The organism is Streptomyces griseoruber (assembly GCF_001514205.1).
Lineage (GTDB): Bacteria > Actinomycetota > Actinomycetes > Streptomycetales > Streptomycetaceae > Streptomyces > Streptomyces griseoruber.
Window position 1 is genome coordinate 91606 of record NZ_KQ948769.1, and the last position, 54506, is coordinate 146111.

The 54506-nt window shown below is 70.4% G+C and carries 56 protein-coding genes, 1 tRNA gene and 1 pseudogene (1 of these 58 running past the window's edge); 30 read left to right on the plus strand and 28 right to left on the minus strand.

Going from position 1 to position 54506, the window contains the following annotated elements; translation table 11 throughout:
- Positions 1-8 precede the first annotated feature (8 nt).
- Positions 9-1364 (minus strand): SGNH/GDSL hydrolase family protein, encoded by a 1356-nt coding sequence (locus tag AQJ64_RS19195; RefSeq protein WP_059202799.1) that lies wholly within the window; start codon positions 1362-1364, stop codon positions 9-11.
- A 183-nt stretch (positions 1365-1547) separates the two neighbouring features.
- Between AQJ64_RS19195 and AQJ64_RS19200 the strand changes: the two genes are divergently transcribed.
- On the plus strand, positions 1548-2858 hold the full coding sequence (locus tag AQJ64_RS19200) for a DUF445 domain-containing protein (RefSeq protein ID WP_079061801.1): 1311 nt from the start codon (positions 1548-1550) through the stop codon (positions 2856-2858).
- Positions 2859-2882: 24 nt separating this feature from the next.
- Here AQJ64_RS19200 and AQJ64_RS19205 read toward each other — a convergent pair whose 3' ends face one another.
- Positions 2883-4364, minus strand: a complete 1482-nt coding sequence (locus tag AQJ64_RS19205; protein WP_244902670.1) for an alginate lyase family protein — start codon at positions 4362-4364, stop codon at positions 2883-2885.
- Positions 4365-4409: 45 nt separating this feature from the next.
- Positions 4410-4859, minus strand: coding sequence for a hypothetical protein (locus tag AQJ64_RS19210; protein WP_055634246.1), 450 nt, complete (start codon positions 4857-4859; stop codon positions 4410-4412).
- Positions 4860-5003: 144 nt separating this feature from the next.
- On the opposite strand from AQJ64_RS19210, the gene AQJ64_RS19215 reads away from it, so the two are divergent.
- From AQJ64_RS19215 to AQJ64_RS51760, 4 genes are read left to right on the plus strand one after another with little or no spacing between them, the layout of a single operon-like run.
- A complete protein-coding gene (locus tag AQJ64_RS19215) occupies positions 5004-5984 on the plus strand; it encodes a GlxA family transcriptional regulator (protein ID WP_079061781.1) in 981 nt (326 codons plus the stop codon).
- 55 nt (positions 5985-6039) lie between these two features.
- Positions 6040-6537, plus strand: a complete 498-nt coding sequence (locus tag AQJ64_RS19220; protein WP_055634245.1) for a DUF2975 domain-containing protein — start codon at positions 6040-6042, stop codon at positions 6535-6537.
- Positions 6537-6779: a helix-turn-helix domain-containing protein gene (locus tag AQJ64_RS51755; RefSeq protein WP_055634244.1), complete on the plus strand. Its 243-nt coding sequence runs from the start codon at positions 6537-6539 to the stop codon at positions 6777-6779. Before AQJ64_RS19220 ends, AQJ64_RS51755 begins: the two co-directional genes overlap by 1 nt.
- Complete coding sequence (locus AQJ64_RS51760) at positions 6763-6918, plus strand: helix-turn-helix domain-containing protein (RefSeq protein ID WP_240512629.1); 156 nt, start codon at positions 6763-6765, stop codon at positions 6916-6918. Before AQJ64_RS51755 ends, AQJ64_RS51760 begins: the two co-directional genes overlap by 17 nt.
- 12 nt (positions 6919-6930) lie before the next feature.
- Here AQJ64_RS51760 and AQJ64_RS19230 read toward each other — a convergent pair whose 3' ends face one another.
- The 4 genes from AQJ64_RS19230 to AQJ64_RS19245 form a co-directional block, all read right to left on the minus strand.
- Positions 6931-7233 carry a hypothetical protein gene (locus AQJ64_RS19230; RefSeq protein WP_055634243.1) on the minus strand — a complete coding sequence of 101 codons (303 nt, stop codon included), beginning with the start codon at positions 7231-7233 and terminating at the stop codon, positions 6931-6933.
- Between the two features lie 144 nt (positions 7234-7377).
- Positions 7378-8448: a CU044_5270 family protein gene (locus tag AQJ64_RS19235; protein WP_055634242.1), complete on the minus strand. Its 1071-nt coding sequence runs from the start codon at positions 8446-8448 to the stop codon at positions 7378-7380.
- A complete protein-coding gene (locus tag AQJ64_RS19240) occupies positions 8445-9083 on the minus strand; it encodes an RNA polymerase sigma factor (protein ID WP_055634251.1) in 639 nt (212 codons plus the stop codon). Before AQJ64_RS19240 ends, AQJ64_RS19235 begins: the two co-directional genes overlap by 4 nt.
- A gap of 122 nt (positions 9084-9205) precedes the next feature.
- Positions 9206-9976, minus strand: a complete 771-nt coding sequence (locus tag AQJ64_RS19245) for a TioE family transcriptional regulator (RefSeq protein WP_055634241.1) — start codon at positions 9974-9976, stop codon at positions 9206-9208.
- Positions 9977-10046: 70 nt separating this feature from the next.
- Here AQJ64_RS19245 and AQJ64_RS19250 point away from each other — a divergent pair, with 70 nt between their 5' ends.
- Positions 10047-11282 carry an erythromycin esterase family protein gene (locus AQJ64_RS19250; protein WP_055634240.1) on the plus strand — a complete coding sequence of 412 codons (1236 nt, stop codon included), beginning with the start codon at positions 10047-10049 and terminating at the stop codon, positions 11280-11282.
- On the opposite strand, the gene AQJ64_RS52065 is transcribed toward AQJ64_RS19250, so the two are convergent.
- From AQJ64_RS52065 to AQJ64_RS19265, 4 genes are all read right to left on the minus strand, one after another.
- Complete coding sequence (locus tag AQJ64_RS52065; protein WP_159060301.1) at positions 11165-11557, minus strand: DUF6879 family protein; 393 nt, start codon at positions 11555-11557, stop codon at positions 11165-11167. The genes AQJ64_RS19250 and AQJ64_RS52065 overlap by 118 nt on opposite strands.
- Positions 11554-11940, minus strand: coding sequence for a hypothetical protein (locus AQJ64_RS19255; RefSeq protein ID WP_055634250.1), 387 nt, complete (start codon positions 11938-11940; stop codon positions 11554-11556). The genes AQJ64_RS52065 and AQJ64_RS19255 overlap by 4 nt, the downstream gene beginning before the upstream one ends.
- Before the next feature lie 77 nt (positions 11941-12017).
- Positions 12018-12458 (minus strand): glycine-rich domain-containing protein, encoded by a 441-nt coding sequence (locus AQJ64_RS19260; protein WP_079061784.1) that lies wholly within the window; start codon positions 12456-12458, stop codon positions 12018-12020.
- 126 nt (positions 12459-12584) lie between these two features.
- Positions 12585-13076, minus strand: coding sequence for a hypothetical protein (locus tag AQJ64_RS19265; protein ID WP_055634239.1), 492 nt, complete (start codon positions 13074-13076; stop codon positions 12585-12587).
- 167 nt (positions 13077-13243) lie between these two features.
- Between AQJ64_RS19265 and AQJ64_RS19270 the strand changes: the two genes are divergently transcribed.
- From AQJ64_RS19270 to AQJ64_RS19280, 3 genes are all read left to right on the plus strand, one after another.
- Positions 13244-14470, plus strand: coding sequence for an NsdA family TPR-like regulatory protein (locus AQJ64_RS19270; RefSeq protein WP_157880942.1), 1227 nt, complete (start codon positions 13244-13246; stop codon positions 14468-14470).
- The gene (locus tag AQJ64_RS19275; RefSeq protein ID WP_055634237.1) at positions 14467-15036 is read left to right on the plus strand and encodes a GNAT family N-acetyltransferase; all 570 of its coding nucleotides are present in this window, start codon (positions 14467-14469) and stop codon (positions 15034-15036) included. Before AQJ64_RS19270 ends, AQJ64_RS19275 begins: the two co-directional genes overlap by 4 nt.
- A gap of 209 nt (positions 15037-15245) precedes the next feature.
- Entirely contained in the window at positions 15246-18788 is a 3543-nt protein-coding gene (locus tag AQJ64_RS19280) for an nSTAND1 domain-containing NTPase (protein ID WP_055634236.1), read from the plus strand.
- Between the two features lie 21 nt (positions 18789-18809).
- Here the strand turns inward: AQJ64_RS19280 and AQJ64_RS19285 are convergent, their stop codons facing one another.
- The 3 genes from AQJ64_RS19285 to AQJ64_RS19290 form a co-directional block, all read right to left on the minus strand.
- On the minus strand, positions 18810-19109 hold the full coding sequence (locus AQJ64_RS19285) for an NIPSNAP family protein (RefSeq protein ID WP_055634235.1): 300 nt from the start codon (positions 19107-19109) through the stop codon (positions 18810-18812).
- Between the two features lie 104 nt (positions 19110-19213).
- Entirely contained in the window at positions 19214-19411 is a 198-nt protein-coding gene (locus tag AQJ64_RS46110; RefSeq protein WP_079061785.1) for a DUF397 domain-containing protein, read from the minus strand.
- On the minus strand, positions 19412-20257 hold the full coding sequence (locus AQJ64_RS19290) for a helix-turn-helix domain-containing protein (RefSeq protein ID WP_055634234.1): 846 nt from the start codon (positions 20255-20257) through the stop codon (positions 19412-19414).
- A gap of 217 nt (positions 20258-20474) precedes the next feature.
- Between AQJ64_RS19290 and AQJ64_RS19295 the strand changes: the two genes are divergently transcribed.
- Positions 20475-21107, plus strand: a complete 633-nt coding sequence (locus AQJ64_RS19295) for an ATP-binding protein (protein WP_063788730.1) — start codon at positions 20475-20477, stop codon at positions 21105-21107.
- Here the strand turns inward: AQJ64_RS19295 and AQJ64_RS19300 are convergent.
- Positions 21104-21853: an HNH endonuclease gene (locus AQJ64_RS19300; RefSeq protein ID WP_055634232.1), complete on the minus strand. Its 750-nt coding sequence runs from the start codon at positions 21851-21853 to the stop codon at positions 21104-21106. The two genes, AQJ64_RS19295 and AQJ64_RS19300, sit on opposite strands and share 4 nt — an antisense overlap.
- Before the next feature lie 161 nt (positions 21854-22014).
- On the opposite strand from AQJ64_RS19300, the gene AQJ64_RS19305 reads away from it, so the two are divergent.
- The gene (locus AQJ64_RS19305) at positions 22015-23235 is read left to right on the plus strand and encodes a DNA cytosine methyltransferase (protein WP_055634231.1); all 1221 of its coding nucleotides are present in this window, start codon (positions 22015-22017) and stop codon (positions 23233-23235) included.
- On the opposite strand, the gene AQJ64_RS19310 is transcribed toward AQJ64_RS19305, so the two are convergent.
- The 7 genes from AQJ64_RS19310 to AQJ64_RS19340 form a co-directional block, all read right to left on the minus strand.
- Positions 23236-23745 carry a very short patch repair endonuclease gene (locus tag AQJ64_RS19310; protein ID WP_099053966.1) on the minus strand — a complete coding sequence of 170 codons (510 nt, stop codon included), beginning with the start codon at positions 23743-23745 and terminating at the stop codon, positions 23236-23238.
- Positions 23739-24533, minus strand: a complete 795-nt coding sequence (locus tag AQJ64_RS19315; protein WP_063788729.1) for an NgoMIV family type II restriction endonuclease — start codon at positions 24531-24533, stop codon at positions 23739-23741. Before AQJ64_RS19315 ends, AQJ64_RS19310 begins: the two co-directional genes overlap by 7 nt.
- A gap of 21 nt (positions 24534-24554) precedes the next feature.
- Complete coding sequence (locus AQJ64_RS19320) at positions 24555-25529, minus strand: NaeI family type II restriction endonuclease (RefSeq protein WP_079061786.1); 975 nt, start codon at positions 25527-25529, stop codon at positions 24555-24557.
- Positions 25530-25565: 36 nt separating this feature from the next.
- Positions 25566-28544 carry a Z1 domain-containing protein gene (locus AQJ64_RS19325; RefSeq protein WP_055634229.1) on the minus strand — a complete coding sequence of 993 codons (2979 nt, stop codon included), beginning with the start codon at positions 28542-28544 and terminating at the stop codon, positions 25566-25568.
- Between the two features lie 20 nt (positions 28545-28564).
- Complete coding sequence (locus tag AQJ64_RS19330) at positions 28565-30109, minus strand: ATP-binding protein (RefSeq protein ID WP_055634228.1); 1545 nt, start codon at positions 30107-30109, stop codon at positions 28565-28567.
- A 246-nt stretch (positions 30110-30355) separates the two neighbouring features.
- Positions 30356-31387: a hypothetical protein gene (locus tag AQJ64_RS19335; RefSeq protein ID WP_059202801.1), complete on the minus strand. Its 1032-nt coding sequence runs from the start codon at positions 31385-31387 to the stop codon at positions 30356-30358.
- Between the two features lie 167 nt (positions 31388-31554).
- Complete coding sequence (locus AQJ64_RS19340) at positions 31555-33030, minus strand: glycoside hydrolase (RefSeq protein WP_055637726.1); 1476 nt, start codon at positions 33028-33030, stop codon at positions 31555-31557.
- A gap of 223 nt (positions 33031-33253) precedes the next feature.
- Between AQJ64_RS19340 and AQJ64_RS19345 the strand changes: the two genes are divergently transcribed.
- The 4 genes from AQJ64_RS19345 (at position 33254) to AQJ64_RS19360 (ending at position 37887) form a co-directional block, all read left to right on the plus strand.
- Complete coding sequence (locus tag AQJ64_RS19345) at positions 33254-34072, plus strand: class E sortase (RefSeq protein ID WP_079061787.1); 819 nt, start codon at positions 33254-33256, stop codon at positions 34070-34072.
- 34 nt (positions 34073-34106) lie between these two features.
- Positions 34107-34946, plus strand: a complete 840-nt coding sequence (locus AQJ64_RS19350) for a L,D-transpeptidase family protein (protein ID WP_059202802.1) — start codon at positions 34107-34109, stop codon at positions 34944-34946.
- Between the two features lie 167 nt (positions 34947-35113).
- On the plus strand, positions 35114-35809 hold the full coding sequence (locus AQJ64_RS19355; RefSeq protein WP_055633882.1) for a response regulator transcription factor: 696 nt from the start codon (positions 35114-35116) through the stop codon (positions 35807-35809).
- Positions 35806-37887 carry a sensor histidine kinase gene (locus tag AQJ64_RS19360; RefSeq protein ID WP_055633881.1) on the plus strand — a complete coding sequence of 694 codons (2082 nt, stop codon included), beginning with the start codon at positions 35806-35808 and terminating at the stop codon, positions 37885-37887. The genes AQJ64_RS19355 and AQJ64_RS19360 overlap by 4 nt, the downstream gene beginning before the upstream one ends.
- Positions 37888-37900: 13 nt before the next feature.
- Here the strand turns inward: AQJ64_RS19360 and AQJ64_RS19365 are convergent, their stop codons facing one another.
- Both AQJ64_RS19365 and AQJ64_RS19370 read right to left on the minus strand, forming a co-directional pair.
- On the minus strand, positions 37901-38284 hold the full coding sequence (locus AQJ64_RS19365; RefSeq protein WP_055633880.1) for a GntR family transcriptional regulator: 384 nt from the start codon (positions 38282-38284) through the stop codon (positions 37901-37903).
- Positions 38277-39035: a hypothetical protein gene (locus AQJ64_RS19370; RefSeq protein WP_055633879.1), complete on the minus strand. Its 759-nt coding sequence runs from the start codon at positions 39033-39035 to the stop codon at positions 38277-38279. The genes AQJ64_RS19365 and AQJ64_RS19370 overlap by 8 nt, the downstream gene beginning before the upstream one ends.
- Positions 39036-39260: 225 nt before the next feature.
- On the opposite strand from AQJ64_RS19370, the gene AQJ64_RS19375 reads away from it, so the two are divergent.
- The 3 genes from AQJ64_RS19375 to AQJ64_RS19385 all read left to right on the plus strand — a co-directional run bounded on the left by AQJ64_RS19375 (position 39261) and on the right by AQJ64_RS19385 (position 41331).
- Positions 39261-39572, plus strand: a complete 312-nt coding sequence (locus AQJ64_RS19375) for a DUF6412 domain-containing protein (protein WP_055633878.1) — start codon at positions 39261-39263, stop codon at positions 39570-39572.
- 96 nt (positions 39573-39668) lie between these two features.
- Positions 39669-40370: a YidC/Oxa1 family membrane protein insertase gene (locus AQJ64_RS19380; RefSeq protein WP_055633877.1), complete on the plus strand. Its 702-nt coding sequence runs from the start codon at positions 39669-39671 to the stop codon at positions 40368-40370.
- Positions 40371-40473: 103 nt separating this feature from the next.
- Positions 40474-41331 (plus strand): fumarylacetoacetate hydrolase family protein, encoded by an 858-nt coding sequence (locus tag AQJ64_RS19385; RefSeq protein ID WP_055633883.1) that lies wholly within the window; start codon positions 40474-40476, stop codon positions 41329-41331.
- 105 nt (positions 41332-41436) lie between these two features.
- On the opposite strand, the gene AQJ64_RS19390 is transcribed toward AQJ64_RS19385, so the two are convergent.
- On the minus strand, positions 41437-41943 hold the full coding sequence (locus tag AQJ64_RS19390) for a heme-degrading domain-containing protein (RefSeq protein WP_055633876.1): 507 nt from the start codon (positions 41941-41943) through the stop codon (positions 41437-41439).
- Positions 41940-43025 (minus strand): Gfo/Idh/MocA family protein, encoded by a 1086-nt coding sequence (locus AQJ64_RS19395; protein ID WP_055633875.1) that lies wholly within the window; start codon positions 43023-43025, stop codon positions 41940-41942. Before AQJ64_RS19395 ends, AQJ64_RS19390 begins: the two co-directional genes overlap by 4 nt.
- 56 nt (positions 43026-43081) lie before the next feature.
- On the opposite strand from AQJ64_RS19395, the gene AQJ64_RS19400 reads away from it, so the two are divergent.
- From AQJ64_RS19400 to AQJ64_RS19425, 6 genes are all read left to right on the plus strand, one after another.
- Positions 43082-44188, plus strand: a complete 1107-nt coding sequence (locus AQJ64_RS19400) for an ROK family transcriptional regulator (RefSeq protein WP_055633874.1) — start codon at positions 43082-43084, stop codon at positions 44186-44188.
- A gap of 197 nt (positions 44189-44385) precedes the next feature.
- Positions 44386-45237: a hypothetical protein gene (locus AQJ64_RS19405; protein ID WP_107120614.1), complete on the plus strand. Its 852-nt coding sequence runs from the start codon at positions 44386-44388 to the stop codon at positions 45235-45237.
- 105 nt (positions 45238-45342) lie between these two features.
- Complete coding sequence (locus tag AQJ64_RS19410) at positions 45343-46122, plus strand: HAD-IIA family hydrolase (RefSeq protein WP_059202804.1); 780 nt, start codon at positions 45343-45345, stop codon at positions 46120-46122.
- Between the two features lie 145 nt (positions 46123-46267).
- Complete coding sequence (locus AQJ64_RS19415) at positions 46268-46879, plus strand: hypothetical protein (RefSeq protein ID WP_059202805.1); 612 nt, start codon at positions 46268-46270, stop codon at positions 46877-46879.
- A 3-nt stretch (positions 46880-46882) separates the two neighbouring features.
- Positions 46883-47539, plus strand: a complete 657-nt coding sequence (locus AQJ64_RS19420; protein ID WP_059202806.1) for a class F sortase — start codon at positions 46883-46885, stop codon at positions 47537-47539.
- 19 nt (positions 47540-47558) lie between these two features.
- Positions 47559-48593 carry a glycoside hydrolase family 6 protein gene (locus AQJ64_RS19425; RefSeq protein ID WP_059202807.1) on the plus strand — a complete coding sequence of 345 codons (1035 nt, stop codon included), beginning with the start codon at positions 47559-47561 and terminating at the stop codon, positions 48591-48593.
- 67 nt (positions 48594-48660) lie between these two features.
- Here AQJ64_RS19425 and AQJ64_RS19430 read toward each other — a convergent pair.
- Positions 48661-48734, minus strand: a tRNA-Lys gene (locus AQJ64_RS19430).
- 229 nt (positions 48735-48963) lie between these two features.
- Here AQJ64_RS19430 and AQJ64_RS19435 point away from each other — a divergent pair.
- The 5 genes from AQJ64_RS19435 to AQJ64_RS19455 all read left to right on the plus strand — a co-directional run bounded on the left by AQJ64_RS19435 (position 48964) and on the right by AQJ64_RS19455 (position 53232).
- Positions 48964-50319: a peptidoglycan-binding protein gene (locus tag AQJ64_RS19435; RefSeq protein WP_059202808.1), complete on the plus strand. Its 1356-nt coding sequence runs from the start codon at positions 48964-48966 to the stop codon at positions 50317-50319.
- Between the two features lie 162 nt (positions 50320-50481).
- Positions 50482-51672 carry an SPFH domain-containing protein gene (locus AQJ64_RS19440; RefSeq protein WP_079061788.1) on the plus strand — a complete coding sequence of 397 codons (1191 nt, stop codon included), beginning with the start codon at positions 50482-50484 and terminating at the stop codon, positions 51670-51672.
- 100 nt (positions 51673-51772) lie between these two features.
- On the plus strand, positions 51773-52378 hold the full coding sequence (locus AQJ64_RS19445; protein WP_055639069.1) for a lytic polysaccharide monooxygenase auxiliary activity family 9 protein: 606 nt from the start codon (positions 51773-51775) through the stop codon (positions 52376-52378).
- A gap of 147 nt (positions 52379-52525) precedes the next feature.
- A complete protein-coding gene (locus AQJ64_RS19450; RefSeq protein ID WP_159060302.1) occupies positions 52526-52669 on the plus strand; it encodes a hypothetical protein in 144 nt (47 codons plus the stop codon).
- A 95-nt stretch (positions 52670-52764) separates the two neighbouring features.
- Complete coding sequence (locus AQJ64_RS19455) at positions 52765-53232, plus strand: DUF3592 domain-containing protein (RefSeq protein WP_055639067.1); 468 nt, start codon at positions 52765-52767, stop codon at positions 53230-53232.
- A 5-nt stretch (positions 53233-53237) separates the two neighbouring features.
- On the opposite strand, the gene AQJ64_RS19460 is transcribed toward AQJ64_RS19455, so the two are convergent.
- Positions 53238-53885 carry a dihydrofolate reductase family protein gene (locus tag AQJ64_RS19460; RefSeq protein WP_055639066.1) on the minus strand — a complete coding sequence of 216 codons (648 nt, stop codon included), beginning with the start codon at positions 53883-53885 and terminating at the stop codon, positions 53238-53240.
- A 146-nt stretch (positions 53886-54031) separates the two neighbouring features.
- Between AQJ64_RS19460 and AQJ64_RS19465 the strand changes: the two are divergent.
- Positions 54032-54506, plus strand: a pseudogene (locus AQJ64_RS19465) (AMP-binding protein); it runs 1171 nt beyond the window's last position.

Genomic DNA, 54506 nt, shown 5'->3' on the forward strand with positions numbered 1-54506 from the left:
CCGCGGCACTAGGTCCTGACGGCTGAGCCCTTCAGGTCCGCCAGGTCCGCCAGGTCCTCCAGGTCCAGAGCCTGCGCCATCGTGCGGTAGCCCAGGTCGCTGGGGTGGAGGTGGTCCCCCGAGTCGTACTCCGGGCGCAGGCTGCGGGGGTCGTACGGGTCCCGCAGGGCCTTGTCGAAGTCGACGACCGTGTCGAACACCCCGCCCTCGCGGATCGCGTCGTTGATCCGCCGGCGTACGTCCTCGCGGGCCGTGCTGTAGCCGCGGTGGCCGTGGAAGGGGGTGAGGGTGCTGCCGACGACCTTGATGCCGTGGGCGTGGGCGCGGTCGACGAGGGTGCGCAGACCGGCCACGATCGCGTCGGGGTCGGCGCGGCCCGGGTCGCGGAGGATGTCGTTGACGCCGAGGTCGACGACGACGGCCTTGACGTTCGTCCGGCCGAGGACGTCGCGTGCGAAGCGGTGCAGGCCGCTGGCGCCGCGGCGGGGGTCGTCGGCGAGGACCCGGTTGCCGCTGATGCCCTCGTTGACGACGCCGTAGCGGGGCGTGTCCGCGCCGGAGCGGGCGGCGGTGCGCAGCCGGTCGGCGAGGACGTCCGGCCAGCGGCGGTCGGCGTCGGCGGTGGCGGTGACCCCGTCGGTGATGGAGTCGCCGAGGGCGACGACGGTGCCGTCGGCCTCCGGGCCGAGGACGTCGAGCGCGGTGAGGTAGCGCCAGTGGGCGGTGGTGCCGGTGTAGGCGGTGCCGCTCTCGTCCTCGGTGTGCTCGCCGTCGGCGACATAGCTGGTCTGCCGGGCGTGCGGGTGGTAGGTGACCGGGCCGGAGGAGGCGGGGGTGTAGGTGCTGACGACGACGTCGGAGTCGTACGGGACGGCGACGGGGACCGGGTCGCTGACGGTCTGGCCGCCGGGCGGGACGGTGACCGTGGCGGCGCCGCCGAAGGTGAGCCGGCGCAGGGTGCCGGGGGCCGTCGCGGGGCCGTGCCGGCCGGCCGCGACGGCGAGGGTGGCGTGGGTGACGGTCAGCGGGCGGGTGCCGTAGAGGTTGGACAGCGTGACGCGGGCGCTGGTGCCGCCGACGCTGGTGTGCACGACGTTGCGGACCGTGCGGCCCGCCATGCCGGTGGTCTCGGTGCCCGGTTCGCCGCCGACGGGGGCGGTGCCCCAGGTGCCGACCCACACCCCGGTCGAGGCGGGCGCGGCCGACCCGGCCCCGCCGGGGGGTGCCGCGGGGGCGGCGAGGGCGCTGCCGGTGCGCGGGCCGGGGCCGTGGTCGGCGGCGGCGGCCGCGTAGATGGCGGCGGACAGGGCCACGACGAGTGCGACGACCGCGCACAGCAGTGCATAGCCCTTGTGCCTGGTCATGCCGGTCTGGTTCTCCTCGGTGCGGGAGCGTGCGGCTCCGGCGGACAGCGCAGGAGGTCACCGTCGAGATCCCCCGTACGAATGACGTCGGGAACTCCTGTTCCGTTCCGGGAGTCGGTCAAGCAGGGACAATATTTGCGTGCGGGACACGGGGGACCGGGGAACGGGGAACGGGTGGAGTTGATGGATCGTACGGATGCGGTACCGACCGGGAAGACCCCGGCGCGCGCGATGACCGTCTTCAGCGCCGCCGACGAGGAGAAGCGGCGCGGCGTACGGCGGATGAAACTGACCGCCGCCGGGCTGCTGCTGTTCGTCGCCGTGGTGTACGGCCTCGCGGAGTGGGCGTCCCACCAGGGCGCCGGCCCCTGGGCGGGGTATGTGGCCGCGGCCGCCGAGGCGGGCATGGTGGGCGCGCTGGCCGACTGGTTCGCGGTCACCGCCCTCTTCCGCCGTCCGCTGGGCCTGCCCATCCCGCACACGGCGATCATCCCGAACAAGAAGGACCAGCTGGGTGTCTCGCTGGGTGAGTTCGTCGGGGAGAACTTCCTCTCCGAGGACGTCGTACGGCAGCGGCTGCGCGCCGTCGGCATCGGCACCCGGCTCGGTTCCTGGCTGGCCGAGCCGGAGCACGCCGACCGGGTCACGGCCGAGCTGGCGACGGCCCTCAGGGGTGCCCTGACCGTGCTGCGCGACTCGGACGTCCAGGCGGTGGTCGGCGAGGCGATCACCCGGCGCGCCGACGCCCAGGAGATAGCGCCGGGCATGGGCAAGATGCTGGAGAAGATCGTCGCGGACGGCGGGCACCGGCGGGCGGTGGACCTCGTGGTGGCGCGGGCCTACGACTGGCTGGTGCTGCACGGCGACTCGGTGATGGACGCGGTGGAGGGCGGCGCCCCCGGCTGGACGCCCCGTTTCGTCGACAAGCGGATCGGCGAGCGCGTCTACAAGGAGCTGCTGCGCTTCTGCGCCGAGATGCGGGACATGCCCTCCCACCCGGCCCGGGGCGCCCTGGACCGCTTCCTCGGCGACTTCGCCTCCGACCTCCAGTCCGACACGGACACCCGGGCGCGGGTGGAGCGGCTCAAGGGCGAGGTGCTGGGCCGGGGCGAGGTCCAGGACCTGATCGCGTCCGCCTGGACCGCCGTACGCTCCATGATCGTCGCGGCGGCCGAGGACGAGCGCAGCGAGCTGCGGCTGCGGGTGCGGGCCTCGCTGCTGACGCTGGGCGCGCGGATGGCGACCGAGCCGAAGGTGCAGGAGAAGGTCGACCGCTGGGTGGAGGGCGCGGCGGTGCACGTCGTGACGACGTACCGGAAGGAGATCACCTCCCTGATCACCGACACGGTGGCGGGCTGGGACGCGGAGCACACCACCCGCAAGATCGAGGCCCACATCGGCCGCGACCTCCAGTTCATCCGCATCAACGGCACGGTGGTGGGCTCCCTGGCGGGCCTGCTGATCTACACGGTGGCACGGGCGCTGGGGGCGTAGGCCGTACGGCCGGGGAGGGCCTGCTCAGCTTCCCGCGCTGCCCCGGTTCCGTCGGCGCAACAGCAGCAGTCCCCCGGCGAGAGCGGTGATCCCGGTGGCGGCGGTCCAGCCGACGACCTCGGTGGATCCGGTGGCGGCGAGGTCGCGGCTCCTGCCGTTCTTGTCGCCACCGGCACGCACCGAGGGCGTACCCGACGGCTCCGAAGCGGTGGCCGATGCCGATGCCGACGCCGACGCCGACGGTGCGGCAGAACCGCCGGAGGCGACGGTCACCCGGTCCCGGGTGAACGCCAGCGTCCCGAACCCCAGCTGGTCGTACCCCCCGCTGTTCGGCCCGTAGTCCCCGCCCCCGCCCTCGGGCGCCGCCTTCGCCGCGATCTGCGTGAGATACGGCGCCGACAGCCCCCGCCGCTTGGTGTAGTGGTTGGCGATCATCGCCCAGATGGGCCGGGTCATCGCCGGGTCCACCCCGGCCGCGGCGGACGCGGTCTCGCTCCCGGACCACCCGTTCACGGCCCCCTTGCGACGCGTGTTGGCGGTGTACGCGACCTTCCCGCCCATGCACCACTTGGCCACGTACTGCGCGCCCTTGAGGAACCGGCTGTCGTCGTACCCGTACAGGTCGATGCCCTGGTTCCACGCCATCTCGCACACGGTCCCCATCAGCCCCACCCCGAGCAGCGCGTGCCCCTGGTCGCGGCCGGCCTCCAGCCACTCGGCGAGGCCGTCCTCGTGGACGACGGGGATGGCGTTCTTCACGGAGCCGAGTCCGGCGCCGTGCCGGAAGTACTCCACGGCCTGCTCGACCTTGGCGCTGTCGTCGCAGAAGATCCCGGTCGCGAGGACGCAGGCCATGGCGGTGAGGTCCCAGTTGGTCCAGTAGTTGGTGATGACCGCGCCGTTGTGGCTGACGAGGAAGCTCTCGCTGAGCGGCGAGAACACGGTCCGCAGCATCTTCTGGAAGCGTTCGCGTTCGAAGTCGGGCCGGTCGCGGACGAGTTCGGCGGCGTTGGCGGCCTGGTAGCCGTACAGCCCGGCGGCCAGGAACCGGTCGGCGGACCCCGCGAGCGAGGTGAGCGTCCCGGACCAGGCGTTGAGGATGGCGACGGCGGTGTCGGCGTGCGCGGTGTCGCCGCCGACGTGGTAGCGCAGTCCGTTCTGGTAGGCGGCGGCGAGGTCCTTGTAGAGCAGCGCGTAGTTCTCGGGCGAGCCCGATCCCCGGTACACGGTCGCCTGCGGGCGGGGCGTCCAGCCGCTCTGCGCGCGTCCGTTGGCGGTCAGCCTGGCGTATCCGGCGGTGTAGGGCGCGGCGCCCGCCTTCACCTTGGCGGCCATCCGGTCCAGGTCGGCGCGGGTGTGCAGCAGCCCGGGGTGGGCGTAGCCCGCGGTGCTCGCGGCGCTCGTCGAGGGGGCCGCGGTGACACCGAGGGCGGTGGCCCCGGCGGCCACCCCGGCGGCCTTCAGCATCCCGCGGCGGCTGATCTGGAGAGGTCGAGTCAGGTGCATGCCCGAGGAGACGGACGGCGTGCCGCGGGATAACGAAAACCGGCCCTACACCCCGGTGGTCGACCCCGGCCGGACGATCATCAGCACCGTCACCGTCGCCCACAGCAGGTTGAAGATCCCGGTGAACATGGCGAGCCGGACGGTGGTCTCCGGCGCGCCCCCGCCCTCGGCCAGGACCTCCTGCCGGGGCAGGACGAGGACCAGCAGCACCCCGGCGGCCAGCACGGTCAGCACGGTCGACGCGATCAGCCAGGTGTCGCCCATCACCCCCATCGCGCCCGCCGTGGCGAACCCGAACACGGGGACGGCGATGCCGACGGCCGCGTACACCTGGCAGATGCGATGCAGCAGCCGTACGGTCGCGCCCGCGCGTTCGTCGTCGGGCGCCGCCAGGAAGCGGCGGGCGGCGGGCGGGAACATGCTGGCGGCGACGGTGACGGGACCGACGGCGACGATCGCGGCGAGGACATGGACGGCGAGCAGGAACTTGGTCACGGCCCGACGCTAGGCGGCGCGGTGATCACGGAGAAGTGGCGGGACTGCCAGGGACCGACGGATTCTCGCCGACGGTCGACCGGTGTGCCCGGGGTCGCCGCAGCCCCGATCGGCGGGAATCCGTCGTATGCGTACGCTCTCGCCATGCACACCGTGGTCGTACTGGCACTGGACGGGGTCGTCCCCTTCGATCTGTCCGCCCCGATCGACACCTTCGGCTGGGCCCGGCTGCCCGACGGCCGGGAGGCCTACCGGGTGCGGGTCTGCTCACCCGAGCCGGGCGGGGAGGTGCGGGCGGGGGCGTTCACCGTGCGCGCGCCGTACGGCCTTCAGGCGCTCGCGGAGGCGGACACGATCGTGCTGCCGGGGGTCGCGCAGCCGCCGGAGGTGCTGCCGCCGGGTGTCGCGGAGGCGCTGCGCGAGGCGGCGGCGCACGGCACGCGGATCGCCTCGATCTGCGTGGGCGCGTTCCTGTTCGCCGCGACCGGCCTGCTGGACGGCCTGCGCGCGACGACCCACTGGATCGCCGCGCAGGACCTGGCGGCCCGCTACCCGCGGGTCACCGTCGACCCGAACGTCCTCTACGTCGACAACGGCCAGTTCCTCACCTCGGCGGGCGCTGCCGCCGCCCTGGACATGTGTCTGCACATGATCCGCCGGGACCACGGTTCGGCGGTCGCCGCGCACGCGGCCCGGATGTCGGTGATTCCGCTCGAACGGGAGGGCGGCCAGGCCCAGTTCATCGTCCACGAGCTGCCGCCGGCGCCCGCCGGGGCCACTCTGGAGCCGCTGCTGTCCTGGCTGGAGGACCACTGCGCACAGGACTTGACGCTGGACCTGATCGCGGAGCAGGCCGGCATGAGCAGCCGTACCCTCCACCGCCGCTTCCGTGAACAGACCGGCACGACCCCGTTGCAGTGGCTGCACCGGGCACGGGTGCGGCGCGCGCAGTACCTGCTGGAGACGACGGCCCACCCGGTCGAACGGATCGCCGCCCAGGCGGGCTTCGGCTCCCCGACGGCGTTCCGGGAACGCTTCCGCCGCGTGGTGGGGACGAGCCCACAGGGGTACCGGAGGTCGTTCCAGAGGTCGTTCCAGGCAGGGGCGGACGCGCATCCGGCGTAGGGAGTTCCCCTAGAGAGCTATTGAATTTCGATAGGTCTCGATCGACAATCGATAGATGCATCGACTCTTCGTCGCCGCGCTGCGCGCCGGCATCGTCGCCGCCTTCCTGGGCGGCCTCTTCGGTCAGATCGTCGTCGTCCCCGGTACGGCGGCCGACGAGGTCGACCGGTTCCCGCCGTACGAGCCCTTCGCCCTGCCCTACGCCACCGTGGCGATCCTCGGGATCGTGTGCGTCCAGGTCGTGCTCGTCGCGATGTGGATGCTGCTCGGCATGATCGAACGCGACGCGATCTTCACCGCGCGGGCCTTCCGCTGGGTCGACGTCATCATCGGCGCCGCGGTCGCCGCCACCCTGCTGGCGCTCGGGGTCACCGGCCATCTGGCCTTCGCCGACATCCCGGCGCCCGACGGCGCCATGCAGATCATCGGCGCGCTCGGGGCGGCGGGGCTGGCGGTCGGGGTGGGCGCGGCGTTCGCGATGCTCGTCGTCGTGATGCGCGGGCTGCTGCGCAAGGCGACCGACCTGCAGACCGAGATCGCCGAGGTGGTCTGATGGCGATCGTCGTCGACCTCGACCTGCTGCTGGCCAGGCGCGGCCTGTCGGTGGGCGAGTTCGCCGAGGCCGTCGGCATCACCCCCGCCAACGTCGCCGTACTGAAGAACGGCCGCGCCAAGGCGGTCCGCTTCACCACCCTCGACGCGATCTGCCGCACCCTCGACTGCCAGCCCGGCGACGTGCTGCGGTGGGTACCGGACGAGGGTGCGGAGGGTGCCGAGGGTGCGGAGAGCTCCTGAGGGTTTCCCGGCTCAGCCCTGCCGGTCCGCCACCGCCCTCGACGCGATCTGCCGCACCCTCGACTGCCAGCCCGGCGACGTGCTGCGGTGGGTACCGGACGAGGGTGCGGAGGGTGCCGAGGGTGCGGAGAGCCGCTGAGGGTTTCCCGGCTCAGCCCTGCCGGTCCGCCACCGCCCACGATGCCAGCGCGACCGCACCCGCCACCCCGAACACGGCCGGCCAGGCGCCCACCTTCTTCGCCAGCGGATGCGACCCGGCGAAGGCGGCGACATACGCGGCGCCCAGCGCCCCCGCGGCCTTCCCGCCCGCCCGCTCCCGCCACTGCTGCGCGGCAGCGGCGCCCGCGACGGCCAGCACCACCCCGCCGAGCTGCCGCTTCTTCGTCCACCGGGCCACCCCGTACCCACCGACGAGCCCACCGGCCGCGATCACCGCGCTGGGAACCCTCGCCATGCCTGCCTCCTCCGCAAGGTCGTTCTCTTCGTTGCGCTATACCGCTTCTGCGCCATCGCGCCATCGCGCCATCGCGCTTTTGCGCTTCCTCGCTACGAGGCTAACCACCCGTACTCGACGCGCGGGCCCTGACCCCGGCCGGCGTCAGCTCCGCGAGACCCGCCGCCGCCCACTCGGCTCCTGGCCCCGCTTGTCCACGACGGCTCGTTCCAGCACCGCGCTGGTGAAGAGGACCGCCCCCTTCCGGCCCCGCTTGGTGTCCCGGCTGAAGACGGTGCGTTCGCCGAGGTAGTCGAGGGTCGTACGGTCGAAGATCCACTCCGTACGGGTCCCCGCGGCGGTGTCCACGCGGGCGATGGCGATCCCGTGCCGTCCCGCCGCGTCGACGGCGTCGGGCAGCTCGGTCACACCGGGAATGCGGGCGGCGGCCCGGTAGATGGCGGCCGCGGTGGCGGAGGGCAGGATCTGCTCCCCGATGAGGTCGCCGATCCGGTCGAAGACGACCTGGTCCCGGTCCCCGTCGTCCTCGCCACCCGGCGTCCGCGCGTAGAGCAGCTTCAGCAGCGCGGCCGGATCGGTGGGCAGGGAGGCGAGCCAGGCGTAGGTGGGCCGTTCGATCCCGGCCGGAAGCCCGGCGTCCTTCGGATCCGTGCCGTCCGGCACGCCCACCTCGATCGGCCAGTCCTGCCCGTACTCGCGGATCAGCCCGACGTCGATCGTGGACTCCTCCCGCTGCGAGAACCACACCTGCCGTTCCCGCAGCTTCCCCAGCTTGACGGGTCCGTCGAAGACACCCTCGTTGTCGGCCGTCCTGCTGCGCACATACACGAACTGGTCCTCGCCCACCGGCGTGACATCGGTCCGCAGGGCGACGGCGGCGATCCGGCCGAGAGTCACGGCGGCGCTACGGCTCCCCCCTCCCGTACTGCCACTGCCGGCACCGGGCCGAGCGGCCGCACCGCCGCCGTCCTGCCCCGCACCGATGCCGACGGTCAGCCCGGCGGCCAGCGCGACGGCGACGGCCCCCGCGACAAGAGCGGGGGCGAGAGCGGGCCTCGGGAGCCGCAACGGCGAGGTCCGACGGCGGCGATCCCGGTCGATGAGCTGCATCAGTACGTCCTTGTGGTGAGAGTGACGCTCAGCAGGAAGCCCCCGCTCGACAGGAACGACCGGCAGCAGCCGGCTCAGTTCCTCCCGCTCTTCGTGCTCGTTCATCGGGCTTCCTCCTGAAGGGGCAGGGCCACGAACGCGGCCTCGCTCTCTACCTCTCCGCGACGCACGATCGGTTCCATGAATCCCCTACGGGACTTTTCCGCCGTACGTTCCTCCTGCTCCACGAACGTCCGCAGCCGCGCCCGGGCCCGCGACAGCCGCGACCGTACGGTCCCCACGGGCACCCCGAGCGCCTCTGCGGCCTGGGCGTAGTCGAGCCCGCCCCACACGCACAGCGCGATGACCTCGCGTTCGTGCTGCCGCAGCCGCCCCAGCACCCGCCGTACCTCGGCGAGGCGCCGGGTGTCGTCCACCCGCCCCGCGACGTCCTCGGCGAAATCGTCGACCGCCTCCTCGGCGGGACGCCGCGCCAGGAAGGCGAGCCGGCGCCGCAGACTCCGGTGGGCGTTGCGCGCCTTGTGGGTGGCGATCCCGAACAACCAGGGCCGCAGTGACCCCCCTTCGGCCTCCACGTCCTCCCGCCCCCGCCAAGCGGCCAGGAACGTCTCGGACATGACCTCCTCGGCCGCCGACCAGTCGCCGGTCAGCCGCAGGGCATGGTGATGGACGGCCGTGGCGTACAGCTCGTACAGCTCGGCGAACGCCTCACGTTCCCCGTCCCGCACCCGCCCGCGCAGCCGCCCGTCGTCGTCATCGTCGGACCTCACAGATCTCACACCTGTACCTCTCCGGGCCGAGGGACCGGTTCCCGTGGCGTGGCTCACAGCCGGAAGGCCGCCATGAGCGGCGGTACGGGAGGTCACCGCCCTCCCGCCGCCCCGCCCCGGGATCCGTTCGCCCGCAGGTACGCCTCCAGCTCGGCGGCCCCGGCCACCAGCGCGCGGCCACGGGCGGACAGCCGCCCGTGCCAGTCGCGCAGGGCGGACTCCAGCGGCTCCAGCCCGCCGGCCGCCCGCACCCGCGCGATCAACGGCGCGATCTGCTCCAGCAGATGGCCGCCCCGCCTGAGCTGATGGGCCAGCCGGGCATCCCGTACGTCGGCGTCGTCGTAGACCCGGTACCCGGTCCGCGGGTCACGCCGGGGCCGCACCACCCCGGCCCGCTCCCAGGCCCGTAGCGTCGCGGGCCGGATCTGCAGCTTCCGCGCGAGCGGCCCGATGAAGGTCGTACCGCCTCCGGCGGCCATGCCTGCCGACGCGGCCCTGCCCTCCACGGGCTGGAGCTGGAGCTCCCGAAGGGCACTCTCCACGGCCTCGAGAGTCCGGCGATCGTCGAGCAGCTGGGCGTGACTCTCGTCGATCAGCCGAAACGCCTCGGCCTCCGCCCCCTCGTTCACGGCCTGCATGATCGCCGCGGCCGTCCGATGACCGTGCCCCGGCACCAGCGCGAGGAAGGCCCGCAACGCCGCCGCGTGCAGCGGGGTGTACGTGCGATAGCCGTGCGCGGTCCGCCCGGCGGCGGGAAGGATCCCGTCCTCCTCGTAGTTCCGGACGGCCTGGGTGGACAACCCGTGCTCACGCGCCAGATCGACCGGCCGAAGCCGCCCACTCGTTTGAAACTCTCGCCCCATGCCCTCTGCTGCTTCCGCCGCTTCCTTCACCGAAAGTCTCAACCGAAAGTTCAACGATAGCGTTGAAGGCATGGCGACGACCGACATCAAGGACACTGCCCATCCCGTGGACGCGCCCTCCGTGATGAGGCTGCTCAAGCGCCGCCCGAGACTCCTCGCCCTGGGCGAGCCCGCCCACGGCGAGGACCCTCTCCTCCACCTCCGGAACGACCTCTTCCGCGGGCTCGTGGAAGAGGGGGGCTACCGGACGATCGCGCTCGAGACCGACTGCCTGGCGGCCCAACTGGTCGACGACCACGTCACACGGGGCACCGGCACCCTCGACGAGGTCATGGAGCACGGCTTCACCCACGGCTTCGGCGCGTCGGCGGCCAACCGCGACCTGGTCCGCTGGATGCGCACCCACAACGCCTCCCGCCCCACCACGGACCACATCCACTTCGCCGGCTTCGACGGCCCACTGGAGATCACGGGCGCCGAAAGCCCCCGCCGCGCCCTGACCGCACTCCACACCTACCTCGCACCGCGCGTGGCCCCCGACCTGCTCCCCGCCGCGTCCAGACTGGACGACCTCCTGGGCCCGGACACCCTCTGGACCAACCCGGCAGCGATGCTGAACCCGAAGGAGTCACACGGACTCTCACCCGAGGCGAAGGAACTCCGCCTCCTGACAGACGACTTGACGACCCTTCTCGCCACACAGGTGCCTGCGCCCGGACCCAGGGAGACCTGGACCCGAGCCCACCTGCACGCCCGCACGGCCACCGGCCTCCTCCGCTACCACGCGGCCATGGCCACCCTCTCCGAGGACCGCATGGCCCAACTCCTCGCCCTACGCGCCCGCATGATGGCCGACAACCTCCTGGCCCTGACCGAACACACCCCCACCCTGGCCCACGCCCACAACGCCCACCTCCAACGCCCCCGGAGCACCCTGCACATGGCAGGCCGACACCACGCCTGGTGGAGCGCGGGCGCCCTGGTCGAAACCCACCTGAACCAGGACTACGCCTTCCTGGCGACAGCCCTGGGCACGATCCCCCACCGCGGGGTGACCACCCCATCCCCGACCACCCTCGAGGGCCTGCTGTACGACTTCCCGGACACCCTCTACCTGATCGACGCCCCGCGCTTGAGCAAGGCCCTGCACGACCGCCCGCCGACCCTCCGAGTCTCGCCCTACTACGGCTACGCGCCGCTGGACCCGTCCCACGTGGCCTCGCTCGACGGGATCGTGTTTCTCAGGGACATCCCCCAGACCCAGCCTGGCAAGGGCGGGACGGGCCGATCCCAGGGCGGCCGATAGGCGGAGTGAGGTACGCCAAGCCCCCGGACCGACTCTGCGGCGATGTTCAGTCCGTCGGTCACCTCGTACTCGAACCGGATGTACTGGCTCACCGGCTCGGACACAATGCGAGCCCGCCGCACCGTGACTCCCCGGCCCGCCACCTCCGAAACCACGGCAAGCAAGGAAGAACTGGACACTGATCCGCTCGCTGGACCACACCTCCCAGCCTGTACGAGGTGGTTGTCCGTCCTCCCGTCCAGGTACACCGCGGGCGGACCACTGCTCGGGCTCATGGGATCATCCTTGCCGAGCCCGGCAGTGCGATCCGCCCGGTCATGAGGACTTCGTGGTTGGCGAACAGCGCGTCGAGCGCGAAACGGCGCCGGATGAGCGCCGTCCACTTGGCGTCCGCCAGATCGATGTACGTCTTGACCATGCGGGCGCGGCTTGCCTGTGTGAGGATCCAGCGAGCCTGGTCCGCACCCTGGGTGCGACCGCCGAGATCACGGGCGAGGCGCCACAGCTCGTCGCCGTCCGCCTGTTCGTCCACAACGGTGACGAGCCCGATGTCCCCGAGCCCGCGCGCGTCGCTGGACTGGGTCGTGTACGCGACGGTGAGTCCTTCGAGGGGGAACACGGTCACGCGACTGGTCGCGGTCAGCTCGGTGAGGGACACGAGGGCGAGTCCGTTCTCGCGTGGGAGGAGCGGGCCGACCACAGGACGGCCGACCCGCAGTGATTGGCGCTCGGGACTCAGCAGCCGTCGCCGTCCCCGCAGCAGGCCGGTGGGTTGCAGTCGGCGGCCGTACCCCACAGCCGTTCATCGACCTCGAACCCGGCCGCGCGCAGGCGGCCGACGACATCTACCATCAGCCCGCGCGTACGGACCTTGGCGTTCGGCTGGTGATGCAGGTAGTAGCCGAAACTGCGCTCACACCAGTCGGCGTACCAACCGGTGTGCAGGATGAGCGTGTGCCAGCCCGGGTCGATCTGCTGCGAGGGCGCCATGTTCGCGCCCTCACCGCTTGTCCCCATCACGTGGACGAGCGCGAGCGCCTGGTCGATGACCTGGTCGGCGACACAGCGCTCCAGGCCGTACTCGTCGGCACAGAACGCGGCGAGTGTGTCGAACTCGGCGTCGGTGACGAGGGAACGGCCGGTGCGGGGTCGGGTGGCGACGGCGGTGGGGGTCATCGGATGGCTTCCTTCGAACTGGTGGTGCTACTGGACGAGGTCAGACAGAAGGTGTTGGCGGGGAGTAACAGGGGTGTGTGGATCACTGATTCACCTCACAGTGGGGGTGGGGTCGATGGAGCGAGATCACTCCGGCTCTTCCGGAGCGAGTTGTCGCCTCCCGGCGTCGACGAGTTCGCGCACGAGCTGGGGCCTGCACAGGTCACCGTCGTAGCGCGGTGGAACGACCCAGTAGGTTCCCGGCGGCTCCAGCCGGTCGAGACGGGGGACGCCCAGATATGTGTCGCCGTACAAGCAGGGCGCCGCTTCGGCGTAGTCCCAGACCAGGCCGGCGTGCCACTGAATGAGCACGTAGTACGTCGGTCCCGTGGTGCGGTGATCGTGGATGACGGGCCCCTGCAACCGCTCCCGCAGGGCGACGGCCACCTGGCCGGGCTCCTCGCAGCCAATGGCGGCGTGCACGAGTTCACCCGGCAGCCGTACCGCCGCGAACAGCGTGCTGAGCGGGAGCAGCGCCACGTCCTGCAGCGACCACTCGGTGTGGGCCTGCTGCGGCACCGGATGCGCCCGAGCGAGCCACTCGGAAGTCAGTCTGTACTGGTCGGCTGACGTCAGCACCGTAGCTCCCTCGTCGATTGAGCCGTTCACGTTCACGAGGAAACCGCAGGCACCCTGTCCGTCATCAGGACAGAACTGGGGAAGCTGCGTGCCGCCGACCGGACAGTTTCACCTGGCGGCGTTGGCCGGTAGGACTACCTTCGAAGAAGAATTGATGGGGGCACGAAGTGAACAGCAGGCGGAACACGTCTCTCGAAGCGCTGTTAGCGGAGTTCGGCTTCACCCATGAACAGCTCGCTGACGAGGTGAACAGGACAGCTGAGCACCTGTTCGCCAAGCCCGCCAACTGCACGGACCGTCACGTGCGCCGTTGGATCGCAGGCGATGTTCAACGGCCGTGGACTCAGTATCTTCTTCCACTCCAGGAGATTTTCGGCCGAGGCCCAGAGGCCATGGGGTTCCTGGAGCGCAAGTCGTCGAAACCCCTCCCCACCCCAGCGGGACCAGTGCCGGTGAGGAATCCGGACGCCTTGCAGCGCCGCACATTCATCGCCGGGGCTCTCGTCGCCACGCTCGGCATCGATCAGACGCCGGGGCACGGCCGTCTCGGCTCCAGCGACATCGAAAGGATCCAGGGGACGATTTCCCGGCTCGACGCACACTTCAACGGGCTCGGTGGCGGCGCCCTGATCGACGTGGCGGTCGAGTACCTGATGCGCCTTCGGCACGCCCTGGATCACTGCGTCTACGGAGAACGCGTCGAACGTGCACTGAACCGGGCCATGGCTGAAGTCGCGGCGTGCGCAGGCTGGTCGGCCCACGACTGCGGGCAGCACAAGAGAGCGGCCCAGCTACGGAACGAAGCACTCCAGGCCGCGCTGCTGGCCCGCGATCCAGTCTCTGTGACCAGAGCCTGGTCCGACCTTGCTGCGCAAGCCGAACACGCGGGGCGACCCGCTGAAGCAGCTCGGATCAACCGTGCCGCGCTGTCCGAGCGGCACGTGCGAAACCACCCGCTGCTTTCTTCGCTCCTGCACTCACGGCTTGCCGATTGCCTGGCACAGACCGGCGACCCCAAAAGCATGGGCCGCCATCTGGCCGCCGCCGAACGTACCTACGACCGCGTGGAGGTGACCGGCACCCCAAGTTGGCTGCGCTTCCTCACCCATGCGGAGTTGGCTGGCCTCGCGGCCATCGCCCACCAGAGCGCCGGTCAGTACGTCCACGCAGAAGGACACGCGACGCGCACCCTCGGTCTTCTCGACGAACGCTTCACCCGCAACCGCGCCTACTACACCGTGCTGCTGGCCGAACTCCAGGTTGTCCAGGGCGAATACGAGAGGGCGTCGGCGACAGCTTCCAGCATCCGGATGGACGTTGTCTCCAGCACTCGCATCGCTGCCCGTCTTGAACGCGTCACGCAAGTCATCCGCTCTCAGGGAGGACGCACATGACCACGCACACCGAACTCGACCTGCGGCACTACGGACACGGTGACGCGCGCTCGATCCGCGAGCTCCTCCTGGACATCCACGACGAGGTCTACGCGGGCAGCGACGATCCGCTTGCCGGACGTGATGCCTTTGCCAGGTTCGTGGACCACTGGTCCGCCAACAAGAGTTTCGCTTGCGTACTCGCCCGTGACCCGGAGCAGCGGCCCGTCGGATACGCCTACGGTGCTCCGCTCAGTCCGTCCACGACATGGTGGACCAAGGTCTCCCCGCCTCTCCCCGCCTCTTTCGTCACCGAGACCGGGACCCGTACGTTCGCCCTGTCCGAGTTGATGATCCGAATGCCATGGCGCGGTACGGGCGCGGCTCGACGCATTCACGACGAGCTGCTCGCCTCCAGAGGAGAGCAGCGGGCGACGTTGCTCGTACACAAGGACCACGTCAAAGTCGTCGCTCTGTACGAGACCTGGGGATACACGCTGGTCGGTGAGGCGGTGCCGTTCGAGGGAGCCCCTCAGCTGTGCGCCATGGTCCTTCCGCTCGCGCATCCACAGGAGGGGAACATGTGAAGGTTCCCGTGGACGTGGCCCCGGCTCCGCCGCGCATGGCCGAAACCCATTCGCACCGTTGAGCGCGCCTGCGAAGCCCCAGAAGATGGTCATGAGCAGGAGCGGGAGCGGAATGACACAACGCCGGGTTTTCGAGTCCGGGGAAACGGGGGCTGAGCGGTGCTGGCTGGTGACGACGCGGTCGTGAGTGGTGGCCGATGAGGAACCGTATGCAGGTCGCGCTCCAGGTCATGCTGGCACTGGTCGCCTGCTTGCTTGGGATCGCCACCAACTACGCGACCAGCACCGACGATGTTCCCTGGGTGCTGGAGGCGATTCAGCGGTTCTCCGTTCCGGCCATCGGCCTGCTGATCGTGGCCCTGGTGGTCGGGCAGGTCGTCGTCTACCGGCTGGAGAATCCCGCGCCGGCCCGGATCGACTGGCCGCGTGACCGGGTCCCGTACCCGGGACTTGACGCGTTCGACGAGGACGAGGCCGCCGTCTACTTCGGCCGGGAGACACAGGCCGCCGAACTGACCCGCAGGCTGCACGCCACCACGACCCGCCCCGCGGAACGGTTCCTGGTGCTGGTCGGGGCGTCCGGGAGCGGCAAGTCCTCGCTGGTCAGGGCCGGAGTGATGCCCAGGCTTCGGGAACGCCGCTGGACCGTCGTACCGGCCTTCGCCCCGGGCCTCAACCCGCTGGGCGCCCTCGCGGGTGCGCTGGCGGCCGCCGCCGACGGGCAGGAACCGGCGAGCGCCGTACTGCGCAGGCTGCGCCAGGGGCCGGACGCTCTACGAACCGAGCTGTCGCGGCTGCGCGGCGGCCGGTTCCGGCGGATACTCCTCGTGGTCGACCAGTTCGAGGAGGTCGTCACCCTGGCGGGGGAACGTGAACGCGCCCAGTTCCTCAACGCGCTGCGTACCTGCGTGGAACAGGACCCGGCGGTCCGCGTTCTGGTCACCCTCCGGGTGGACCTGCTCGGCAGGCTCCTCGGCACCGGACAGGCTGACCTCCTTCAGCACCCCGTCGCCATCGGCACAATGGGCAGAGCGCAGCTCGTCGAAGTCGTGAAGAGCCCCGGGGCCCTCGTCGGCCTCGGCTTCGAGCCCGGAGTCGTCGACTCCATCGTGAGCGAGACCGGGACGGACGACGCACTACCGCTGCTCGCCTACCTCCTCCAGGAGTTGTACTTCGTCGCGGGGCCTGGCGGGACGGTGACCGAGGAGCTGTACCGGCGGCTCGGTGGCGTACCCGGCGCGCTGGCGCGTCAGGCGGACAACGCCGTGGCCGGGCTCGGGGCGGGCGTCGGCATCGACTTCGTCCTCCGCGTCCTGCTCAGGTTCGTCACCGTGGAGGGCCAGGACGTGGCCCGCCGTCATGTGCCGCTGTCCGAACTCGACGAACGGGACCGCCATGTCGTCGACGCCTTCGTCGAGGCGCGGCTGCTGCGCACCGACGTCACGGGCGGCGGCTCCGCAACTGGTAGCGAGCCCTGCGCGCAGGTGACACACGAGGCCCTCTTCCGTCAGTGGGCCCCGCTGCGGCAGGAGGTCGAGGCGCGGGCCGAACGGCTTCGCGAGCGCGCCGAACTGGAGCGGTGGGCGGCCGACTGGGAGCGGGCCGGACGCAGCGACGACTACCTCCTCACCGGGGAACGCCTCACGGCTGCCCGGCGCTGGCTCGAAGCACTGGAGGAATCCGGGCAGGCGTCCGCACCCGCCCGCGCGCTCGTCGAATCCTCGCAGCGCCGCGACCTGACCTTCCTGAGCCGGGTCTCCGACAGCATCGGCCGACAGGTGCTTCTTCACGCGGAGAGCGAACCGGAGCGCTCCCTGCTGCTCTCGCTCGCCGCACTCGGCGAGTGCACGCCCACGCCATCGGCCAGGCGCGGGCTGATGGCGGCGCTGGCGGCGAGTCACCTCCGCTCCCGGCTCGACGGACACACAGACACCGTCCGGCACGTCGCCTGGTCCCCGGACGGCCACAAGCTGGCTACGGCGTCCAGGGACGGCACCGGCCGCGTTTTCGACGCGCACTCCGGACGTCCACTCCTGGTACTGCCGTGCGACGGCGTCATGGCCGAGTCCGTCGCATGGTCACCGGACTCGGCGAGGGTGGCAACCGTCGGCCGTGACCGTGTCGTTCGGATCTGGGATGCCGCCTCGGGGGAGCCGGTCCGGCTGCTCACCGGCGCCGGAGACCTCAACAGGCAGGTGGCCTGGTCGCCGGACGGCCGCCATGTCGCGGCGGGCTCCAAGGACCGGACCGTACGGGTCTGGGAGCCCGATACCGGGCGGCTCGTGCACGAACTGCACGGGCACGGCGAGGATGTGTGGGGCGTTGCCTGGTCACCGGACGGCAACCGCCTCGCCTCCGCCTCCCACGATCAGACCGCGATCGTGTGGGACCTGACGACCGGTACGGCGGCCACCACACTCACCGGCCACTCGGACTTCGTCGAGGGCATCGCCTGGTCACCGGACGGACGGCACATCGCCACCGGCTCCGGGGACCACACCGCCCGCATCTGGGACGCCGGGACCGGCGACCTGCGCCTGCTGCTGCGAGGACACACCGACTACGTGTGGAACCTGGCCTGGTCGCCGGACGGGCGGATGCTGGCCAGTGCCTCCTCCGACCGCACGGTGCGCATCGTCGGCACCGAGGACGCCAAGGTCCTGGCCGTGCTGCGAGGCCACGCCGACACGGTGTGGGGCGTCACCTGGTCACCCTGCGGGACCATGCTCGCCACGAGCTCCACCGACGGCAGCGGCATGGTGTGGGACCTGCGCCCGCGTGGCGCCGAAGCCGTACTGGCCGACGGACACCGCGGCCCCGTGAACCAGGCCGCATGGTCCGGCGACGGCAGCCGTTTCGCCACGGCCTCGGACGACGGCACCGTACGGGTGTGGGACGCGGTAACCGGTGTTCCGGCCGGGCCGGTGATCGAGGGGGAAGACCGGGCCTGGGCCGTTGCCTGGGCTCCGCAGGGGGAACGGCTCGCGTTCAGCGCCAACGACGGCCTGTTCCGGATCGTCGCCGGGCGTGGCGGCACGCTGTTCGAGCGACACGGCGAGGTCATCGAGGGCTGCGCCTGGTCTCCGGACGGCGGCCGGGTCGCCACCGGTGGCCACGACGGTGCCGTGCGTGTCCTGTCCGCGTCGGACGGGACCGAGCTGCTCAAGCTGACGGAACACCAGGACTGGGTGGGCCGTGTGGCCTGGTCGCCGAGCGGACGGCTGCTCGCCAGCTGTTCCGACGACCGTACGTGCCGACTGTGGGACATCGGGGAGGGGCTGCAGTTCACCGTGCTGCGCGGCCACGACAACTACGTGGAGGACGCCGCCTGGTCCCCGGACGAGTTGAGGATCGCCACCGCTTCCGGCGACTGGACGGCCGCCGTGTGGGACGTCGCCACCGGACGGCGCATCGAGGCGCTGAAAGGGCACGAGGGACGGCTCCGCGCCGTCGCCTGGTCGCCCGACGGCCGGCACATCGCCACGGGCGCGGACGACCGCACCGTACGTGTCTGGTCCGCCGCCTCCTTTGAGGAGATCGCCGTCGTCGGTGTGCACCAGGACAAGGTGACCTCCGTGGCCTGGTCCCCGGACGGCACACTGCTGCTCACGGGCTCGGCCGACGGGACGGCGCGCGTGTGGCGGGCGGAGCCGGACCACGACCAGCTGGAGGCGACCGCCCGGGGAAGGGTCTTCCGTACCCTGACCCGCGAGGAACGGCGGCAGCATCTTCTGCCGCTCGACCCCGCGTGACCGCTTGAAGCAGTAGATGAATCAGTAGACCGATTCCACCGTGCGCTCCTCGGTGCGGACAAGGTAGTCGTCCGGGTCCAGGCCCATGGCCTTGCGCTCGGGCGACGCCCAGTACAGCGCGTTGCGCTCGGCGAACGTCTCCGGACCGTCGTACGAGATCAGCCAGACGAACTGGCTGTGCTCCCGGTCCACCCAGGCCCCTCCGATTGCGAACCCCAATTCCAGCCGCAACGGCACGATTTCCTCCCGCCACCGCTCCACCCACTCGTCGAGCAGGCCCTCCCGGACGGTGTACGTACGCAGCTGTGTGGTCTTCGGCATGCGGATATCCTCTACGACCTTGGAGGCGGAGAGGGGTCGGATTTCTGGTCGCTCTCAGGACGCTCCGCCCGTCAGCTCTGACCGTTGAGGCAAGCCCTCAGCGATCACGGCACCGAATTGCCCACGAACCTGCACCAGGCGTCGGCCGATACCTTGACATGAGGGCCGCCTGGCGCCTTGGAGTCCCGCACTAGCACCCCTGACGGAACGAAAGCAGCCTCCACGCACTCAGTCGTGTTACCGCCGCTGTGCGACGACTTGAACCAGACAGGCTCGGAGACAGGCTGGGGACCGGCAGACATTCAGAGCTCCTTGCGGGCGCGGTGGATCATGGCGGAGGAAGCTTCCATGTCCAACGCTTGCGCCAGGAGGTACTCGAACGCAAGTCTGTATCGCTCCAGTTCCTCGTCCTTTTCCAGGAAGAGGGAACCGGTGTGGAAGTCGACGTAGACCACATCGAGCGCCGGCTCGGGGCCACCGATGATGACGAAGCTGCCCAGCGCCGCGGCGTGGGCCCCCTTGGCGAAAGGCAGTACCTGAAGCGTGATGTGAGGAGACTCGTTCGCTTCGAGAAGCCGGTCGAGTTGCTCCCGCATGGTCGTAGGTGAACCGACGACACGCCGGATCACGGACTCGTCGAGGATCGCCCACAGACGTAGCGGCTTCGGGCGGGTGAGAATCTCCTGCCGCTTCATACGGATGTCGACCAGGTGCTCGATTTCCGGCTGCTCCAGGGGTACTTCGTTGGCCTTCTGAAGCGCCGTGCTGTACGCGCGCGTCTGCAGAAGGCCAGGGACGTAGACACACCCGAAGTGACTCTCGCGCACAGCTTCGTCCTCAAGCGTGAGCAGCAAGTTCATGCTCTCTGGGATGGAGTCCGCGAAGGAACTCCACCAGCCTTGCTGTTTAGCGTTCTTGGCGATGCCGACAACAGCGTTGCGCTCGGCATCGGTTGCCCCGTACTCACGGCACAACGCATCGACGACGAGCCACTTGACCGGTCCGGCCTGGGTTTCGTACCGGCTGACCGTCGCCTTTGACACGCCAACGAGCTGCCCGGCTTCCTCCAGGGTCAGCCCTTTGCGGGCGCGCAACTTGCGCATCATCGCTCCAAGTTGGCGGCGACGGGTGGTGGTCCGTTCGGACATGTGGCTCCTTCGCCATGGGCCGGGCTGCGGGCCCGGAGATCCCCATCAGGCTAGGCAGCCGAGGTGCCAGGCGACGTCAGATTCACCCGATGGATTCTCGTGAGAAGTTACACAGCGAGATTTCTCCGTGCCATGCTTGCTCTTAGATCGCTACGCAGTGCAGTCGTACGGATACGGCAGGCGCAGCATGTGCGTGGCCTGGGAGGGAGGAGTAGTCGTGTCCGGCTACGAAGTCACCGAACCCCGACTCCGCTGTGTTCTGCCTTTCGAAGCGGTGCCGGCGGAAGTGGGTCTTCTTCGGAGAGCGGCCGTGAAGCAGCTGAGCCAATGGGGGATGCCGGTCGCAGTCGACGAGGCAGAGCTGCTCGTCACGGAGCTGGCCACCAACGTCGTCAAGCACGTCGGCGAAGGCGTGTCAGCAGCCCTGATCCTTGAGTGGAGAGGAGAGCGGCTCCGACTCGAAGTCCATGACAAGAGCCGGACACCGCCGTCACCGAGGACGCCCGACAGCGATGACGTGTGCGGCAGAGGCCTGCACCTGCTGGCGTCACTGGCGGTCGATTGGGGCACAGCGCTGACGGCGGCAGGGAAAGCGGTCTGGTGCGAGATCGCGATGGGCACGGGATCTGCCTGCCGACGCATCGAGCGGGCCGCGGCTGCGCTTGAGAACTACCCAGGCACCGGTAGGGGCAGCGCGCTGCAGAGGAGAGGGCGTGACGCGGGCCTTACCGAGTCAGCGGTCGAGCTGATCGCAGACCTGCTCCACTGGACCGCTGCCCGCGGCCTCGACCCGGATGACGTCCTCGACCGTGCGCAGATGCACTACGAAGCCGAAGCGGACGCGGCCTAGTGGGTGTCATCCGATGCGGACTTGCGCATCCACTCCCGCAGGGCGGCCGGGGTGCGCCAGGATTCTCCGGGACGGCACCTGTGACACATGCGGTGGCAGTTGGCGCAGACGCATGCGAGGTCGTCGAGCTTGGTCTCCCGTGTTCCGGAAGTGTGGAGGGGAGTGACGTGGTGCACTTCGATGTATCCCTCGCCCAGCTCTCCGTAGGTGTGGGCGAAGTCAAAGTTGCAGACCTCACACCGCAGAGGTCCTCCGCGTCGCCGTACCTGGTCGATCTTCCGAGCGCGGAGCTTCGGGTTCCGCTCGCGGGCGAGGGCCCGGCGGACGAGAAGGCGTCCCTCGACGGCACTGACACCCAGCTCGTCGACTTCGTCGGGCTGTGGGGGGATGAGATGGAACTCACCCGAGCTGATGCCGTCTTCGACGGCTCGGGCGGCCTGGAGCATCTCGGCCTCACGTTCGGTGAAGGCGTCGATCATGAGCAGCGTGGGCTTGCCGCACCGGGTGGCCTTGCCTGTGTAGTGCCTGTGGTTGCTCGCGAAGTCCGTGGTCTTGCGGCTGACACTGTCGGGGGACCGGAAGCTGGGCAGGGCGAGTACTTCCGGTTCGTGGATCGGCAGCGAGCGGAGGAGCTCCGACAGCTCTCGTACCTCCGGGTCGTTGGTGCGCAGCTCCCGCCAGCCGTTCTTCACGACGAGCGCCCCAGCGAGCAGCAGCTCGTCCTCAGTCCACGCAGGTATCCGCATGAGCCATATCGTATGAGTGTTCGGTGCGGCGGAGGGTGCGTTCAGCGAACCGCGGGGCGTGCTGCACACTGGGTGGGGTCTCGTTGTCAGTGGGGTCTGTCACCCTCAGTGATGGTGGATTGCAAGATGAGTCTGCCGCTGTACGGCTGTAAGGAGGGGGCATGACCCGCATGAAGGAACCTGAGGGCGTCACCGCGGTGCCGAGGGAGCCTGAGTTCACGTCGATCGAGATCTGCGCAGGGGCCGGCGGACAGGCCATTGGCCTGCATCAGGCGGGCTTCGGTCACCTCGCTCTGGTTGAGATTGACCAGCACGCGGTGGAAACGCTCAGTCTGAACATCGAAGACCATGAGGTGTGGGCCTGGGAGCGCGAGCACTGCGACGTCCTGGCGGCTGACGTCAAGGAGTTCGAGCCTTACCGGGACTTGCGCAAGAGCGCTGACCTGCTGAAGCCGGACGACCTAGATCTCCTGGCCGGCGGTGTTCCATGTCCCCCGTTCTCGCACGCAGGTAAGCAGCTCGGTAAGGACGACGAGCGAGATCTCTTTCCCCGCATGCTGCGGCTGGTTGAGATCCTCAGGCCGCGTGCGGTGATGATCGAGAACGTTCGCGGGATCATGGACCCGAAGTTCTCGGACTACCGCGACTGGATCAAGGCGAGGCTTGAGGGCGGTACCTACCGGGCCGAAGACGGCCAGCTCGCCACAGAGGAAGGGCTCGGCTACACCGTCAGCCGGTGGGACGTTCTGGAAGCCAGTGACTTCGGCGTTCCCCAGCTTCGTCCTCGCGCCATCCTTGTCGCCTTCCGGGACGACGTGATCAAGGACCTCAAGTACGAGTGGCCCACACCTACACATGAGGACCCGGTCAGCGTTGCGGTGAGCCTTGAGCCATCCATGCGTGAGCGTTTCGGGCGGTATTTCGACGGGGCTCAGTCAACGCTGGCACACGAGCGATTCGATCGGTGGCTCACCAGGGCACGCGAACGCGATGCCGAACTCAAGGGCAAGGGGGGAGGCATTGCGCCTACCCTTGTCGGCGGATCGAAGAAGCATGGTGGTGCAGACTTGGGCCCCAGTCGCGCAAAGGCGGCCTGGAGGAACCTCGGTGTCTCCGGCATGGGTGTCGCCAACGACATCGACACTTGTGTAGAGAAAAAGACCGAGGGCCGCGATCTGTTCGGCCCCGATGGGCCCATGCTTACGGTGCGGCAGGCCGCAATCATTCAGGGCTTCCCCACCGAATGGGACTTCGCGGGCGGCAAGACTGCACAGTACCGGCAGGTCGGTAATGCATTCCCGCCGCCTGTGGCCAAGGCGGTTGGTGAGTCGATCATCGAGGTGCTGAAAGCAGCTCGGGAGCGCGACCAGAAACAGGCCTGATCACCTGCTCGCGGTCCCCTTCCGTGCTGCACTGCGGTGCCTCTCGACCTCGGCTGCGATGCGTGCCGCGCAGTCTTCCGAAGGCTCGTGTTCCCAGAACCGGAGCACCGTCCAGCCGGCCTCCGTCAGGCGCTGGTCGGTGTCCCGGTCGCGGGCCATGTTCCGGGCCACCTTGTCTGACCAGTAGCCCGGGTTGGTCTTCGGTGGTACGTAGTGCTCTGGGCAGCCATGCCAGTAGCAGCCGTCAATGAAGACCGCTACCTTCGCCGGCCCAAAGACCATGTCAGCGGTCCGGCGAAGACCTGGTAGGGGCTTGGCGGCGACGCGGTAGCGCAGGCCCTGGGCATGCACCAGCTTCCGGATCAGCCACTCCGGCTTGGTGTCCCGGTTGCGGATGGCCTGCATGTTGCGGCGCCTGGCTGCAGACGAGGCCCACGAACCCTCCGGAGGCACCCAGTCTCCTGCTGGGTCGGCCTGCGGTTCGTTGCTCTGTGTCGGACGCGTCACCATCGGATCAGGGTCTCCGCTAGTCGTTCGTAGGGGAGTATCCGTCGCAGGTTGACACACTCTTCCCAGTCAGCGAGCTGTTTTTCATTACCCACCCTCCTCACCGCCTGGTCAAGCGCGTCGTAGGCCACGTGGTATACCGCGTCCAGTTCACCGGTGCCGCGGGCAATGGCCACTATGCGTGAGGGAAGTGGTTCGGCTGTTACGGTGATCAGATGCGGCTGCCTGCCCCGGCGGTGGCGTATGAGTCCATTGAACTCGTGCCGGATGTTCTGTACGCGGTCCGAGCGGATGGTCCACTTGCAGGAGATGGCTGCATGCAGCCACGGAGCCCCGCCCATGAGCCCTGCAGAGTCGTCCGGGATGCTCACCGTGATATCGGGCGTGACCATGTAGTCCGTACCGATGGTTGCCCGGAGCTCAGGGCTTTTTTCCATCAGTTCGTCAATGGCGCCAAGGTGTGCGTACTGGGCGAACCCCTTAGCGGGGTTCCCCCGCTCGACCATCCACTCGCTGGTTGTCTCACGCTGCTGAAATTGCATGCGGAGATGGTCAAGGACGGCTACTTCAAATCGTTTTCCTGGATTTTCGCGGGGCGGCCGGATCCGATCCTGTCCGACGTTTAGGAAGGACATCATTTCTATCGCCAGATCGATGGACTGGTCGTTTCCTACGTCAACGATATTGGGAACCAGCTGCTTCTGCTTCTTACTGTCGGGATTTCGCCAGCCGAACACATCGGTAGGAAGTGAAGTGCTGGGGAGCTTCGAAATCGGCAGAATGGATTTCATAGTTATTCTTCGCTGAGTAATTCAGGCGGCAGTGTGCTTGGGCAGGAAAGGGCCGGGCTCTACCGGATCGGCAGCGTCGGCGAGAACCCACTGGCGGCCATCAAGCTCGACCCTTGGCCTGTCGCCGTGATGCGGCTTGACTTCGACCACCCGGAAGCTGACAAGCTCCCCGGCTTCGGGGACAGGCGCACCGAGAGCGCGTGCGACAGCCTGGTGCTTGCTGTAGTGGCCTGGGATGAGGATCCCGCGCTCTCTCAGCACAGTCCGCGCACGGCCCTTGGCCTCCCGCACCCGTGCCATGTAGTCGTACTGCTGTGCAACGGTGCGGACCACGCCTCGTCCGATCCTCTTCATCTGAACCCGCTCAAACAACTCATTGACTCTGTGCTGACCTGACGAAGGGGACAGGATCGCCGAGCGGGTGGCTGGGTCGAGGTGAAGGAGTACATTCTCCGGAAGCTCGGCGTCCTGCCAGAGCCACTGGATCTTGTTGCGATGCTCGGCCTTGACGGTGAGCTTGAGGTCTCGGTTGTTGCCGCCGTTGAGCCATTCGCTCCTTATGCGGAGGAGGCCAGCGCTCCAGCGTGTCTTGTAGTCGTCGGCCCACACGAGCAGGCAGATGTGCCCGAGCGCCTCAGGCGGGATCATCCATCCACCGAACTGCTGTGAATACTTGCAATCTACGTCGACCCCAGCGATCTTGTAGTCCATGTTCACGCCGTCGTTGAACTCGAACTCTCGCTGAAGGTTGATCTCGACGAGGGTTCCGGCATGCGTCTTCTCGGTCTTGAACAAGGTCTTCCAGTCGTAGCGGCCAGTGACTTCGCCGTTGAGCAACTGGTCAATGGTGTCGCGAAGGACGGAAGCGAAGCGCTGCCCGGTGGGGTCCAGGGAACGGATTAGCGCTCGGACTCTTTGGAGCTCCTCATCATCCTGCTCCGGAATTTGGTGGGAGATCCGGGCAGTGGCTTTGATGTCTTCCTCGAATGGAAGCAATTTCCGTCCTTCTGTATGAGTCACGACAGTCGGAGGTCAGTCCTGCGGGGCGTTAACGATGGGGGCGTCCGGCTGACTTGAATCCTTGGCTCGGAAGCGTACGAGCTGACGTTTGGAGTCGATGGCCGAACGGGGCGGGATCACGGTGAACGCCAAGGTGATCTCGGAAGCAGAGGCGGTGCCCTTCGCCGCGACAGCCTCGATCTCTGCGTCAGTTGTTGCCTCGACCACGGGGTAGAGCAGCACCACGCCGCGGTGGGTACCCATGCCTGTGGTGACTCCAGCGGCTGCTTCGGCTTGGGCCGTGTCGATCAACTGCTGTGCATAGGTGCGGTGTTCGAGGCCGGAGATACGTCCAAAGGACACCTTGCCCGCCTGGCGGCTACGGCGGAACAGGGAGAAGGGGCCATGGCCCAGGAGCATAGCCTCGATCCGGCGGCGCTCCGTGCGGTGCGGCGCGAGTACAAGCCAGTCGTCGACCAGGGCTAGACGGCCATCGAGTTGCGAGAGGTACGTCAGGTGCGGCTTGAGGACGTTTTCGTCCTCCCACTCAAGCGAGCTGAGGATGCCCAGCAGGTCTGCGTGGGATACGACGGATGTGGCTGCCTGGAAACTGCGGGACAGCGGAGTGGTGCTGTCCGCTTGGAGGCGGCACGTGGTGGAAGAACCGCTGAGCTGGGCCAGGACGGGCTGCCAGCGCTGTGTGTTGCGCGCCGTTGCCTCGGTGTCGACCGGGTAAGCGGCAGGCTCGATGGGCTGGCCAGGTGAACGTACCTCTACGAGTTCGGCGTTGAACATCTTGTTGCGGGCGGACGGTTTCACCCACGGAAGATGCTGCGCGACAAGCGGTGGGATCTGGGCAGGAGTCACCTGCGGGCGGCCGTCTACCAGTGGTGCGTAGCGGGCGAGTTCAGCTCGGAAGAGTTCCTCGTCCTGGCAGATGGCCTCGAAGGCCTCGTACAGGTCGACAGTCTTGATCTTGCCAATGAGTTCTTCACGGCCGATGTACAAGCGCACCAGGTCCCGGTAGCCCCGACGGAAGCCGAACCACCTGCCCATCTGCATAAGGGTGTCCGCTTGCTGGGTCGTCCGCCGGTAGTAGGTCACGGTCAGTCCCTCCACGGTGAAACCGCGGGAGAGCTTGGTGCCTCCGACCAGGATCTTCCAGACATTCGGCGTTCGGTCGAAGTCGAGGTCCAGTTGGGCGAAGTAGCGATCGGTGTCCCCGTTGACGACGATGACCGGACCCCCACCTGAGTTGATGAGCTGCCGTGCGCGGCTGACATAGGGCCGCAGCTCGTCGTACGTCGTCGGCGTGGGGAGATCGGCAGCGTGTGCGGCTGACACAGGTGCGAAATCGGAAGCGAACAGTTTCGCGAGGCGCGCATGTCCCTCTGGGCCGGTGTACCCGGCGTTGTTCCACATCGCGGTCAGCCGGTTTGCAAGCGCGTTGTGGTCGTCCATCTTCACGGACTCGTGAACGAGCATGGTGTGGTGCCGGTAGGGGTCTTGGGAGAGCCCCTTGGCCACGCGGTACGCCTTCAGCGCGCCTGACAGGACGAAGGCGTCCATGGCCTCCTGCAGACGGTCACCTGTGGCTTTCTCGATACCGCGGACGTGCGCCTTCTCCTGGGAGTTGGCGACGGTGCGCTCGTTGCGCGGAATCGGTGAGTCGAGGTCGTGGAAGTCCTGGACGCCCATGTACTCGGAGGGGCGGGGCAGGGAGATCAGGAAGTCGCGGGGGAAGATGTCGTCTCCGTCTCCGGGATCTACGAAGACGTTTGCGAAGGGGGTGGCCGTGTATCCCACGTACTGGGCGCGGGGCAGCAGACGTAGCAGGTCTGTAATGAGCCCGTTGATCGCGGTGCGGGTGACTTTTCCGGCCTCCCACTTCCTGGGGTTGGTCGTGTTGACTGAAGCTTGATCGGATTCGTCATCGATGATCAGTGCTGGGATCTCCGACAGCAGCGGGCCGATCTTGCGCAGGTCGTCAACGAGATTGGAGAGGACTGTCTTGTTCTTCTTCACGACCATGATGCGAGCCGCAGCCCGGTGCAGGTTCGCAGGGTCGTAGAGAGGGCGGGACCGGTCGTGCTTCTCGAACTCCAGAGCCCGGATACCGTTCAGGAGCCTGCGGTAGTCGTCTGTTCGTGTGGTGAGGCGCTCGATGTCGAAGGAGCCGAGTACCGAGGGCCGGCCACCATGAGAGACGAACTTCTGTGGCCAGTCCTCGTCGTCCTGGTAGTCGAGGCCGACAAGAGCGCTGGGGTCATTCGGATCCGCTCCGCGCAGGATGTTCTCCTGGCCGATCAGCTCCATGTCGATACGGCGCTGTGTCTGGGAGCGGAGGAGGTTCAGGGTGCCACCCAGGACGATGACCAGGCGGTAGCCCGCGTCGATTGCCTTGGCCGCGACGCCCGTGAAGTTGGCCGTCTTGCCTGACTGGACATAGCCCACGACGAGGCCGCGCGCCCCAAAAGCGTCGTCCCGGGCAGGGTCGGAAAGCCGTTCGACAACGCTGTGAGCTGCCTCGTCAAGGCTGGACACTGCAGAGTCGGGCCATCCTTTGGCGTGCAGCAGGCGCTCGTACGCTCTCCAGTAGAAGGAGCGGGCGGCTGCGCTCTCCCGCGTGTACCAGGGGTCGAAGTCCTTGCTGATGACGACTGTGCCCGGTTCCTTGAACACGGGGATGAGGGAATCAATGGCCTTGCCCAGCTCCGCACCGAACCCGAGGCGTGTGTAGGCGTCAGCCCGGCGTTCGTCGGTACGTGCTGGCGAGGACGACCAGGTGGCGCGCTCGTCCAGGTCCCATGCGGTGAGCGTTCGGTTCCAGAGCGCGAGGAGTTCGTCGCCGGGGGAAGCCTCCAGCAGCCTGTCGTGGAAGCGCTCGAGAGCGAGGTCACTGGGATCCTGCTCATCGGACAGCGCAAAGGCGAGCTTGGCGAAGTGCCTAGGACCTCCGCGTTGCATGGCGGCCAGGACGTCAACATGGAGGTTGAGGAGTTGATCAGTCATCGGAGACATCCAGTCCTGGTTCAGCCGGCTTCGTTCTCGTACCGGGCCATCTCGCAGTGAGCTGCAGTGATCAGCACGTTGTTCCAGAGGGCCATTTCGTCGTCGCGCTGCGCGCTGGAGCGGCCCATGCGGAAGTTTTTTTCAAGGAGCAGGTACAGCAGGCCCTTGAGGACAGGCGCGTCGTTGGAGCCGGCACGGCGATCGCCGTTGAAAGCCGGGCGGTACTCCTTGTTGAGCCGTACGACATGCTCATCGCGGTCGATGCTGAAGAACGTGTGGGAGGGCATGGCCTCCCAGCGGAAGGTGATGGGGTCCTGGCCCTCAAGCTGCGGTAGTTCGTCCCGCAGGGTGCGCTTCAGCTTGGGGTCTATGCCCTTGCCGGGGGGAATGGCCTCCGTTCGCCTGACCTCAGTGGAGCGACGAGCGGCCTCGCGGTACGTGGCCTCGGCTTCTTGGAGATACGAGGCGAAGGTCTGACCATTGGCGTCAACAGCCTGCTCAAGCCCCCGGGCGAAGGCGGGGGTGACGTTCACTCCGTCTTTCTTCACGGTGAGGCTGAAGACGCCGTTCGGTGCAGACGGAAGGTCGAGGGTTATACGGGCCAGGTTGTGGTGGGTCTCGGCGCTGCGGGTGCCGTTCCAACCGCCGGCCTGCACGAGGCGGTCGTGCCGGTAGACGTAGAACCCTTGGCGATCCGCCAGCGGACCGATGCCGCGATAGGCAACGAGTGGTGATTTGGGCGGCCAGATGTGCCCGGTCATCACGACATCTCCAACGCCCTCGACGGGCGCTGAGAACGTGCGAGGGTAGTTGGCGCGACCCGGTATGCGGTATCCGAACGGATCGATAGGTTCGATTCCCCGGTGGTCGAGCTCGTCGCGGGTGTGTACATCTTCAACGACTATGTCGACATGGAAGTCCTTGCGTGCGAGGAAGCGGTGCAGGTACAGACCCAGATGGGTTTCCAGCTTCTCGATCGCGTCGTTAAGGAAGCGATCAGTCTGCCCGGCCGTGACCGTTTCGAAGGCGCGCACGCCATCCCAGCGGACGATCGTGCCGTGCCACTCGACGATGCCGTCGTACCGGTCCACTAGGTCCTGGCAGTACCGGGCATCGACGATGTCACAGCTGAAGTCTTCCTGGGCGGCCGCCGTCCGCCAGCGACGCCCCGCGGAGGCGCTGCGCTTCGTGCGGCTGATCAGTGTCAGCGAGTCAGCATGTGACAGCGAGGCAGCCTTCAGGCCGGCACCGAAATGACCCAGCGCGGAGTCGGCGTATCCGGCACGGCCGCCAACCGTCATGGCTATGTCGAGTCCAGCTTCATCCATCCCGTTGCCGTCATCGATGACGAGCAGACTGACCAGGTGGTCCGAGTCGCGCAGGAAGCTGATGACAACCTTGCTGGCCGCGGCGTCAATGGAGTTGTCGACAAGGTCTGCGATGGCTGCTTCGAAGCCGTAGCCCTGGTGGGTCAGGGACTGCACGTAACGGGCGGCGGGCGGAAGTCGCTTGCTCCCGCTCGTCGGAACCTCGTACTGCCAGTCGGCGGAGTGCTCATATGGCATGAGTGGTGGCTGCTCCTGGGGCACGCAGGACGGGGCCTGTGTGGGGGAGGAGCGGCCCGTCGGTTCTGTGAACAGTGAGTGAGCATGACGGTACTGCAAGGAGCAGACGGAGATCCTTGCAGTGCCGCGGCTGCTCGGCACGATCCTCATTATGGGCTGAAATACGCCAGGCGTTGACTGAACGGGCACGATTGCCTGTAGGCCCCGTGGGCGGCGGATGGCCGTTTAGCGAGACACTGCCTCAGGTCAGAGCGCAGCGGCAGGCTGCGTGCTCCCGTGGCACCCCTCATAAGCGCCCCCCGACCCACACCAACACCCCGCCCCCCTCTGCGGCGGCCAAGCCACAGCCCGCCCCCGGGCCGCCAAGGTGGTCGCGTACTGCGGCAGCAGGTCCCCATCCCCCGGGGAAACTCCCTCCGAGGCGGCGAAGGCCTCGTACGACGGGACCGTCCCCGTCACGATCCCCAGGTTCGCCGTGCCGGAGGCGGCCAGCTCGCGCAGGGACGCCTCTATCGTCGCGAGGTGTTCCTCGTGGGAGGGGTAGTCCGCGGACAGGGTCGGGTACGCGGTCACCAGTTCCGCCAGTTCGCTCGCCGGCCAGTGCAGGACCGCCACCGGGAAGGGGCGGGAGAGGGCCTCGCGGTAGGTGCCCAGTTCGGCTCGGAGGCGGGAGATCTCCGCCTCCAGCTCTGCCGGGTTGTCCGAGCCCAGGGACCAGACGCGCTTGGGGTCGTGGAGTTCGTCCAGGGAGACCGGGGAGGAGTGGAGGGTGTCGGCGAGGAGGTCCCACTCGTCGTGGGGCGCGCCGAGCATGCGGCGGACGCGGTGGCGGCCGAAGAGCAGGGGGTGCGTCGAGTACGGGGGCTCCGGTACGTCCGTCAGGAGCAGACGGGCGCCCTCGGTGAACGCCGCCTCCGCCGCCTCCAGCTCGTCGTGGGACTCCAGGGACTCCGCGACGATCACCCAGGGGGCCGCGTCGCGCGGGGCGGCCGCGCGGATGCCCTCGATGATCGCGCGGGCCTCGGCCTCGTGGCCGTACTCCCAGAGGTTCGAGGCCTTGAGGGCGCGGACCAGGTGGGGGTTGTCCAGGGTGTCCACGGAGGAGAGCAGGCGGTCGTAGAGGGTGCTCGCGGCGGGGCGGTCGCCGGAGAGTTCCAGGTGGGCCGCGGCCTGGAGCAGCAGCGGCTCGGCGTCCTCGGGGTACAGGCCGGCGGTCCGCTCCAGGCGGGCCGCTTCGGCGGTGTGGTCGACGTTTTCGGCGGGCGTGTCGGGGCGCATGCACGACACCGTACTGCCCGCCGGTGACAAAGGTCAGGTACCTGGTGAGGTATCCGCAGGCCAGCAAGGCCAGCAAGGCCAGCAAGGCCAGCAAGGCCAAGAGGGCAGGGGCAAGAAGGCAGGGGGCCTGTGCCAGGGCACAGGCCCCCGGGGGCGGCTTGGCGCGGCTAGATCGTGACGTTGTCCACCTGGAGCGTCTGGACCGACTTCGCCGGGAAGGACAGGGCCACCGTCTTGCCGCTGAGGTAGGTGTCCGAGCGGGCCGTGTAGAGGTCGCCGCCGCCTGTGGTGAGGGTGCTCCAGCGGGGGACCAGGCCGCCCGTGCCGCCGTTCACCGTGGTGAAGTTCGAGAGGTTGAAGGTCAGGGTCTGGGCGGAGGTCGAGGTGTTCAGGGCCACGATCACCAGGCGTTTCGCCGAGCTGTCGTAGGCGGCCGTCGCGTAGCTGACGCCCGTGTCGAGGATCTTCATGCCGGGGCGGATGTGGCGGCTGAACTGGGCCATCACGTAGTACTTCGTCTCGACCGCGCCGGCCTGGAGCGTGCTCGCGTCGTACTTGATCACCCCCCAGCCCGCCGTCGGGTCCATGACCTGCCAGTAGACCCATGCCGTCGGGTGCAGCCAGCGGAAGTCGTAGAGGAGGTTGAAGGCCATGGTGTAGCCGGTGCCGTCGCTGTCGCCGGTCTCGGAGTTCCACAGGGCCTTGCCGGCCGTGGTCACCACATCCGTGTACAACAGATCCCTTCGGCCGCCCGAGCCCTGGTAGCCGTGGACGTTGACCCGGTTGACGTAGCCCTTCGTGGTCGAGGAGAAGGAGTTCCAGGTCGTGCGGGCGAGGTCGTAGCTCGTCTCGTCCGAGGCGGAGATCTTCGTCGAGGTCAGGCCGCGCTTGTCCAACTCGCTGCGCATGTACGGGAGTACGGCCGACTGGACCGTCGCGTCCATGTGGCAGCCCTCCTGTGTGCCGGTCGCCGTCCACCAGGAGGACGAGGGCTCGTTGAAGGGGTCGACCGTCGCGAAGTTCACGCCCCAGTTGTTCTTGGCGTAGAGGGCCACCGCCGCCAGGTGCGAGGCGTGCTGGCGGTAGTTCCAGGACTGGAGGTTGTTGCCGCCGTCGGAGGCGCCGGACGGGTTGTGGTTCAGACACATCCACCACATGGGGGAGTTGGCGAACAGCTCGGTCGTCGCGCCGCGCGCCACCGCCTTCAGCAGCATCGCGCGCTGGGTCGCGTCCGCGGTCCATTTCCACGCCGAGGACGTGGGGTCCTCGTTGTTCCAGTCCTGCCAGTAGCCCTCGATCTGCTTGAAGGCGGGGATGTTGGCGGAGGCCACCATCGACGCGCCGCTCACCGTGTTCCAGCTGCACCCGCCCAGGTTGTAGCGGGCGATGTTCAGGCCGAGGCCGGGCAGGCTCTTGCCGTTGTAGGTCACCGAGTTGGTGGTGAAGAAGGCGTCGGCGAAGTCGTCCCGGGCGCCGAAGACGTTCGCCCACCAGGCGAGCGAGGTGCCCCAGCCTTCCCAGGTGCCGTAGGACGTCGACGGGTTGACGGCGATGGTCGCGTCGGCGTGGGCGGTGCCCGTCGCCAATGCGCTGCCGAAGAGCGCGCCGCCGGTGGCGGCCAGCAGTGTCCTGCGTCGGATCATGGCTACTCCGCTCCGAGTTGTGGCCGGTCCCGTGCGGCCGAAACGAAGCATCCGGTGTGGTGTGTGGGGTTGTCGAGAGTTCTGACAGCCCTTTCTCCAACCTGTGGAGGAAGGGGTGGGGGGAGGCCCGGGGGGAGGCCCCTTGCGGGTTCGAGGGGGCGAACACGCAGGTCGTGAATGTGCGGGTCTGGAGACCTTGTCCGTACGGCCTTATGGTGCCCCGATGGTGCGCAGCGTGCGGATTCCCCTCGTGCAGCACAGTTCCCTGCGACGGCGTGCCCGCTACCGGCGGGCGCTCTGGACCGGAGCCGAACTCCTCGTCACCGCAGGGGTGTTGGTGCTCCTCCTCGTCGCCCATCAGCTCTGGTGGACCAACCGGGAGGCGCGTCAGGGCGCCGAACGGAAGGTGGAGGCGCTGGAGCGGGAGTGGGGGAGGGCCGGGGACACCGGCGGCACCGGCGGCAACAGCGACTCCGACGGCACCACCCCTGGCGCCCCGGGCTCCGGCGGTGGGGGCGGGCGGTCCGGCGGCTCCTCGCAGGACTCCTCCTCCGGCACGACCCTGAGCACCTCCCAGGCCTACGCCGTCCTCCGTGTCCCCCGCCTCGGTCTGCGGGTTCCCGTCGCCGAGGGCACCGACAAGCAGAAGGTCCTCAACAAGGGGTACGTCGGCCACTACACCCACACCCAACAGCCCGGCCAGGCAGGCAACTTCGCGCTCGCCGGGCACCGCAACACCCACGGCGAACCCTTCCGGCACCTCAACCGCCTCAGGAAGGGCGACACGGTGGAGGTGGAGACGAGGAACGCGACCTATACCTACACGGTCGACAAGATCCTGCCGCGGACCTCACCCCGCGACTCGGGCGTCATCCAGCCCGTGCCCCGCTCGCTGACCGAGCCCGCCTACGGCTACACCCTCCCCGGCCACTACCTCACCCTCACCACCTGCACACCCGAGTACACCTCGCGCTACCGGCTGGTGGTGTGGGGGAAGCTGATGTCGACCAGTCCCGGAGACCGAACGCGCACCGGAACCTGACCAGTTCCTCATACGTGCCGGTCAGGGTCGAAGCATGATCAGACCCATTCGCCACCTTGCCCCGCGACCGGCGGCGCTGTGCGTTCCGATCGCCGCCCTGACCGCGTCGCTCCTGCTCACCGGCTGCGGCGGCGGTGCCGAGGCCGCCGCCGGACACGCGTCGGCCGCTCCCGGACACGCGTCGGCCGCTCCGGGACAGGCGTCGGGCGCGCCCGCGCGGAGCGGGACGTCGTCCCTGCCGGAGGTCTCTCTCAAGGAGACCCCGAAGCAGGTGACGCGGACGCTGCCGCAGGAACTCCCGGGCCTCGGACCCAAGACCCTGGCCGAGGTGCCGTCCGAAACCCGGCAGGCCGTCGTCGTGACGGGCCGCGGCGAGAACTCGCCGCTGTCCACCGTGGTGCTGTACGAGCGCACCGAGGCGGGCTGGGAGGCCGGGGCGCACTGGCCCGCGCACAACGCCCGCGACGGCTGGAGCGACCACCACATGGCCGGTGACCTGCGCTCACCCATCGGCGTCTACGGCCTCACGGACGCCGGCGGGCTGCTCCCCGACCCGGGGTCCCGGCTGCCGTACGACCGCTCGGGCGGCTTCACCGTGTCCGGCACGGGCTTCGAGGGGGAGCCGCTGGCGGGTTCGTTCGACTACGTGATCGCCATCGACTACAACCGTACGCCGGGCACCTCGCCCCTGGACTGGACCCGGCCGCTCGGCTCGGCCCGCGGCGGCGGCATATGGTTGCACGTCGACCACGGCGGCCCCACGCACGGCTGTGTCAGCCTGCGCAAGGACCGGATGAAGGAACTGCTGCGCGCGCTCGACCCCGACCTGCACCCCGTCGTCGTCATGGGCGACGCCGCCTCACTCAGCCGCTGACGAACCCGCGCAGGCCGACAACGGCAACGGCAACGGCAACGGCAACGCCAACGGCAACGGCAACGGCAACGGCACAGGGATGTCAGGAAGCCGTGAGCATGTGGGAAGCCTCTCCAAAGCCTCTCCGTCCCGCCTGCTCACGCTTCCGTCCGCCTAGCATCGGCCGCGTGTGCGCATACGTGCTGGTGGCCGAGGACGACGAGAAGCAGGCGGAACTGATACGCCGTTCCCTCCTGGCGGAGGGGCATACCGCCACCGTCGTCCACGACGGTTCGGCCGCGCTCGCGTCGGCGCGCCGGCACCGGCCCGACCTCGTCGTCCTGGATCTCATGCTGCCGCTCATCGACGGGTACGCGGTCTGCCGCGAGCTGCGCCGCGACGACGACATCCCCGTGCTCATGCTCACCGCCCGCTCCACCGAGGACGATGTGCTGCTCGGCCTGGAGATCGGCGCGGACGACTACATGACCAAGCCCTACAGCCCGCGCGAGCTGATGGCCCGTATCCGCACGGTCCTGCGGCGCAGCGAGCGCTCCGCCGGCCGCAGCGAGGATCCCGTCGTACGGGCCGCGGGGATCACCGTCGATCTCCTACGGCACGAAGTGCGCTGCGACGGCGCGCTCGTCGAGGTGACCCCGGCCGAGTACGAGATCCTCCTCGCCATGGCCTCCGAGCCCGAACGGGTCTTCTCCCGGCGGCAGTTGTTGCAGTGCACCCGGGGTATCGACCGGGCCTCCACCGAGCGGGCGATCGACGTGCACATCATGAACCTGCGCAAGAAGACCGAGCGGGACCCGCGCAGACCCGCCCGGCTGCTGACCGTCTTCGGGGTGGGCTACAAACTCAGCGGTGACCGCGCGTGAGCCGGGGCATCCCGCTGCACAAGCGTCTCCTCGTACGCCTGCTGATCACCTCGGTCCTCATCGCCGTGTGCTCCGTCGCGGCGACCGCCTGGCTGGCCGTGCAGACCACCACCCGCGCCCTGCGCGAGGAACAGGGGCAGGTCCTCGCCGACGACATGGACATCCTGCAACGTCTCAGCGGGTACGCCGCCGCCCATGCCGACTGGAGTGAGGTCGAGGGCACCGTGCGCGCCCTGTCGGCGAAGACGGGCCGGCGCATCGCCCTGACCACCGTGGACCGGACGGTCATCGTCGACTCCGCCGCGCGCGGCGCCTCGCTGCCGCCCCGGGCGGCGGCGACCGTCGACCCCCTGCACACCGACACCTTCACGGACCCCGGCGCGCAGAACAGCGGTATCGATCCGCGGGCCGTCGGGCCGTTCCGGTTGACGAGCGCTGAGCGCGCCGAGCTGCGCGCGGTGGCCCAGAAGCGGCAGAAGTGCCTGGCACGCAACGGCTTGCGGAGCGCGCTCGTACTGACGCCCACCGGGCGTCCGCTGCTCGTCGACGAGGACGGGGAGACCGTCTCCGGCAAGGACTCGGAGCGGTGCGTCGGCGACTCCATCTATGTGCAGATGCCCACGGAGAAGAGGGCCGTGGACGCGCTGACGCGGGCAGCCGAGTCCTGTCTGACCCGACAGCAGGTGAAGCTCGACTCGCCCCTTTACGTCAGGATCAGCCCCTGGGAGCGGACCCTGCGGCCCCGGGCCCTTTTCGAGGTGTACGACGGCCGGCAGGACACCGCCACCAGCCGCTCGGCGCAGGCCTGCGTGGACAGTGCGCTCCGCGCCCAGCTCGACCCGTACATCGCCCCCGCGGCCGAGCTGTTCCTCGGGAGCGGGGACACCGTCGCTCCGCGCTTCGACATGTCACCGGCCAACAAGGCCAAGGTCGTCGGCGCGGCCGGTCTTGTCCTCGCCCTCACCGTGGCGGTGACCGCGGTGGTCGCCACCCGGCTCGTCCGACCGCTGCGCGCGCTGACCCGGGCGGCCCAGCAGCCGCCCGAGCTGCACCTCCGGGTCCCGGTCACCACGCGCGACGAGACCGGCGTCCTGGCGGAGGCGTTCAACGACCTCGCCGACCGGCGGGAGCGGCTGGAGACCCAGCGCAAGGCACTGATCAGCGACATCGCCCATGAACTGCGCACCCCCCTCACCAACATCCGCGGCTGGCTGGAGGTCACCCGGGACGGCACGGTCGAACCGGACCCGGATCTGCTCGACTCCCTGCACGAAGAGGCGCTGCTGCTCCAGCGCGTCATCGACGATCTCCAGGATCTCGCGTCCGCCGACGCGGGCACGCTCCGTCTGCATCCGGAATCCGTGCGCGCCGACGAACTGCTCGCCCAGGTCGCCGCCGCGCACCGCGTCGCGGCGGACACGGCCGGGGTCGTCCTGCTGACGAAGGCCGACGACGGCCTCTGGCTCCAGGCCGATCCCGTCCGCATGCGGCAGGCGCTGGGCAACCTGGTCTCCAACGCGATCCGCCACACCCCGGCCGGCGGCACGATCACCCTCACCGCGCGCCGCGAACCCGCCAGGGGCGCTCGGGACGGCTGGGACCCCGGGGATGTCCAGGACGGCTGGGACCCCGGGGATGTCCAGGACGGCTGGGACCCCGGGGACGTCCAGGACGGCTGGGACCCCGGGGACGCCCAGCACGGTCGGGACCCCCGGCACGCCCGTGCCTCCCACGACGCCCGCGCCTCCCACGACGCCCGCGCCTCCCGCGCCTCCCGCGACGCCCGCGCCTCCCGCGACGCCCGCGACGCCCGCGCCTCCCAGGACGAGCGGATCGTCTTCGACGTCGCCGACACCGGCAACGGCATCGCCCCCGAGGATCTGCCGCACGTCTTCGACCGGTTCTGGCGCGCGGAGAAGTCGCGCAGCCGCCGCACCGGAGGCAGCGGGCTGGGCCTCGCCATCGTCCGCCAGCTCATGGCCGCGCACGGCGGAACGGCCGAGGCGGCCAGCGAACCCGGCGCGGGTTCGGTGTTCTCCCTGAGCCTTCCCACGCGGCACGCGGGGGTCCGCCGTTGAGGGGCGCACCCCTTTACCCCTCGCTCCCCAGTGCCTCCCGTACCGCCGCGAGGATCGCCTCCGTGCCCGCGCCGAGGGCCCGGGCCGCCGCGGTGAAATCGCGGGTCAGGTTGGCGAGTTGGGCGGGGTCGAAGCGGACCGGCCCGGTGGGGAGGGCCGCGACGCGGGTGCCGGCGCCGCGGCGGGTGCGGATCAGTTCGGCGGCCTCCAGCTCGCGGTAGGCGCGGGCCACGGTGCCGGGCGCGAGGCCCAGGTCGGCGGCGAGCTGGCGGACGGTCGGCAGGCGTTCGCCCTCGGTCAGCCGGCCGGTGAGGATCAGGGTGGCGAGCTGCGCGCGGATCTGCTCGTACGGCGGTACCTGGCTGGTCGTGTCGACGCGGACGGCGGCCTCATTCATCGTCGACAGCCCGGGGGACCACGATGGTGAACACGGACCAGCCGAGGGCGAACAGGCTCAGCAGGCCCAGCGGGTAGATCACCAGGGCGGTGATGTTGCCCAGCATTCCGGCGCACCGTGAGTAGAACAGCACCCTGCCGATCATCCCCAGGACCAGTAGCAGCTGGCTGGAGACGAGCAGGCCCCAGGCCGCGGTGATCGCCCAACTGCGGTCGTGGCGCTGCTGGTTCTCGCCGGGGCGGTGGGCGATGCGGCGCAGGGCCCAGGCGCAGGCGGCGGTGCCGAGGGTGACGGAGATCAGGACCGGGGTGGCGTAGTAGAGGCCCGGCCAGGGGGTGAGCCGGCGGGTCAGGCCGACGGCGCAGGTGACGGCGAGGGCCCGGCCGCTGTGGCCCGCGCGGTCGGCGTCGGCCGCGGCGACCCCGATCGTCAGCAGCAGGACGAGGAACCCCGACTGGAAGACGAGCAGCCGGGCCATCCGGGGCGGTACGTGGTCGCGGACCCGGCGCGGCGAGAGGGCGGCCCTGCGGACCCGGTCCTGCGGGGCGGGGGTGAGGGAGTCGCCGAGCAGCACCCCGCCCACCGCGCACAGTCCGAAGGCGGTGACGGCGGCCACGAACGGCATGGCCATGTCCTCGGTGTCCATGGTGGCCAGCCCCTGGGCGACCGCCGCCCCGAGCGCCAGCCCGGCCCAGCGGGCACAGAGGTCGGCGCGGGCCAGGAGTCTGTCGGGCGTGACGGTGTCGATCATGTCGTCCCCCGGTGGAATGCTTGTATCAAGTGGTGAGTACAAGATGCCGGGAGCGGCTTCTTGTGTCAAACCGTTGGTACAAGCCGGGAGTTGTGTCGTCACCGACCGCCCCGGTGTGGAACCCTGGTACCGGTCCAGGGCGTCCTCAGGGTGGGGACCGGCGCAAGAGACGCACAAGAGACGCACAAGAGACGCACAAGAGACGGACAAGAGACAGGGGGAGACATGCTGCGCAAGCGGCTCACCGCGCGTTCCGCGCCGCTGCTGCTCTTCCTCGTCCTCGACGTCCTCCTCCTCGACACCGGCAGCCTCTCGGCCGCCGTCGCGCTCGCCGCGACCGCCGCCGCCTCCTCCGCGCTCGCGGTCTGCGCCGTGGTCGCGTCCCGCAGCGCGCCCGCCGTACCGCCCACCCGGGTGCGTACGGCCATCAGGGACCGCGCCCGGCGTACGGCCTTCCTGCCGCAACGCGACCCGGACGCCTCCGGCCGGCCCCGCCCCCGCGCGCCCGGCCGTGCCCTCACGGCGACCGCCGCGTAGGGCACGTCCGTTCTCTCCCCGTGACCCCGCGCGGGTCGTCATGCCGCTCTTTTCCGCAGTTCCGGCACGACGAGACCCCCGGAGGGCTCCTCACCCATGTCCGTTTTCGCCACCCTGGTCGAGCACCTCGCCGACCTGCTCCAGCCGCTGTTCGGCCCGTCCGCCGCGGCCGCCGCGATCGTCCTGTTCACGGCTGTCGTACGGCTCCTCGTCCACCCCCTGTCCCGGGCGGCGGCCCGTGGTCAGAAGGCCCGGGCGGCGCTCCAGCCGAGGATCGCCGAGCTGCGGAGGAAGCATGCGCGCAGCCCCGAGAAGCTCCAGCGCGCGGTGCTCGACCTGCACGCCGAGGAAAAGGTGTCCCCGCTGTCCGGACTGCTGCCCAGCCTCTGCCAGGTGCCCGCCTTCTTCCTCCTCTACCACCTCTTCTCCAGCACCTCGATCGGCGGCGAGGCCAACGCCCTGCTCGGCCATCGGCTCCTCGCCGCGCCGCTCGGCGACCGCTGGGCCGACGCGCTGGGCGGCGACGGGCCGTTCGGGCCGGCCGGGCTGGTCTACCTAACGCTGTTCGCCGTCGTCGCGGCGGTCGCCACGTTCAACTTCCTGCGGGCCAGGCGGGTCCCGCTGCCCGAGACCGGCACCGGCCAGGACGTGCCCGGCGTGGGCGCGATCACCAAGGTCATGCCGTTCCTGTCCTTCTTCACCCTGGTCACCGTGGCCGTCGTCCCGCTCGCCGCCGCGCTGTACGTCATCACCAGCACGACCTGGAGCGCGGTCGAGCGGGCCGCGCTCTACCGGTGACGACCCTGGTGACGGTCCAGTACGTGAACCGGGTATTGCGGAGTGCACGCGCAGCTTGGAGGATCGGCCAGTCATCCGATGGCTGCACCCGGAGATGGTGATCATGAAGCTGCTGCGAGTCGGTACGGCGGGCGCGGAGCGCCCCGCGCTGCTCGATGCCGACGCAACCCTGCGGGACCTGTCGGGTCTCGTGGACGACATCGACGGGGCGCTGCTCGCCGACGCCGCCGCGCTCGGCCGGATCCGCGCGGCCGCCGAGGCCGGCGAGCTGCCCGCGCTCGACGCGACCGGGCTGCGGATCGGGCCGCCGCTGGGCCGCATCGGCAAGATCGTGTGCATCGGGCTGAACTACCACGACCACGCCCGGGAGACCGGCGCCGAGCCGCCGGCCGAGCCCGTGATCTTCTTCAAGGCGGCGGACACGGTCGTCGGGCCGTACGACACCGTGCTCGTCCCCCGGGGGTCCGTCAAGACCGACTGGGAGGTGGAGCTGGCGGTCGTCATCGGGCGTACGGCCCGCTATCTGGAGTCGGCCGAGGAGGGGCTCGCGCATGTCGCCGGGTACGCGGTGGCGCACGACGTGTCCGAGCGGGAGTTCCAGATCGAGCGGGGCGGGACCTGGGACAAGGGGAAGAACTGCGAGACGTTCAATCCCCTGGGGCCGTGGCTGGTGACCGCCGACGAGGTCGGTGATCCGCAGGAGCTGTCGCTGCGCCTGTGGGTCAACGGGGAGCTGAAGCAGGACGGGACCACGGCCGAGCAGATCTTTCCCGTGGGGGAGGTCGTGCGGTACGTGAGCCGGTTCATGACGCTCTATCCCGGGGACGTGATCAACACGGGCACGCCGGCGGGGGTGGCGCTGGGCGCGCCCGAGCCGAAGCCGTTCCTGCGGGCCGGGGATGTGGTCGAGCTGGAGATCGCGGGACTCGGGCGTCAGCGGCAGGAGTTCAAGGACGCGTGAACGGCTCCCGCTCCGGGGGCCGGGAAACTGCGGTGGTGCGTCGGCTGCGGGCCGTCGGCGGCTCGTCGCGCAGTTTCCCGCGCCCCCGACCACAAGGCGTCTCGCCTAGAGGTACTTCTCCAGGAAGCGTTCCAGTGCCTCCACCACGAACCGGTGGTCCTCCAGTTGGGGGAGGCCGGAGACCGTCACCGCCCCCACGATGCCCACGCCCTCCACGTTGATCGGGAACGAACCGCCGTGGGCCGCGTACTCGTCCTGGTTCAGGCGGGAGGACTCCTCGAACGTCGTCCCCCTGGACCGGTAGCGCGTGCCGACCAGGTAGGAGGAGGCGCCGAAGCGTTCCACGACACGGCGCTTGCGGGTGATCCAGGCGTCGTTGTCGGGGGCGGAGCCGGGCAGGGCCGCGTGGAAGAGCTGCTGTCCGCAGCGGTGGATGTCGACCGCCACCGGGGCCTCGCGCTCGCGGGCCATCTCCACCAGGAGCGAGCCGAGCGCCCACGCGTCCTCGTGGGTGAACTGGCGGAAGACCAGTCGTCGTTCCTGCGCCTGGAGCTCCTCCAGGCTCGGGGTGATCTCCGGGGTGAACTTCGGGGTCAGCTCGTGGGTGCTCATGACAGCGTCACCACCACTCCGTCTCGTGCCGAACGGCGGGCCGCCTCCAGGACGTCGAGGGCGGCGGCCGCCTCGACGGCGGTCACCGGATTGGGGCCGCCGTCGATCAGTGCCTTGGTCACCGCAGCGTAGTAGGCGGGATAGTCGCCGGGGAGGGTCCGTACGGGTCGTCCGCCGCCGGTCAGGGGGGATTCACCGGCGCCGACGCGGCCCCACAGCTCCTCGGGTTCCTCGCCCCAGCCGGGCCCGGGGCGCTCGCCCTCGCGCAGGGCCGCCTCCTGAGGGTCCAGGCCGTACTTCACATAGCCCGCCGTCGAGCCCAGCACCCGCAGGCGCGGGCCGAGTTGGGGGGTGGTGGCGGAGACGTAGAGGTGGGAGCGGACCCCGCTCGTGTGGGTGAGCGCGATGAAGGTGTCGTCGTCGGCCTCCGCGCCCGGGCGGCGGACGTCCACCTCGGCGTGGACGGAGGCGGCGGGGCCGAACAGCGTCAGTGCCTGGTCGACGACATGGCTGCCGAGGTCGTACAGCAGACCTCCGATCTCTGCGGGGTCACCGGATTCCCGCCAGCCGCCCTTCGGCTGCGGCCGCCACCGCTCGAAGCGCGACTCGAACCGTCGTACGTCCCCCAGCTCGCCGTCGGCCAGCAGCGCGCGCAGGGTCAGGAAGTCGTTGTCCCAGCGGCGGTTCTGGAAGACGGACAGGAGCAGGCCCTGCTCGTCGGCGAGGGCGGCCAGCTCGCGCGCCTGGGCGGCGGTGCCGGCGACCGGCTTGTCCACGACGACGGGGAGGCCCGCCTTCAGGGCGGCCGTGGCCAGCGGGACGTGCGTGCGGTTCGGGGACGCGACGACGACCAGGTCCAGCTCGTCGGCGCGGGCGAGGAGGTCCTCGGCGGTGGCGGCGAGCCGTACGTCCGGGAACTCGGCGCGGGCCTGTTCCCGCCGCTCGGGGTTCGAGGTGACCACCGTGTCCAGGGCGAGGCCCTCGGTGGCGGCGATCAGCGGGGCGTGGAAGACCGAGCCCGCGAGGCCGTAGCCGATCAGGCCCACGCGCACAGGGATCCCGCCAGTCTTGCGTCCAGTCATGGAACCCACTTTCGCAACGCTGTTGCCAAAGTGCAAGCAGGGGGGAGAATGGAAGGGTGAACGGGACGAACGGAAGCGGGCGCACGGCCGGCGTGAACCTGCCGGACCTGCGCAACCACAACGCCGCGCTGGTACTGGACCTGCTGCGGGCGGCCGGCCGGGACGGCATCAGCAGGCTGGAGCTGGCCGACCGCACCGGACTCACCCCGCAGGCCGTCAGCAAGATCACCGCCCGGCTGCGGGAGGAAGGGTTCGCGGCCGAGGCGGGCCAGCGTGCCTCGACCGGCGGCAAACCGCGCACGCTGCTGCGCCTGGTCCCGGACGCCGGGCACGCCGTCGGCGTCCACCTGGACCGCGACGAACTGCGGGCCGTGCTGACCGACCTCGACGCGAGCGTGGTGGGGGAGCGGCGGGTGCCGCTGGACCTGGGCGCGGGCGCCGAGGCGGTCCTGGAGACGGTGGTGCGGGAGGCCGAGGAACTGGGGCATGCCGCGGGCGGCTCGCTGCTCGGCGTCGGGGTCGCGCTGCCCGGCCCGCTCGACCACGTCCACGGTGTGCTCCACCGCGTCACCGGCTTCCCGGAATGGGACGGCTTCCCCCTGCGCGACGCCCTCGCCGATCGCCTCGGGGTGCCCGTCGTCGTCGACAAGGACACCAACGCCGCCGCCCTCGGACTCGCCGTCGGCGGCGAGCGCGGCTCCTTCGCCTACCTCCACCTCGGTACGGGGCTCGGGGCCGGGCTGGTGATCGGCGGGACCGTGCACCGGGGCGCGCGCACCGGGGCCGGTGAGTTCGGCCACCAGGTCATCCAGATGGACGGGCTGCACTGCTGGTGCGGCAACCGGGGCTGCGTCGAGGCGCTGTGCCTCGCGGCCATCGGCAAGGGGGACGTGAGCGAGGCCGCCCGGGTGCTCGGCGAGGGGGCCGCCAACCTCGTGGGACTGCTCGACATCGACCTCGTCCTGCTGGGCGGCCGTACGGTCACGGCGGCACCGGGGCCGTTCGTCCGCGGGGTCACCTCGGTGCTCGCCGACCGCGCCCGCCGCGAGGGATCGCCCGAGGGCGCCGTACCGGTGCGGCTCGCCCCGGGCGGGGACCGGGTGGTCGCCGACGGCGCGGCCCAGCTGCTCCTCGCGCCGGTGTTCGGGCGGGGGGACGGCTGAGGGCGCCCGCCGCATCACGCTGCGGCAGCCGCATCACGCTCCCTCACCGGAAGCGCGCTGCATCAAAGGGAACGCACTGCATCAGCTGCATCGAAGAGAACGCACTGCATCAAAGGGGTGAAAAACCAGCACATCGCATAGTCGTACGGTCGTGTCGCCGTCCCCTGTCCTTCTCCGCCCGGCAGGCTCACATGACCATGCGAGTGCCTACGCCCGACGCCCTCCGCCGTGCCACGACGGCGACCGCAGCCGCCGTCGTCGCCGCGGCCGCCGCGCTGCTCGCCGTGCCCGCGCACGCCGAGGACGGCGCACCCTGCACCGGTTCCGACGCCGCCGCGTTCCCCCTCACCACCCGGCTGCACGGCGGCCCGGACTCCTACCGGGCGGGCGGCGGCTACGGCACCTGGTACCTGGACCTCACCAACACCACCGACCGCGCCTGCGCGGGGATCCACCCGGTCGTCGTCCTCGTCGACTCCGGGCGCGCCCTGCGGCCCGGCCAGCCCCACCTCGACTTCTTCGCGGACGGCCGGCCGCATCCCGTCCGCTTCGAGACGACCGACGAGGACGAGCTGGTCGGCGCCTTCACCGACGGCCCCGACGGGGAGCCGGGCGCCTTCCCCGGCTTCACGGTCGCCCCCCGCGAGACCCTCACCGTCGAGGTGCGGCTCGCGCTCACCTCGGACACCGCGCCCGACGACATCACCGCCAACGCGGCGCTCGTCCAGCGGCACGGCGACGACGGCGACTGGATCGGACAGTCGAACGACTACCGGTTCGCCGTCGAGGGCGAGCCCCGCGCGAGCGCCGCCCCCGAGACCGAGCCCCCCACCGAGAGCGGCGCCACGACCGCCCCCGGGACCATCCCCGCCACCTCGCCCTCCCCTTCCCCCGCCCTCTCCCCCCGCTCCACCGGCGGCCCCTCCCTCGCCGACGAGGCCGCCGAACTCGCCCGCAGCGGCCTCGGCTCGACCTCCGCCCTCCTCGCCGCCACCGCCTGCTTCGTCGCCGCCGGCATCGCTCTGCTGCTCGCCCGCCGCCGCAACTGAGCCGCTCCGGTCCCAGCCCGTGGACGCTCCGATTCCGGGCATTCCCTCAAGATCGGGCGGTGATTAGGCTGGAGCCGCACCCGCGATCGGCAGGAGATCCCGCACATGGCAGACCGCAAGCCCATCGAGTCGTGGCTCACCGACATGGACGGTGTGCTCATCCACGAGGGCGTCCCGATCCCCGGAGCCGACGCCTTCCTGAAGAAGCTGCGCGAGTCCGGCAGGCCGTTCCTGGTCCTGACCAACAACTCGATCTACACCCCGCGTGACCTCCACGCCCGGCTGCGGCGCATGGGTCTGGACGTGCCCATCGACAACATCTGGACCTCGGCCCTCGCCACCGCCCAGTTCCTGGACGACCAGCGGCCGGGCGGCACGGCCTACGTCATCGGCGAGGCCGGCGTCACCACCGCCCTGCACGACATCGGCTACATCCTCACCGACCACGAGCCCGACTACGTCGTCCTCGGCGAGACCCGCACCTACTCCTTCGAGGCCATGACCAAGGCGGTCCGGCTGATCAACGACGGCGCCCGGTTCATCTGCACCAACCCGGACGAGACCGGTCCCTCCACCGAGGGCCCCCTCCCGGCCACCGGGGCCGTCGCCGCGCTGATCACCAAGGCGACCGGCAAGCAGCCGTACTTCGCCGGCAAGCCGAACCCGCTGATGATGCGCACCGGCCTGAACACGATCGGCGCGCACTCCGAGACCAGCGCGATGATCGGCGACCGCATGGACACCGATGTGCTGGCCGGCATGGAGGCCGGGATGCAGACCTTCCTGGTGCTCACCGGTCTGACCCGGCCCGAGCAGGTGGAGAACTTCCCGTACCGCCCCTCGAAGGTCGTCGACTCGATCGCGGACCTCGTCGACCGGATCTGAGCCGCCGGCCGCCGGACACCGCACCCGGGCGCCGGATCCGAAACCCGGCCGGCGCCACAACCCACCCGTACGGAGCAGTGGGACCCCGCCAGAGGATGCGGACCGGGTCTCGACGGGGGAGTCTCCAGATAGCTGGAGGTTCACGATGAGTTCACTGAAAGTCACGCTCTGTGCGGGTGCCGCGGTCGCCGCCGCGGTACTCCTCCCCACGGCCCACGCCGTCGCCGAGGACGGCGGAGACAAGGGTGGCAGCGTCTCCGTGACGCCCGAGACCCCCACACCCGGCTCCGAGGTCGTCCTGAAGGTCAGCGGCTGCGGCGGGAAGACCGCCACCGCGGCCTCGACGGCCTTCGTCGCCGACGCCCGCCTCGTCGGCACGGGCGGCACCCTCGTCGGCGAGACCCGGGTCCGCTCCTCGATCACGGCCGGCACCTACGACGTGCGGATCACCTGCGTCGACTTCCAGGTGAAGGGCCGGATCACGATCGTGGCGTCGGGCCGGTCGCCGTCGCAGTCACCCGTGCAGCCGACGGTCCCCGGCGACCCGCCCGCCTCCCCGATCGCCCCCGTGCACGCGGGCGGCGGCGGCACCGCGCCGCTCGCCGCCGCCGACGAGGCCCGGGTGGAGGGCCCCGGTACGGCACAGACCGTCACCGGACTGGTGCTGGCGGGCGTGGCCGCGGCCGTGGTGGCGTACCGGGGCGCCCGCGGCGCCCGGGCCGGCCGTGCCGCCCGCCGGAGCCGCGGGGCGGGCTGAGCGATGGCCGACCCCGAACGCTCCTCCGGCCGTCTGGTCACCGGAGTGGCCTGGGCGGTGCTGCTGCTCGGGCTGTGGCTGTGGGGGCGCGAGGTGACCGACGTACGGCCGGGGGCGTCCGCGCCGACCACGGGTGACGTGGCCGCCGTGGGCCGCCCGGCGGACGCCGATCTGCCGCCCGCGGCCACGCCGCTCACCTCCGCGCTGCCCCAGCGCATCGACATCCCGGAACTGGGCGTCCAGGCACCGGTCGTCGCCCGTGGCCTGGACGCCGAGGGCGGGATCGACCCGCCGCCGTTCGACCAGGCGGGCGTCGTCGGCTGGTACGCGGCCGGGGCGAAACCCGGGGCCAAGGGCACCGCCCTGATGGTCGGGCACGTCGACACCGAGACCCGCCCCGCCGTCTTCTACAAGCTCAGCACCATGCGGGCGGGCGAGACGATCCGGGTGGTCCGGGACGACGGCAGGGTCGCCGAGTTCACCGTGGACCAGGTCGAGGTCGTCCAGCGCGCCGACTTCGACGCCCGGCAGGCCTACGGCACCCGGCAGGCGGACCGCGCCGAACTCCGTCTGATCACCTGCGGCGGCACCTTCGACCGGGCGAGCCGCAGCTACACGGCGAACGTGATCGTGTCGGCGTACCTGACCGGCCGCACCTGACCGCCCGAGGGGGATCCGGATGGACGCCAGGAGGGGGGCCGCGGCCCTGCTGGGCGCGGCGCTGCTGCTCACGGGGTGCGCCTCGGACACCGACGACACCAGGGCCGGCCCCTACGGCGGCACCGAGTCCGGCGCCGGGGGGAGCACGGCCGAGGTGAGCCCGGCCGGGGAGGCCCCGCCCGGGGAGAGCGGCCCCTTCTGGGTCGATCCGGGCAGCCCGGCCGCCCGTCAGCTCACCGTCTACGAGAGACAGGGCGAGGAGGCCGAGGCGGCGGCGGTCCGGCGGATCGCCGAGCGGGCGACCGGGGAGTGGCTCGGCGGTGAGGAGCCGCAGGCGCGGGCCCGTGTCGTCACCGAGGCCGCCGAGCGGGCGGGGCGCGTCCCGCTGCTCGTCCTGTACGACATCCCGCACCGCGACTGCGGCCGGTACTCCCGGGGCGGCGCGGCCGACGGCGCCACGTACCGCGCCTGGATCGCCGCGGTGGCCCGGGGCATCGCCGACCGCCGCGCGTTCGTCGTCGTGGAGCCCGACGCGCTCCTCCACCTGGTCGACGGCTGCACCCCGGCCGACCTGCGCGAGGAGCGCTACGCCCTCCTGGAGGACGCGGTCACCACCCTCAAGTCCCTGAAGAACACCAGGGTCTACCTGGATGCGGGCAACGCGGGCCGGGGCCGGACCGACGGGATGGACCGGGCACTGCTGCGGGCGGGCGTGGCCCGGGCCGACGGCTTCGCGGTCAACGTCTCCAACTTCTACTCCACCGGGGACTCCCTGGCGTACGGCAGACAGCTCTCCGCCGCGGTCGGCGGGAAGCACTTCGTCGTCGACACCAGCCGCAACGGCAACGGTCCGTACCGCGAGGGCGACCCGGCGGAACGCTGGTGCAACCCCCCGGGCCGGGCCCTGGGCACCCCGCCGACCACGAGGACGGCCGACCCCCTCGTGGACGCCTACCTGTGGGTGAAGAGCCCGGGGGAGTCGGACGGGGAGTGCAAGGGGGGCCCGAAGGCGGGCGCCTGGTGGCCGGAGTACGCGCTGGGCCTCACCCGCTGATCACGGCGACCGTCGACCGCGCCAACGCGAAAGGCCCCCCGCTTCCGCGAAGGGCCTCTGCCGTCTGTGCGCCGCCAGGGACTCGAACCCCGGACCCGCTGATTAAGAGTCAGCTGCTCTAACCAACTGAGCTAGCGGCGCCTGCTGACGTCGTAACTCTACAGGACGCCGGGGGGTGCCCTTGACCACCTGATCGGGCACCTGATCGGGCACCCGATCGGCCACCCGGGCAGGGCCGCACCCGGCCGCCCTCCGTGCCGGGCCGGTGTACATCATTCGGACCGTCAGCATGCGCGCCGGGACGACAGTTGAGAAACTGGCGAACGTGCACAGCCGCGGACATTTCCATCTGGAGTGTGAGGGGAATCGCATGAAGACTCCGGTATTCGAGGAATTCGATCCCGCGAGTGACTGCGACTGCCCCGGATGCGCACACTGGCGCCGGGTGAATCCGTATTCCCCCGCGTGGGGGTCCTCCCGGTTCGGCGGTCACCCGGCCGCCCGGCGGACCCTGGTCGTCGCCACCGCGGCGGCCGCGACACTCGGCGCCGGTCACGCCGTACCCGCCCTCGCCGCCCCGCAGGCCCCCGCTCGGCCGGGGATTCCCGCAGGTGACGAGCCCGACACTCCCCAGGGCGGCAAGGCGCCGCTGCACGGTCCGGGCGGGCGGCCCGCGCAGCCCGCGGCCACGGTGGCCACCCCGGCGACGACCCGCGCGGAGATCATCCGGCGGGCCAGGGAATGGGTCGCGGCGCAGGTGCCGTACAGCATGAGCGCGTACTGGTCCGACGGTTACCGGCAGGACTGCTCGGGCTTCGTCTCGATGGCCTGGCAGCTGCCCGGAAACGAGTGGACGGGCACCCTCGCCCAGTACGGGACGCGCATTTCCAAGGAGGAACTCCAGCCCGGCGACATTCTTCTCTTCCACAATCCGGCCGACCCCCGGAAAGGCTCGCACGTCGTCATTTTCGGCGGCTGGACGGACTACACCCACACCTACTACCTCGCCTACGAGCAGACCCGCCCGACCGCCCGCCGCCAGGCCACCCCCTACGCCTACTGGAGCCATACGGACCGCTATGTCCCGTACCGCTACAAAGGCCTTGTGGCGGGGTCCGGTACGGAGACGTCCGGGCAGCAGCCGGCCGTCGCCGAGGGTGCCGGGGCCGTCGGGTCGGCCGCGGCCTACCCCGGCCCGTCGTTCTTCGGTCCCGGGGCGGACAACCCGTACGTCACCCAGCTCGGCCGGCTCCTCGTCGCGCGCGGCGGGGCCCGCTTCTACGTCTCGGGGCCCGGCCCCCGCTGGTCGGAGGCGGACCGCCGGGCCACCCAGGCGTTCCAGCAGGCCCAGGGCTGGAGCGGCGCCCGGGCGGACGGCCTGCCCGGCCCCCAGACCTGGCGTCTGCTGACCACGGGGCAGGGCCGGGACATCGCCCCCGCCGCACCCCCGCGCGCGACCGGCGTGGCGGGCCCGCCCTCGCCGCGTGCCCCGGCCTTCCCGGGCCGGGGCCTGTTCCGGCCCGGGGCGCAGAACACGTATGTCACGCAGCTGGGGAGGCAGCTCGTGAAGAAAGGGTTCGGCAGGTACTACACCCAGGGTCCGGGACCACGCTGGGGCGAGGCGGACCGGCGTGCCGTCGAGGCGTTCCAGCGGGCCCAGGGCTGGCGCGGCGGCGCGGCGGACGGCTACCCGGGGCCCGAGACCTGGCGGCGGCTGTTCGCCTAGGAGGCCGCGGGCACCGGCGCACGGGCACCGGCGCACGGGCGTCGGCGCACGGGCACCGGCAGGCACCGGCCGCAGGCGTTCGTACTCCTCGGCCCGTGGGGTCACTCGTGGGCCGTCCACTCACTGTCATGGCCTATCTGGCGCGGAGGCTGGAGGCACGCAATGCACCCGACCACTTCACACACACCCGAGCCCGGCAACCCCTCGGACCCCGGTGCGGCGGCGGACGTGACCGAGGAGTCCGGCTCCGTCGCGCCGGTGCCGTCGGCACCGCCCGCCCCCGTGGGTGAGGGGCGGGGCGGGCGGCTCATCCAGAACGAGGCGACCACCGAGATCCCCGTACATCTGCTGTTCCGTGACGAGGCCGGGCCGCGGTCGGTCGCGGTGGGACCCGCCGTGGTGGGGGGCCGGAGCGGGGAGCCGCCGCGGCTGCGGCGGCCGGTGGCGGCGAAGGCGCGGCCGCAGGCCGAGGTCGACCCGGCCCTGGTGGAGCGGGCCGCGCGGGTGCTGCCCGGTGCGGCCGGGGTGCTCGCCGGGGTCTGCGGGGCGGCCGGCTGTGTGGCCACCTCCTGGTGGGCGGGGGTGCTGCCGCCGCTGGTGGAGGAGGCGCTGCGGCTGCCCGCGTGGGCGGGGGCCGGGCTCGGTCCGGCCCAGTGGGCGGCGTACGCGGGGGCGGGGGCCCTGGGGCTGTTCGGGTTCGGGGGGCTGGCGCGGGGGCGGACCGGGCGGGCCTGGGTGCTGGGGCTGTTCGGGCGCTACCGGGGGACCGTCCGCCGTACCGGTCTGCTGTGGGTCAATCCGCTGCTGCTGCGCCGTCAGGTCGACGTACGGCTGCGGCACTGGCGCAGTGAGCCGATGCCGGCGGCCGACGGCAGCGGGGTCGCGCTGCGGGTGGTCGTCCTCGTGGTGTGGCGGGTGCGGGACACCGCGCGGGCCACGCTGGGGGTCGAGGACCACGAGACGTATCTGCGGGAGTGCGTCGAGGCGGCGCTCGCCCGGATCCCGGTGGAGCCGCCGGGGGCGGGCCGGGGGTCGGTCGAGGCGGCGGGGGAGGCGCTGACCCGGCGGGTCGCGCGGGACGCGGGCGCGATCGGTGTGGAGGTGTTCTCGGTGCAGCCGCTGCGGATCGAGTACGCCCCGGAGGTCGCCGCCGCGATGCACCGGCGCCGGATCGCCGCGCTCGACGCCCAGCACCGGGCGACCGTGCTGACCTCGGTGGTCGATTCGGTGGAGGACACCGTGACCCGGCTGACCATGCGCGGTCTGGTGGAGCTGGACGACTACGAGCGCAAGGCGCTGGTGAAGGACCTGACGGTGGCGTTCGCGGCGGGTCGCGGGGAACAGGCCCCGTGATTGGTCTGGACATGGTCATGGAACGGCCATAATCTCGCACTTGGTCTAGACCTGCACGGCTCGGCTCAGTGAACTCCCCACGTTCTCCAGGAGCGGCAGCATGCGCAAAAAGACCAAGTGGTACGCCGCCGCGCTCGGGCTCACCACGGCGGGAGCCTTCGTGCTCTCGGCCGGCGGCGCGAGCGGCCACGGCTACACCGATCTGCCCATCAGCCGGCAGAAGCTCTGCCAGAACGGCACGGTCACGAACTGCGGCGACATCCAGTGGGAGCCGCAGAGCGTCGAAGGTCCGAAGGGCTTCCCGGGCTCAGGGGCGGCCGACGGATCGATCTGCTCGGCGAACAACACCCGCTTCGCCCAGCTCGACAGCCCGAAGACGCCCTCGGGCGGGGCATGGCCGGCCACCAAGGTGACCGGCGGTCAGAGCTACACCTTCCGCTGGCAGTTCACCGCGATGCACGCCACGACCGACTTCAAGTACTACGTCACCAAGCAGGGCTGGAACCAGAACCACAACCTGGCCCGCTCCGACCTCAACCTCACCCCCTTCCTCACCGTCCCCTACGGCGGCCAGCGCCCGCCCGCCACCCTCTCCCACAGCGGAACGCTCCCCTCGGGTCTGTCCGGCCGTCATGTGATCCTCGCGGTCTGGACGATCGCCGACACGGGCAACGCGTTCTACGCCTGCTCCGACGTCACCTTCTGAGGGACCGTCGGGTAGGGTCCTGGTCCGCGTGCGCCCTCGACCGGTGCACGCGGGTCCTGGCGTCGATGTACGGGGGCACGGGCCGCAGGGCCGACCGCGCAGGCGCGGGTGGTGCGGCAGTGGCGGACCACGCAGGTGGTCAACAACGTGCCCCGCACGACGCGGTGGCACGAGTACACCCACACCACCGCCGACGGCCGCGGCGTCGCGTGCAAGGGGGGCGGCGGCCCCCACACCCGGGACACCGGTGACGAGGTCGTGATGATCGAACTGCTGGTGACCGGTCCGTAGTTCTGAGCTTCCCTTGAGTCAACCCCGCCCCCCGCCCGGGTACGTTCCCTGCACACCGGTCGCACAGGCCGGTGGCCGGAGTTCGGGGGGCTCGCATGGACATCTTCTTCCTGATCGTCCCATCGATCATGATCATGGGCATTCTCTTCGCGATGTACACCGTGATCAGCCGCTCGCGCCGGGCCACCCAGGCCTGGGGCAGCGGTCTGACGGCCGAGGCGCGCTGTCTGCGGACGTACACGACGACCAGGACCAGCAGTGGTGAGCACCGCCGGGTGACGACGGTCCTGCACCACGTCTACGAGTTCACCACCCGCGAGGGCCGCACGGTCCGGTTCGAGGAGGAGAACGGCCCGGGGACGGTCCTGGAGGGCGACATCGTCACCGTCTTCCATCCCGCCGACCGCCCCGAGCGGGCCACCGCCCACCCCCCGGCGCGCGGGCGGCTCTTCGCGCAGTCCGGCTGTCTGCTGGTCTTCCTCGGCCTGGCGCTCGCCGCCTGCGTCGCCTTCATGATCGGCGCCCAGACGGAGATCTCCGCCTGGAGCGACGTCGCTCCCTAGTGCGGTCATCTGCGCCAGAAGAGGTGGTGCGTCACGCCGCTCGGGCTGGGCACGACCTCCAGGTGGAACCGGTCCAGCAGTTCCTCGGGCGAGTCCCAGAGGCGGAGCCCGGAGCCGAGCTTCACCGGTGTGACGACCACGTGCAGGGTGTCGACGAGGTCGGCGTCGAGGAACTCCCGGACGGTGGTCACACCGCCACCGAGCCGGACGTCCTTGCCCTGCGCGGCCTGTCGCGCCTGCGCGAGCACCGCGGCGGGTTCGCCGTCCACGAAGTGGAACGTGGTGTCGGAGAGCGTGAACGACGGACGCGGGTGGTGGGTCAGGACGAACACCGGCGTGTGGAAGGGCGGCTCGTCGCCCCACCAGCCGCGCCACTCGTGGTCGTGCCACGGGCCGCGCTGGGGTCCGAACTTGTTGCGGCCCATGATCTCGGCGCCGATGTTGTTGCCGAAGTCCCTGGCGAAGTAGTCGTCGAGGCCCCGGCTTCCGCCGGGCTCGGTGCGGTTGGGCCAGCTCGCCGTGGCGCCGGCCCAGGCGAAGAGCCGTGCCGGATCGACGGCGTGGCCGAACGGCCGCTCCAGGCTCTGGTCCTCGCCGGCGGCGACGCCGTCGCTCGAGATGGTGAAGTTCTGCACGCGCAGCAGCTGATCCATGGGTGTCCTCATCAGGTCCTGTCGCCTCCTCGGAGGGCGATTGCGTCCTCCACCAGGATGTCGAACGGGACGCGGCCGGATCGACAGCGGCGCGTGCGTTCTTCCGGCATGGTCATCTGACGATATGTCAGCTACCGTGCGCCCCCATGGAGTCCGTCGCCGCACTCGTAGCGCACCGCTGGGACGACCACCGGCCGGGACTGTGGTGCGAGGACACGGTGCTCAGCCATCACGAGATCGCGGCCGGCGCCGCCGCCCGGGCCGCGCTCCTCGCCGAGCTGCTGCCCCCGGGCGCCGCACCGCATCTCGGGGTGCTGCTGGACAACACCCCGGAGTTCCCGCTGTGGCTGTCCGCCGCCGCGCTCGCCGGTGCGGCGGTCGCCGGGATCAATCCCACCCGCCGGGGCCCCGAGCTGGCCCGGGACATCCTGCACACCGAGTGCGCTCTGCTGATCACCGAGCGGGTCCACCTCCCGCTGCTCGCCGGGCTCGACCTCCCCGGAGTCCGTGTCCTGGTGACCGACACGGAGGAGTACGAGGCTCTCCTCACGCCCTACGCGGGCGCCCGCCCGGATCCGTCCCGGGCCCGCCCCGCCGACCGTCTCCTGCTCTACTTCACCT

Bases quoted from the DNA above. Each gene is read 5' to 3' on its own strand.
- AQJ64_RS19195 (WP_059202799.1), bottom strand. From the start codon at position 1,364: ATGACCAGGCACAAGGGCTATGCACTGCTGTGCGCGGTCGTCGCACTC.
- AQJ64_RS19200 (WP_079061801.1), top strand. From the start codon at position 1,548: ATGGATCGTACGGATGCGGTACCGACCGGGAAGACCCCGGCGCGCGCG.
- AQJ64_RS19205 (WP_244902670.1), bottom strand. From the start codon at position 4,364: ATGCACCTGACTCGACCTCTCCAGATCAGCCGCCGCGGGATGCTGAAG.
- AQJ64_RS19215 (WP_079061781.1), top strand. From the start codon at position 5,004: ATGCACACCGTGGTCGTACTGGCACTGGACGGGGTCGTCCCCTTCGAT.
- AQJ64_RS19220 (WP_055634245.1), top strand. From the start codon at position 6,040: ATGCATCGACTCTTCGTCGCCGCGCTGCGCGCCGGCATCGTCGCCGCC.
- AQJ64_RS51755 (WP_055634244.1), top strand. From the start codon at position 6,537: ATGGCGATCGTCGTCGACCTCGACCTGCTGCTGGCCAGGCGCGGCCTG.
- AQJ64_RS19230 (WP_055634243.1), bottom strand. From the start codon at position 7,233: ATGGCGAGGGTTCCCAGCGCGGTGATCGCGGCCGGTGGGCTCGTCGGT.
- AQJ64_RS19235 (WP_055634242.1), bottom strand. From the start codon at position 8,448: ATGAACGAGCACGAAGAGCGGGAGGAACTGAGCCGGCTGCTGCCGGTC.
- AQJ64_RS19245 (WP_055634241.1), bottom strand. From the start codon at position 9,976: ATGGGGCGAGAGTTTCAAACGAGTGGGCGGCTTCGGCCGGTCGATCTG.
- AQJ64_RS19250 (WP_055634240.1), top strand. From the start codon at position 10,047: ATGGCGACGACCGACATCAAGGACACTGCCCATCCCGTGGACGCGCCC.
- AQJ64_RS52065 (WP_159060301.1), bottom strand. From the start codon at position 11,557: ATGAGCCCGAGCAGTGGTCCGCCCGCGGTGTACCTGGACGGGAGGACG.
- AQJ64_RS19260 (WP_079061784.1), bottom strand. From the start codon at position 12,458: ATGACCCCCACCGCCGTCGCCACCCGACCCCGCACCGGCCGTTCCCTC.
- AQJ64_RS19275 (WP_055634237.1), top strand. From the start codon at position 14,467: ATGACCACGCACACCGAACTCGACCTGCGGCACTACGGACACGGTGAC.
- AQJ64_RS19280 (WP_055634236.1), top strand. From the start codon at position 15,246: ATGCAGGTCGCGCTCCAGGTCATGCTGGCACTGGTCGCCTGCTTGCTT.
- AQJ64_RS19285 (WP_055634235.1), bottom strand. From the start codon at position 19,109: ATGCCGAAGACCACACAGCTGCGTACGTACACCGTCCGGGAGGGCCTG.
- AQJ64_RS46110 (WP_079061785.1), bottom strand. From the start codon at position 19,411: ATGTCTGCCGGTCCCCAGCCTGTCTCCGAGCCTGTCTGGTTCAAGTCG.
- AQJ64_RS19290 (WP_055634234.1), bottom strand. From the start codon at position 20,257: ATGTCCGAACGGACCACCACCCGTCGCCGCCAACTTGGAGCGATGATG.
- AQJ64_RS19300 (WP_055634232.1), bottom strand. From the start codon at position 21,853: ATGCGGATACCTGCGTGGACTGAGGACGAGCTGCTGCTCGCTGGGGCG.
- AQJ64_RS19305 (WP_055634231.1), top strand. From the start codon at position 22,015: ATGACCCGCATGAAGGAACCTGAGGGCGTCACCGCGGTGCCGAGGGAG.
- AQJ64_RS19310 (WP_099053966.1), bottom strand. From the start codon at position 23,745: ATGGTGACGCGTCCGACACAGAGCAACGAACCGCAGGCCGACCCAGCA.
- AQJ64_RS19315 (WP_063788729.1), bottom strand. From the start codon at position 24,533: ATGAAATCCATTCTGCCGATTTCGAAGCTCCCCAGCACTTCACTTCCT.
- AQJ64_RS19325 (WP_055634229.1), bottom strand. From the start codon at position 28,544: ATGACTGATCAACTCCTCAACCTCCATGTTGACGTCCTGGCCGCCATG.
- AQJ64_RS19330 (WP_055634228.1), bottom strand. From the start codon at position 30,109: ATGCCATATGAGCACTCCGCCGACTGGCAGTACGAGGTTCCGACGAGC.
- AQJ64_RS19335 (WP_059202801.1), bottom strand. From the start codon at position 31,387: ATGCGCCCCGACACGCCCGCCGAAAACGTCGACCACACCGCCGAAGCG.
- AQJ64_RS19340 (WP_055637726.1), bottom strand. From the start codon at position 33,030: ATGATCCGACGCAGGACACTGCTGGCCGCCACCGGCGGCGCGCTCTTC.
- AQJ64_RS19345 (WP_079061787.1), top strand. From the start codon at position 33,254: ATGGTGCGCAGCGTGCGGATTCCCCTCGTGCAGCACAGTTCCCTGCGA.
- AQJ64_RS19350 (WP_059202802.1), top strand. From the start codon at position 34,107: ATGATCAGACCCATTCGCCACCTTGCCCCGCGACCGGCGGCGCTGTGC.
- AQJ64_RS19365 (WP_055633880.1), bottom strand. From the start codon at position 38,284: ATGAATGAGGCCGCCGTCCGCGTCGACACGACCAGCCAGGTACCGCCG.
- AQJ64_RS19370 (WP_055633879.1), bottom strand. From the start codon at position 39,035: ATGATCGACACCGTCACGCCCGACAGACTCCTGGCCCGCGCCGACCTC.
- AQJ64_RS19375 (WP_055633878.1), top strand. From the start codon at position 39,261: ATGCTGCGCAAGCGGCTCACCGCGCGTTCCGCGCCGCTGCTGCTCTTC.
- AQJ64_RS19380 (WP_055633877.1), top strand. From the start codon at position 39,669: ATGTCCGTTTTCGCCACCCTGGTCGAGCACCTCGCCGACCTGCTCCAG.
- AQJ64_RS19385 (WP_055633883.1), top strand. From the start codon at position 40,474: ATGAAGCTGCTGCGAGTCGGTACGGCGGGCGCGGAGCGCCCCGCGCTG.
- AQJ64_RS19390 (WP_055633876.1), bottom strand. From the start codon at position 41,943: ATGAGCACCCACGAGCTGACCCCGAAGTTCACCCCGGAGATCACCCCG.
- AQJ64_RS19395 (WP_055633875.1), bottom strand. From the start codon at position 43,025: ATGACTGGACGCAAGACTGGCGGGATCCCTGTGCGCGTGGGCCTGATC.
- AQJ64_RS19405 (WP_107120614.1), top strand. From the start codon at position 44,386: ATGCGAGTGCCTACGCCCGACGCCCTCCGCCGTGCCACGACGGCGACC.
- AQJ64_RS19410 (WP_059202804.1), top strand. From the start codon at position 45,343: ATGGCAGACCGCAAGCCCATCGAGTCGTGGCTCACCGACATGGACGGT.
- AQJ64_RS19415 (WP_059202805.1), top strand. From the start codon at position 46,268: ATGAGTTCACTGAAAGTCACGCTCTGTGCGGGTGCCGCGGTCGCCGCC.
- AQJ64_RS19420 (WP_059202806.1), top strand. From the start codon at position 46,883: ATGGCCGACCCCGAACGCTCCTCCGGCCGTCTGGTCACCGGAGTGGCC.
- AQJ64_RS19425 (WP_059202807.1), top strand. From the start codon at position 47,559: ATGGACGCCAGGAGGGGGGCCGCGGCCCTGCTGGGCGCGGCGCTGCTG.
- AQJ64_RS19435 (WP_059202808.1), top strand. From the start codon at position 48,964: ATGAAGACTCCGGTATTCGAGGAATTCGATCCCGCGAGTGACTGCGAC.
- AQJ64_RS19440 (WP_079061788.1), top strand. From the start codon at position 50,482: ATGCACCCGACCACTTCACACACACCCGAGCCCGGCAACCCCTCGGAC.
- AQJ64_RS19445 (WP_055639069.1), top strand. From the start codon at position 51,773: ATGCGCAAAAAGACCAAGTGGTACGCCGCCGCGCTCGGGCTCACCACG.
- AQJ64_RS19455 (WP_055639067.1), top strand. From the start codon at position 52,765: ATGGACATCTTCTTCCTGATCGTCCCATCGATCATGATCATGGGCATT.
- AQJ64_RS19460 (WP_055639066.1), bottom strand. From the start codon at position 53,885: ATGGATCAGCTGCTGCGCGTGCAGAACTTCACCATCTCGAGCGACGGC.